The 44,882-nt window shown below is 70.2% G+C and carries 35 protein-coding genes; 15 read left to right on the top strand and 20 right to left on the bottom strand.

The window, feature by feature from the left end; all coding sequences use genetic code 11:
- The coding region (locus ABD378_RS22375; protein ID WP_344522886.1) for a phosphoribosyltransferase family protein at positions 1 to 978 on the bottom strand (978 nt) is incomplete at its 3' end.
- A gap of 146 nt (positions 979 to 1,124) precedes the next feature.
- On the opposite strand from ABD378_RS22375, the gene ABD378_RS22370 reads away from it, so the two are divergent.
- A complete protein-coding gene (locus ABD378_RS22370) occupies positions 1,125 to 1,937 on the top strand; it encodes an HAD-IIA family hydrolase (protein ID WP_344522884.1) in 813 nt (270 codons plus the stop codon).
- Between the two features lie 40 nt (positions 1,938 to 1,977).
- Here the strand turns inward: ABD378_RS22370 and ABD378_RS22365 are convergent, their stop codons facing one another.
- Positions 1,978 to 2,859, bottom strand: coding sequence for a LysR family transcriptional regulator (locus ABD378_RS22365; protein ID WP_344522882.1), 882 nt, complete (start codon positions 2,857 to 2,859; stop codon positions 1,978 to 1,980).
- Between the two features lie 81 nt (positions 2,860 to 2,940).
- Between ABD378_RS22365 and ABD378_RS22360 the strand changes: the two genes are divergently transcribed.
- Positions 2,941 to 4,155, top strand: coding sequence for an MFS transporter (locus tag ABD378_RS22360; protein ID WP_344522880.1), 1,215 nt, complete (start codon positions 2,941 to 2,943; stop codon positions 4,153 to 4,155).
- A 52-nt stretch (positions 4,156 to 4,207) separates the two neighbouring features.
- Positions 4,208 to 4,849 carry an NAD(P)-dependent oxidoreductase gene (locus tag ABD378_RS22355; protein WP_344522878.1) on the top strand — a complete coding sequence of 214 codons (642 nt, stop codon included), beginning with the start codon at positions 4,208 to 4,210 and terminating at the stop codon, positions 4,847 to 4,849.
- 36 nt (positions 4,850 to 4,885) lie between these two features.
- Here the strand turns inward: ABD378_RS22355 and ABD378_RS22350 are convergent, their stop codons facing one another.
- The 3 genes from ABD378_RS22350 to ABD378_RS22340 all read right to left on the bottom strand — a co-directional run bounded on the left by ABD378_RS22350 (position 4,886) and on the right by ABD378_RS22340 (position 7,837).
- Positions 4,886 to 6,499 carry a bifunctional metallophosphatase/5'-nucleotidase gene (locus ABD378_RS22350; RefSeq protein ID WP_344522876.1) on the bottom strand — a complete coding sequence of 538 codons (1,614 nt, stop codon included), beginning with the start codon at positions 6,497 to 6,499 and terminating at the stop codon, positions 4,886 to 4,888.
- A gap of 292 nt (positions 6,500 to 6,791) precedes the next feature.
- Positions 6,792 to 7,187: an iron chaperone gene (locus ABD378_RS22345; RefSeq protein WP_344522946.1), complete on the bottom strand. Its 396-nt coding sequence runs from the start codon at positions 7,185 to 7,187 to the stop codon at positions 6,792 to 6,794.
- Between the two features lie 194 nt (positions 7,188 to 7,381).
- A complete protein-coding gene (locus tag ABD378_RS22340) occupies positions 7,382 to 7,837 on the bottom strand; it encodes a carboxymuconolactone decarboxylase family protein (RefSeq protein ID WP_344522874.1) in 456 nt (151 codons plus the stop codon).
- A 178-nt stretch (positions 7,838 to 8,015) separates the two neighbouring features.
- On the opposite strand from ABD378_RS22340, the gene ABD378_RS22335 reads away from it, so the two are divergent.
- Positions 8,016 to 10,460, top strand: coding sequence for a tetratricopeptide repeat protein (locus ABD378_RS22335; RefSeq protein WP_344522872.1), 2,445 nt, complete (start codon positions 8,016 to 8,018; stop codon positions 10,458 to 10,460).
- A gap of 21 nt (positions 10,461 to 10,481) precedes the next feature.
- On the opposite strand, the gene ABD378_RS22330 is transcribed toward ABD378_RS22335, so the two are convergent.
- The 10 genes from ABD378_RS22330 to ABD378_RS22285 form a co-directional block, all read right to left on the bottom strand.
- Positions 10,482 to 11,285 carry an ATP/GTP-binding protein gene (locus tag ABD378_RS22330; RefSeq protein WP_344522870.1) on the bottom strand — a complete coding sequence of 268 codons (804 nt, stop codon included), beginning with the start codon at positions 11,283 to 11,285 and terminating at the stop codon, positions 10,482 to 10,484.
- Positions 11,286 to 11,364: 79 nt separating this feature from the next.
- On the bottom strand, positions 11,365 to 12,069 hold the full coding sequence (gene fabG / locus ABD378_RS22325; protein ID WP_344522869.1) for a 3-oxoacyl-ACP reductase FabG: 705 nt from the start codon (positions 12,067 to 12,069) through the stop codon (positions 11,365 to 11,367).
- Entirely contained in the window at positions 12,069 to 12,317 is a 249-nt protein-coding gene (locus tag ABD378_RS22320; RefSeq protein WP_344522868.1) for a hypothetical protein, read from the bottom strand. The genes fabG and ABD378_RS22320 overlap by 1 nt, the downstream gene beginning before the upstream one ends.
- Before the next feature lie 13 nt (positions 12,318 to 12,330).
- A complete protein-coding gene (locus ABD378_RS22315) occupies positions 12,331 to 12,771 on the bottom strand; it encodes a hypothetical protein (RefSeq protein ID WP_344522866.1) in 441 nt (146 codons plus the stop codon).
- Positions 12,772 to 13,059: 288 nt separating this feature from the next.
- A complete protein-coding gene (locus tag ABD378_RS22310; RefSeq protein ID WP_344522864.1) occupies positions 13,060 to 14,073 on the bottom strand; it encodes an AvrD family protein in 1,014 nt (337 codons plus the stop codon).
- Positions 14,074 to 14,263: 190 nt separating this feature from the next.
- Positions 14,264 to 14,749 (bottom strand): MarR family winged helix-turn-helix transcriptional regulator, encoded by a 486-nt coding sequence (locus ABD378_RS22305; RefSeq protein ID WP_344522862.1) that lies wholly within the window; start codon positions 14,747 to 14,749, stop codon positions 14,264 to 14,266.
- Between the two features lie 207 nt (positions 14,750 to 14,956).
- Positions 14,957 to 16,564: an MFS transporter gene (locus ABD378_RS22300; RefSeq protein ID WP_344522860.1), complete on the bottom strand. Its 1,608-nt coding sequence runs from the start codon at positions 16,562 to 16,564 to the stop codon at positions 14,957 to 14,959.
- A gap of 209 nt (positions 16,565 to 16,773) precedes the next feature.
- Positions 16,774 to 19,008: a penicillin acylase family protein gene (locus ABD378_RS22295; protein WP_344522858.1), complete on the bottom strand. Its 2,235-nt coding sequence runs from the start codon at positions 19,006 to 19,008 to the stop codon at positions 16,774 to 16,776.
- A gap of 121 nt (positions 19,009 to 19,129) precedes the next feature.
- Positions 19,130 to 22,906 (bottom strand): hypothetical protein, encoded by a 3,777-nt coding sequence (locus tag ABD378_RS22290; protein ID WP_344522856.1) that lies wholly within the window; start codon positions 22,904 to 22,906, stop codon positions 19,130 to 19,132.
- 116 nt (positions 22,907 to 23,022) lie between these two features.
- Entirely contained in the window at positions 23,023 to 23,451 is a 429-nt protein-coding gene (locus ABD378_RS22285; RefSeq protein WP_344522854.1) for a secondary thiamine-phosphate synthase enzyme YjbQ, read from the bottom strand.
- A gap of 101 nt (positions 23,452 to 23,552) precedes the next feature.
- Between ABD378_RS22285 and ABD378_RS44215 the strand changes: the two genes are divergently transcribed.
- The 6 genes from ABD378_RS44215 (at position 23,553) to ABD378_RS22260 (ending at position 29,003) form a co-directional block, all read left to right on the top strand.
- Positions 23,553 to 23,636 carry a putative leader peptide gene (locus tag ABD378_RS44215; protein WP_349817350.1) on the top strand — a complete coding sequence of 28 codons (84 nt, stop codon included), beginning with the start codon at positions 23,553 to 23,555 and terminating at the stop codon, positions 23,634 to 23,636.
- Between the two features lie 120 nt (positions 23,637 to 23,756).
- On the top strand, positions 23,757 to 24,725 hold the full coding sequence (locus ABD378_RS22280) for an ABC transporter permease (RefSeq protein ID WP_344522852.1): 969 nt from the start codon (positions 23,757 to 23,759) through the stop codon (positions 24,723 to 24,725).
- Positions 24,698 to 25,519, top strand: coding sequence for an ABC transporter ATP-binding protein (locus tag ABD378_RS22275; protein WP_344522850.1), 822 nt, complete (start codon positions 24,698 to 24,700; stop codon positions 25,517 to 25,519). Before ABD378_RS22280 ends, ABD378_RS22275 begins: the two co-directional genes overlap by 28 nt.
- 55 nt (positions 25,520 to 25,574) lie before the next feature.
- A complete protein-coding gene (locus tag ABD378_RS22270; protein WP_344522848.1) occupies positions 25,575 to 26,618 on the top strand; it encodes an ABC transporter substrate-binding protein in 1,044 nt (347 codons plus the stop codon).
- Positions 26,619 to 26,620: 2 nt separating this feature from the next.
- Positions 26,621 to 27,829, top strand: coding sequence for an LLM class flavin-dependent oxidoreductase (locus tag ABD378_RS22265; RefSeq protein ID WP_344522846.1), 1,209 nt, complete (start codon positions 26,621 to 26,623; stop codon positions 27,827 to 27,829).
- Between the two features lie 64 nt (positions 27,830 to 27,893).
- Positions 27,894 to 29,003 carry an NAD(P)-binding domain-containing protein gene (locus ABD378_RS22260; protein WP_344522844.1) on the top strand — a complete coding sequence of 370 codons (1,110 nt, stop codon included), beginning with the start codon at positions 27,894 to 27,896 and terminating at the stop codon, positions 29,001 to 29,003.
- A gap of 59 nt (positions 29,004 to 29,062) precedes the next feature.
- On the opposite strand, the gene mltG is transcribed toward ABD378_RS22260, so the two are convergent.
- Together mltG and ABD378_RS22250 are read right to left on the bottom strand one after the other, a co-directional pair.
- The gene (mltG, locus tag ABD378_RS22255; protein WP_344522944.1) at positions 29,063 to 29,944 is read right to left on the bottom strand and encodes an endolytic transglycosylase MltG; all 882 of its coding nucleotides are present in this window, start codon (positions 29,942 to 29,944) and stop codon (positions 29,063 to 29,065) included.
- Between the two features lie 46 nt (positions 29,945 to 29,990).
- Positions 29,991 to 31,808 carry an ABC transporter ATP-binding protein gene (locus ABD378_RS22250; RefSeq protein WP_344522842.1) on the bottom strand — a complete coding sequence of 606 codons (1,818 nt, stop codon included), beginning with the start codon at positions 31,806 to 31,808 and terminating at the stop codon, positions 29,991 to 29,993.
- A gap of 163 nt (positions 31,809 to 31,971) precedes the next feature.
- Here ABD378_RS22250 and ABD378_RS22245 point away from each other — a divergent pair, with 163 nt between their 5' ends.
- The 3 genes from ABD378_RS22245 (at position 31,972) to ABD378_RS22235 (ending at position 36,954) form a co-directional block, all read left to right on the top strand.
- Positions 31,972 to 32,415, top strand: a complete 444-nt coding sequence (locus tag ABD378_RS22245) for a MarR family winged helix-turn-helix transcriptional regulator (RefSeq protein ID WP_344522840.1) — start codon at positions 31,972 to 31,974, stop codon at positions 32,413 to 32,415.
- A gap of 37 nt (positions 32,416 to 32,452) precedes the next feature.
- Positions 32,453 to 35,371 (top strand): FAD-binding and (Fe-S)-binding domain-containing protein, encoded by a 2,919-nt coding sequence (locus ABD378_RS22240; protein WP_344522838.1) that lies wholly within the window; start codon positions 32,453 to 32,455, stop codon positions 35,369 to 35,371.
- A gap of 128 nt (positions 35,372 to 35,499) precedes the next feature.
- Positions 35,500 to 36,954, top strand: a complete 1,455-nt coding sequence (locus ABD378_RS22235; protein WP_344522836.1) for a Gfo/Idh/MocA family protein — start codon at positions 35,500 to 35,502, stop codon at positions 36,952 to 36,954.
- Here the strand turns inward: ABD378_RS22235 and ABD378_RS22230 are convergent.
- The 3 genes from ABD378_RS22230 to ABD378_RS22220 all read right to left on the bottom strand — a co-directional run bounded on the left by ABD378_RS22230 (position 36,893) and on the right by ABD378_RS22220 (position 40,918).
- On the bottom strand, positions 36,893 to 38,347 hold the full coding sequence (locus ABD378_RS22230) for a cation:dicarboxylate symporter family transporter (RefSeq protein ID WP_344522834.1): 1,455 nt from the start codon (positions 38,345 to 38,347) through the stop codon (positions 36,893 to 36,895). The genes ABD378_RS22235 and ABD378_RS22230 overlap by 62 nt on opposite strands.
- A gap of 160 nt (positions 38,348 to 38,507) precedes the next feature.
- Positions 38,508 to 40,115, bottom strand: coding sequence for a peptide-N4-asparagine amidase (locus tag ABD378_RS22225; RefSeq protein ID WP_344522832.1), 1,608 nt, complete (start codon positions 40,113 to 40,115; stop codon positions 38,508 to 38,510).
- A 62-nt stretch (positions 40,116 to 40,177) separates the two neighbouring features.
- Complete coding sequence (locus ABD378_RS22220; RefSeq protein ID WP_344522830.1) at positions 40,178 to 40,918, bottom strand: L,D-transpeptidase family protein; 741 nt, start codon at positions 40,916 to 40,918, stop codon at positions 40,178 to 40,180.
- Positions 40,919 to 41,181: 263 nt separating this feature from the next.
- Between ABD378_RS22220 and ABD378_RS22215 the strand changes: the two genes are divergently transcribed.
- A complete protein-coding gene (locus ABD378_RS22215) occupies positions 41,182 to 43,011 on the top strand; it encodes an ABC transporter transmembrane domain-containing protein (RefSeq protein WP_344522828.1) in 1,830 nt (609 codons plus the stop codon).
- A complete protein-coding gene (locus ABD378_RS22210) occupies positions 43,008 to 44,789 on the top strand; it encodes an ABC transporter ATP-binding protein (RefSeq protein WP_344522826.1) in 1,782 nt (593 codons plus the stop codon). Before ABD378_RS22215 ends, ABD378_RS22210 begins: the two co-directional genes overlap by 4 nt.
- Positions 44,790 to 44,882 lie beyond the last annotated feature (93 nt).

The raw sequence follows: 44,882 nt of genomic DNA, 5'->3' as shown, positions 1-44,882 counted from the left end.
GCCGATCGGCAGGGACTCGCGCTCCCGCAGCCAGCGGGTGGCCCCCAACAACCTCATGGCCAGCGTGTCGATGTCGAAGACGTTCGCCCGGTCGGCCTCCTCGGCCTGCGTGAGCAGGTCGAAGAGCAGCGTGCCGAGCCCCGCCTCGCGCAGGGCCGACGCCACCGATCGATTGCGCGGGCTGTGCCGGCTGCTGCCGGAGCCGTGGGCGAACATCACCACCGCCGGGGCTCCTTTGGGAAGGGCAAGGTCGCCGATGAGGCGGATCCCGCCCGCATCCACGTCGACCTCGACCTCGGACTCCACCTCGACAGGGCCGGGCGCGCCCCGGTCGTGCGGCCGGGCGACCGTGGCCTGCGCCAGGCACGCGATCACTTCCTCATCGGTGGTCTGCGAGAAGTCCCGGTACCACTGGCCCACGGAGCCGAAGAGGTCCGGTGTGGACAGGCACACCACCTCGTCCGCCACCTGACGCAACCGGTCCACCGTGTCCGCCGGCGCCGTCGGCACCGCGAGCACCACGCGGGCCGCGCCCTGCGCCCGTGCGACCCGGCACGCGGCCGCGGCCGTGGCACCGGTCGCGATCCCGTCGTCCACCACGATCACCGTGCGGCCCTCGACCACCACCCGAGGCCGCCCGTCGCGGTAGCGCCGCGCACGCCGCAGCAGCTCCTGTTCCTCCTTGCGCTGGACCGCCGCGATCTCGTCCGGCCGGAGGCCGCAGCGGCGCACGATCTCGTCGCTGAGGACCCGCACGCCGCCCTCGCCGATCGCGCCGAACCCCAGTTCCTGGCGGTAAGGGACGCCGAGCTTGCGGACCACGATCACATCGAGTGGTGCGCCGAGCGCCCGCGCCACTTCGAAGGCCACCGGTACGCCGCCTCTGGGCAGACCCAGGACAACCGGCTCTTCTTCCTTCAGACGCCGAACCGCTTCAGCGACGCGGCACCCGGCATCCACCCGGTCGATGAACAGCACAGTGCTCGCCCCATCTCAGGGGACAGAAGGGACACCCCTCTCTCTTCGGAGTAACTCCGTTCGCGGCGTTTCGCAACCGGGGGCGACTGGGGCCCCGGATCCCGTACCCGCTGCGAGGCCGTACGCGGGTGGCTACCGTCGGTCGTATGGAACAAGTCGGCGCGGTCCTGATCGACATCGACGGCGTGCTCACGGTCTCCTGGGAGCCACTGCCCGGGGCCGTCGCGGCCCTGGAGCGGCTGTGTGCCGCGGGGCTGCCCTTCGCACTGGTCACCAACACGACCTCGCGTACCCGCGCCTCGATCGCCGGACGCCTCGCGGAAGCGGGATTCCCCGTCGGCGCCGACGACATCCTCACGGCGCCCGCCATCACCGCCGCGTATCTGCGCGAGCACCACCCACGGGCCCGTTGTCTGCTGCTCAACGCGGGTGACATCCGCAGCGACCTGACGGGCGTGACGCTCGTCGACGAGCCGGACGCGGCTCCGGACCGGGACGTGGATGTGGTCGTCATCGGCGGCGCCGGCCGCGAGTTCGACTACGCGGCCCTCAACCGCGTCTTCCGGCACCTGCAGCGCGGAGCCCGCCTCGTGGCCATGCACCGGAACCTCTACTGGCGTACCGCCGACGGCCTCGATCTCGACACCGGCGCCTTCCTGCCGGGCCTGGAGCGGGCCGCGCGGGTCGAGGCAGAGGTCACCGGCAAACCGGCGGAGGCGTTCTTCGCCACCGCACTCGCCCACCTCGGCGCCGACCCGTCCGCGACGCTCATGGTCGGCGACGATATCGAGTCCGACGTAGTCGCCGCCCAGCGCTGCGGGATCACCGGCGTCCTCGTCAGAACCGGCAAGTACCTGCCCGAGACCCACCGGGCAGCCACCGGCAAGCCGAACCACGTCCTCGACTCCTTCGCCGCCCTGCCCGGCCTCCTGGAACACCTGTCCACAAGCTCCGGCTGAGGCCGCTGCGGCGCCCGTCACACCCCGGATCCGGTGCCGCTCAGCTCGGCATCGACTCCAAGAAGGCGGCCGCCGCCGGTGAGTTCCGCGTCCGGCTCCACACCAGGCGCTCCTCGCGGACCGGCCCTTCCTTGACCGGCACCACCGCCAGCCGCGGAAGCCTCGGCACAAGACGCGACGGCAGCAGTGCGATGCCGAGCCCGCCGCGCACCAGGTCGGCGAAGAACTCGAGGCCCTTGGCCTCGAACGCCACCTCGCGCCGCAGCCCCGCGGCCTGGAACGCCTCGTCGGTCTGCGCCCGCGCCGCGATGCCCGCAGGAAAGTCCACGAACACCTCGTCCGCGAGCCGCTCCAGCGGCACCGGGTCGCCGGACGCCTCGGCGGCCAGCGGATGGTCGGGGGCCACGACCGCCACATGGCGGTCGACGACGAGCGTCCGGCTGCCCAGGCCGGGCTCGTCCGTGCGGAACGAGGGCGGCACCCCCAGGAAGGCCAGGTCGAGGGCCCCCTCCCGCACGCCGCGCACCAGGGCCTCGCTCATCCCGTCGATCAGTCGCATCGTGACCTGCGGATACGTGGCGTGGTAGGCCCGCATCAGGCCCGGCACATCGACCGCCGTCACCGTCGAGATCGCCCCGATGGCCAGGCGCCCCCGGATCTCCCCGGTCGCCGCCGCCACCTCGGCCCGCGCCCGCTCCGATGCCTCCAACGCCTGCCGCGCGGCGGGCAGGAACGCCTCGCCCGCCGCCGTGAGCGCCACCCGCCGGCTCGTCCGCTCGAACAGCCGCGCCCCGAGCTCCTTCTCCAGCTTCCCGATCTGATGGCTGAGCGCGGACTGCACCACCAGACACCGCTCGGCGGCCCGCGTGAACCCGCCCGTCTCGGCGACGGCGACGACATAGCGCAACTGCTGCAACTCCATGGGATCCATCGTGCTGCGCGATCGTTCGGATGACAAGGATGTGTTGGACTCATCAATGGGGGCGGCCGCAGGCTGACTGCCATGACATCGACGGGACTTCACCACCCGCACGCGGCGGCTCCGGAGGGGCGCGACGCGCCGCGCCGCGGCCTGCTGCTCCTCATGGCCGTCGCCACCGGCCTGTCAGCGGCGGGCAATTACGTCGCCCAGCCCCTGCTCGACCTCATCTCCCACGATCTCCGTCTCGGCAGCGTCCTGGCGGGGCTCGTCGTCACCGCGTCGCAGGCGGGGTACGCGCTCGGGCTGCTGCTGCTCGTCCCGCTCGGCGACGTCATCGACCGGCGCCGCCTCGCGGTGACCCTGTTCCTGGCGACCGCCCTCTTCCTCACCGTCTCGGCCCTCGCCCCCAGCGGCCCCGTCCTCCTCGCGGGCACCGTCCTTGCGGCCCTCACCTCGGTCGGCGCCCAGGTCGTCGTCGCACACGCCGCCGCCCTCGCCACCGCCGAGACCCGGGGGCGCGCCGTCGCCACCGTCATGTCGGGTGTCCTGCTCGGCGGTCTGCTGGCCCGCACCGCTGCGGGCGGTCTGTCCGAACTGGGCGGCTGGCGCACCGCGTACTGGGTCCTCGCCGCCCTCATGGCGGGCGCCGCCGGCACCCTCCACCGCCGGCTGCCGCACCTCGCGGTCACCGCCGACCTGCGCTACCCGGCCCTCCTGCGCTCCACCCTCTCCCTGCTGCGCGAGGAGCCGCTGCTGCGCCGCCGCGCCCTGCTCGGCGCCCTCTCCTTCGCCTCGTACAGCGTCCAACTCACCGCGCTCACCTTCCTGCTGGCCGGGGCTCCCTTCCACTGGTCCGCGCCAGCGATCGGCCTGTTCGGCCTGGTCGGCGCCGTGGGCGTGCTGTCGATGACGTTCGCGGCGCGCCTCAGCGACCGAGGCCACGTCCAGCAGGTGACCGGCGGCGCGACCGCCCTGCTGCTCACCGGCTGGCTGATCCTGCTGGCGGGAGAGCGTTCCCTGGCCTGGCTCGCGGTCGGTGTCGTCGCCCTCAACATCGGCCAACAGGCGGTCCTCAACAGCAGCCAGACCATCCTGTTCGCGCTCAACGCCGAGGCCCGCAACCGCATCAACTCGGCGTTCGCGACGAGTCTCTTCCTCGGCGGCGCCACCGGCTCCGCGCTCGCCTCCGTCGTCTGGGCTGCCGCGGGCTGGTCCGGCGTGTGCGCGCTGGGGGCGGCCCTGGCCACGGGAGCCGTCGCCGTGTGGGCCTGGGACCGTGCCCGCCCCTCCAGTTGACCCCGCTGTCCCGCAACTGTCCCCGCTGTCCTACGTAGTTGAGGAGCACCCCATGAACATCACCGTCTTCGGAGCCGCGGGCAACGTCGGCCGCCGTGTCGTCGCCGAGGCCGTGGCTCGCGGGCACCAGGTCACCGCGGTCGTCCGGAACCCGGCCCGCGCGACCGGACTGCCGTCCGCCACCCGCATCCGCACCGGCGACGCCGCCGATCCGCACTCCGTCGCGGCGCTCACCGACGGGCGGGACCTGGTGATCTCCGCGACCCGCCCCGCCCCCGGCCGCGAGCCCGAACTGGCCGCCGTCACCCGGGCGTTGCTCACCGGGCTGCACGCCACCGGCGTACGTCTCCTGCTCGTCGGCGGCGCCGCCGGTCTCACCGTCCCCGGCACCGGCGGCACCACGGTGGTCGACGCCCCCGATTTCCCGCCGTCCCTGCGCCCCATCGCGCTGGCCTGCAACGAACAGCTCGACGCCTGCCGCACCACGGCCCACGACGTCGACTGGGCCTACCTCAGCCCGCCGGTCCTCCTCGAACCGGGCGAGCGCACCGGCCGGTTCCGGCTCGGAGCCGACGAACTGATCGTCGACGCCGCCGGCGTCTCCGCGCTCTCGACGGAGGATCTCGCGGTCGCCCTGCTGGACGAGGCCGAGCGCCCCAAACACCACCGCGCCCGGTTCACGGCGGCGTACTGAGTCCTGAGGAGTGCCGAACCGGTCGAAGCGGGTCGCTCACCTCCCGACGAAGGTGATGCGCCCGGGTGCCGGAGGGCCGATCGGCGCCTCCGGGGTGGAGTTCTTGTCCAAGTACCCCACCAGCGCCTCCAGGTCGGTCACGTCGCCGCCGTCGCGGTTGGTGCCCTTCGTGAACTCCGTGAAGCCGTTTCCGCCGTTCGCCAGGAAGTCGTTGACGGTCACGCGGAACTTGTCGGTGGGCCGCACCGCCACGCCCTTCACCCTGACGGTGTCCGTGAGCAGCCGGTCGGCGCCCTGGCGGCTCAGGTCGACCGAGTAGCGCAGGGCCGAGGACAGTTGCAGGAAGCGCGGTTCCTCGGCGTTGGTGCCGGTGAGCTGCTCCCGCAGGACGGTGATCAGCTGTTCGCCGGTGAGCGTCATCGTCCACAGCGGGTTGTCGAATGGCTGGGTGCGGTACGCGTCGGCGTAGGTGACCGTCCCGTCGCCCTTGTGCACCAGGTCGGCGCGCATGCCACCGGGGTTCAGGAAGGCCAGGTCGGCCTCATAGCCCTGAGTGGCCTGCACCTGCGCGTCGGTGAGCAGGCTGCCGAGCGGGGTCTCCGCCTCGGTCGAACCACGGCCGGGCACGTCGGCGGAGATGTGGCCGACGCTTCGGTTGGCCGCGGCCTCGGAGCGCTTGCGCCAGGTCTCCACGAGCCGGTTCATCGCGGGGTCCTTCGGGGTGTCGACGGGCACGACGTTGTTCGTCGCCCGCACGGAGCTGCGGATGACGTCGCCGCTCTCGCCGATGCGGAAGCGCAGATCGGTGAAGGAGCGGCCGAACGAGTCGGCCTGCGTGACCATCCGGGGCCGTCCGGCGGGGTCGGTGACCGTGCACTCGTACGAGTCGTGCGAATGGCCGGTGACGACGAGGTCGACCGCGCTCGGCGCCCCCTGCGCGATGCCCTTGATCCGGCCGCGCAGCCGGGACCCGGGCCCTTCGGCGTCGCACTCCCCCGCACCGGCCACCCCGTTGACGGCCTCGCCCTCGTGGACCAGGAGGACCTGGGCGTCGACCCCGCGCCGTGCGAGCTCCTTCGAGTAGCGCTTGATGACCGGCAGTTCCTCGTGGAACTCCAGGTCACGGATCTGGGAGGCGTTGACCGCCTCGGGTGCGTCCTTGGTGACGAGGCCGATGAACCCGATCCGCTGCCCTCCGGGCAGCTTCTTGACCGTGTAGGGCCGCAGCAGCGGCGACTCACTGCCCTTACGGGTCACGTTGGCGGCGAGGTAGGGGAAGTCGGCACCGTCGTAGGCGTCGCCGGGAGCGCAGCCGTCCTCCGGGTGGCAGCCGCCACGGTCGATGCGGTCCAGCTCCGCCGGCCCTTCGTCGAACTCGTGGTTGCCCACCGAGGCGACGTCGAGGCCGAGTTTCTCCAGGGCGTGGATCGTCGGCTCGTCGTGGAAGAGCGCGGACAGCAGCGGACTTCCGCCGATCATGTCGCCCGCCGCCACGTTCAGCGAGTCCGGTCCGGTCCGGGCCCTGTCCATGAGCGTGGCCAGTTGGGGCAGCCCGCCCGCCTGCATGTCCTCCCCGCGCCGCACGCGGCCGGCCGCGCCCTCGACGGGATCCAGATTGCCGTGCAGATCGTTGAGAGCCAGGAGCTGCACCGGCACCCCGCCGGGCGGTGCGGGTGCGGGGGCCGGCGGCGGAGGCCGTGGCAGGACCGGTCGGGGCACCGAGGGCGAGCCCCAGCGCGGCGACCGCGCAGGTGATCGCGGTGCGCTTCAGGAGTGATGTCGGGGGACGTGAAGGACGACGAGAAGTTTCGGTCACGCAGCGACGCTACGAAGCCACAGGTCAGGAAGGCGCCGGACACACCCGTCACCGCTCATGATCACCCAGGGGGACCCGGTTCGCGGCTGTGTGACCGCGCCCTGAGCCCTGATCCCTGAGCCCTCCTCACTTCACGGCCTTCTTCACGAGCGCCCCGATCCTCGCCGCGTCTTCATCGGTCAGCTCCTTCAGGGCGTACGAGGCCGGCCACATGGCGCCGTCGTCGAGGTTCGCCCTGTCGCTGAAGCCGAACGTCGCGTACCTCGCGCTGAACTTCTGAGCGCTCTGGAAGAAGCAGACGACCTTGCCGTCCATGGCGTACGCGGGCATCCCGTACCAGAGCTTCGGCGCGAGCTCCGGCACGCTCTCCTTGATCACTGCGTGCAGCCGTTCGGCCATCACCCGGTCCGAATCCTGCATCTCTGCGATCTTCGCGACCACGGCTGCCTCTTCCTCCGCCGCCTTGGCGGCACGCGATCCGCGGCGCGCGGACGCCTTCAGCTCTTGGGCGCGCGCCTTCATCGCGCCTCGTTCCTCATCCGTGAATCCGTCGAACTTCGCGGCGGTCGCGACGGTGGCGGTGGTGCTCCTGGCGGGCTTCTGCGTGTCCTTCGTCGCCTTCATGGCGGGGTTCCTTCCGTACGTGGCTCGGTGGGAAGCGGCGTCGTGCCTCGTGCCCGGGAGGAGCCGCCGCGGCGGCTCCTCCCGACGGGGTGTCAGCCCCACGCTCCGGCGATCTGGCGGGTCGAGGCGTTGAGCCGGTTGAACAGGTTGGTGACGCCGATCATGAGGACGAGCGCGGCCAGCTGCTTCTCGTCGAAGTGGGTGGCGGCTGCGTCCCACACCTCGTCGTTCACCGCGTCGGGACGGTCGGCAAGGCGCGTGGCGGCCTCGGCGAGCGCGAGCGCCGCCCGCTCCGCCTCGGAGAAGTACGGGGCCTCGCGCCAGGCGGCGACCGTGGCAAGCCGCTCGTCGCTCACGCCGGCCTTGCGAGCGGTCTTCGCGCCGCCGTCGACGCAGGCGCTGCAGCCGTTGATCTGGCTGACCCGCAGGTGCACCAGCTCCAGGGTCTGCCCGTCCACCCCGCCGGAGTGCACGGCCTTGAAGAGCGTCTGGATGGGCTGCATCGCGTCGGGCAGGACAGCGGCGGGGTTCTTCATGCGGGACTGCATCTCGGTTCGCTCCTTGTTCCGGTTCGGCGCCCCGTTCCCTCGGGGCGTGACTCCATATCAGCCCGGTCCGCTCGCCACGACCACGGCGGTGGGACACCGTGGGACAGCTGAAACAGCCTTGAGCAGCGACGACGTGGCCCGGTAGGTTTCTGCCGACACGGGACACGGGGGGTATCTGGTGGATGAGCTGCGACGCACGGCGAAGGCGGACCCACAGAACGAGCTGGCGGCCCGGCTGCGTCTGATCCAGGAACTATCCGGGCTCGGCGTACGGGCCCTCGCGCGGGACGCCGGTCTCAGCTCCTCGTCCCTTTCGCGCTACCTCGGCGGCCAGACCGTGCCGCCCTGGCCCGCGGTGATCGCGCTCTGTCGCCTCGTCAAGCGCGACCCCCGTCCGCTGCGCCCCCTGTGGGAGCGGACCTCCAACCCTCTGCCCGCGCCCCCGAAGTCCAGCCGCCAGGGCAAGCCGACGCCCCGCAACGATCTGCCGCGTGACGTGCCCGACTTCACCGGCCGCGAGGCCGAACTCGCCGCCGTGCTCGCCGCGGTCGACAGTCACCGGGTGGTCGCCGTCGACGGCATGGCCGGTGTCGGCAAGACCTGTCTGGCGATGCACGCCGCGCACCGGCTCGCCGCCGACTACCCCGATGCCCAGCTCTATGTGGACCTGCACGGTTTCACCGAGGGCCGGGAACCCCTCGACCCCGACTCCGCGCTGCGGAGGCTGCTGGGCGCTCTCGACGTCCCGTCGGAGAAGGTCCCGCTGGAGGGCGTCGAGCAACTGGCCGCCTGTTGGCGGTCGGAGCTGGCGAGCCGCCGGGTCGTCGTGGTGATCGACAACGCCGCCGACGCCGACCAGGTCCGCCCGCTGCTGCCCGGCGCGGGCCCGTCCGTCGCCCTGATCACCAGCCGCAACCGGCTCCTCGGCCTGGACGAGGTGCCCCCGGTGTCGCTTGACGTGCTGAGCCCGCAGGAGAGCGCGGAGCTCCTTGCCCGGGCCAGCGGCGACCCGATTGGCGACGGCCGCCTTGCCCGCGACCCGGACTCCGCCGCCGAGGTGCTGCGGCTCTGCGGCCACCTGCCGCTCGCCCTGCGCCTTGCCGCGGCCCGGCTGCGGCACCGTCCTGGCTGGACCGTGGGCATCCTCGTCGAGCGGATGGCCGAGGGCGCGAGCGAGTTCGACACCGCGTTCGCCATGTCCGTACGGCAGTTGGACCGCTCCCAGGCCCGCCTGTTCCGGCTCCTCGGCCTGCTGCCCGGCGGCACCTTCGACGCGTACCTGGCGGCGGCGCTCGCGGACGTGCCGCTGCGCGGCGCGCGGGCGATGCTGGAGGACCTGGTCGACGCGCACCTCGTACAGGAGTCGACGGCAGGGCGCTACCGGCTGCACGACCTGGTGCACCAGCACGCGCGGCGGTCCTGCGCGGAGCAGGAATCGCCGGCCGAGCGGGAACGTGCCCTTGGCCGCTTCCTCGACTACTACGTGCACGCAGCGGCCGCCGCCGACGCCGCGATGCCGTTCCTTTCGCCGGGCCGGCCGGCCTCGGCAGGCCAACCCCCGGCGGCCCTACCGCACTTCGCCGACAAGAACGCGGCGTTCGCCTGGCTCGTCGCGGAGTACGAGAACCTGGTGGCCGCCTTCGAGACGGCGGCCGCCGTCGGGGCCGACGCGCATGTGTGTGAGCTGCCGCGCTTCCTGCGGGCGTACTTCGCGCGGCGCTGCGGCACGACGCATCTCAACGTGCTCTTCGAACGGTCCTTGGCAGCCGCCGAGCGCCTGGGCGATCCGTTGCAACTGGCGGACGCCCAGAGCGACTTGGGGTTCGCGCGCTACAACGCGGGCCGGATGGCCGAGGCCGCCGCCGCGTACGAGGCGGCGCAGCCGCGGTTGTCCCGGGCGGGGGACTTGGGCTCGGAGGCCGAACTGGCCCTGCGGCGCGGCTATCTGAAGTGGGACGAGGGGTACGTCGAGGAGCCGCTCGAGCTCTTCAGGCTTGCGGGGAAGTTGTACGAGCAGGCCGGTTGTCCGACGGGCACGGCCAGTGCGGCCGCGTCGGAGGCATGGGCGATGCTGCAGCTGGGACACCGCGAGGAGGCGGCGCAGCGGGCCCGTGAGGTGCTTGCCGTCCCCCACGCCGACCCCGCATGGCCGCCCACACTGACGGCGCGGATCACCCTCGGCGTGGCCATGGCCCACGAGGAGCCCGACGAGGCGGCGCAGCACCTGCATCAGGCGCTGGCGCTCGCCCGCGAGGACGGGCACCTGCACAACGAGGCATGGTGCCTGAACTGCCTGGGTGTCGCGCTCCGGCGCATGGGCCGCCACGAAGAGGCGCTGGCCAGCCACCGCGAGGCGTTCGCGCTCCTTGACGAGCTGTTCGAGGAACACTGGAAGGTCCGCTTCCTCAACGGCTACGCCGAGACCTGCCGCCTCGCGGGCCTGCCCGACGAGGCCCTGCGCCTGCACCGCCAGACTCTGGAGCTGGCCCCGCGGCTGGGATACCGGCACGAGGAGGCGCTGGCCCACGAGGGAATCGCGGTCGTCCTCGACGAGACGGACCCGGCCACGGCCGCCGAACACCGCGCGGCGGGCCAGGCCGTCCTGCGGGAGCTCAACCCCTGATCTCGCCGAAGCCCGATCCGGTCAGAAGCGCACCGCGTACGAGATGCGCCGCCGCAGGGACTTGGTCCGCTGGGCCTCGTGGAAACGGGAGTCCTGTTCCAGGACATCGGCGGCCCGGCGCACCTTCGCGCCGGCCCGTTCGATCGCTTCGTCGAGCGGCATCACGAGAGGCAGGTCGAAGATCTCGACGATCCGCTCGATGCGTTCGCGCACGCTGCCGCCCACCACGTGGTAGGGGATCTGCAGCTCCTCCAGGGTCTCGATCAGCAGATCGTCGGACGTCTGCCGGAACGTCTCGGAGACCGGCCGGTGGCCGTCGGCCTTCATCTCGAACTCGACCGGCAGGTGCACGTATGCGTCGTAGATCCGCTTGGCACGGGCTTTGGCGATCGCGCCGTAGGCGTCCATGTACTGGCGGTAGAAGCGCTTCACCGGGAGTCCTGCGATGTTCTTCACCGTCCGCAGGAACAGGTTCGCCCCGGGGTTGATGCCGACCCGCATGCGTGCCTCGCCGTAGATCCACTCGTGGATCACGGAGCCGTCCGAGATGAACGGTCCCTGGCCCGCCTCGTTGTGGATCCGCTCCTCGAGTCGGCGTAACCCGAGCATCGTCAGTTCCATCGCACTGAGTTCCTGGACCTGTTTGCCCGGCACCAGGTCCAGGAGGATCTCCCGGGATGTCATCGCGTGCGTACGTGGGATGCCCGTCGCCATCGACAGCGTCTCGGTCGTGGTGCTCTTGCCGCTGGAGTACGTTCCTGAGATCGCCAGGTGCAGACCGCGCTGCGGGGCCGTGGCGGGTGTGGGGGCGCTTGTGTTCCCCATGGGGTGCTCTCTTCCCGTCGTGGGTGGCCCGGCCGAGGCCGGGGTGTGGGTCGGTGTGTTCAGCCGCCAGGGCGGGTGTTCAGCCGCCAAGGCCCAGGCCGCCGCTGACCGGCAGGACCGCTCCGGTGACGAAGCGGCCCGATTCGCCGGCGAGGTAGCGCACGGCGGCCGCGACGTCAGCCGCTTCTCCGGCGCGGCCGAGCGGGGTGATGGCCAGCAGGTGCTCGCGTCGGCGATCGGTGATCTCGCGGCTCATGGCCGTGTCGATCAGGCCGGGTGCGACGATGTTGACCGTGATGTTCCGGGGGCCGAGTTCCCAGGCGAGGGAGCGGGCCATGCCGAGCATTCCGGCCTTGGCGGCCCCGTAGTTGACCTGACCCGGCGCTCCGTACGCGTAGGTCATCGAGGAGATCAGCACGATCCGGCCCCAGCGCGCCCGCACCATGCCGCGCACGGCACGTCGCACGGTGCGGAAGGCGCCGTGCAGGTTGACGTCGACGACGTCCGTGAAGTCCTGCTCGTCCATGCGCAGGAACAGTGTGTCCCGGGTGATGCCCGCGTTGACGACGAGCACTTCCACCGGTCCGTGCGCGGCTTCCGCTTCCCCGAAAGCGGCGTCGATGCTCCGGGAGTCCGTCATCTCGGCGCGTACGCCGAGCAGTCCGTCGGGCGGTGCGGTGTCCCTGTGTGTGACAGCGACGTGGTCGCCGTCGGCCGCCAGGGCGGTTGCCACGGCGAGTCCTATGCCGCGGTTGCCGCCGGTGACCATGACCGAACGTCCCATCAGTGCCTCCTTGGGGCAGGGGCAGCGGCAGCGGCGCCGTTCGCGTGCCGACCGCGGTGGCGTTCCGCCGTCCGTCGGCCGGTGAGCACCAGATTCCGCGCGGCCGTCGCCGCGATGAGGAGGCCGATCTCCCCCAGGCTGGGGAAGGTGCCGCAGCTGCCCGCGGCGTCGGCACGCGGGTCGCCGACCCGTGCGCCGAGCGGTTCGGCGAGGTGCCCTGGTTCGTCGAGTTGCCCAGGCTGCTTCATCGGATCCCTCACCTCACCTCACCGAGCCGGTCGCTGCCGCGCAGCGGTGCGACGCATCGCCGAACAGATGCTCGACGGCCGCCGCGAGGCGGTCCGCCGTCAGCGCGTTCGGCAGCAGCCGCCGGGCGAAGCGCGGGCTCGGTGGGACTCCGTCGCGCCGTTCCTCGGTCATCAGCGGCGGCAGGAACGCCATCGGCGTACGGGACAGTGCCGCGTCGCTCTCCGCGAGGAAGCGCACGGCGCGCTTCCTGTGTGCCTCGGGCAGCCAGTCGAGGAACGGCAGACGGACGTCGACGACCTCGTCGTCTTCGAGGTCTCCGGAGTCGGCGCCCGCGCGGTCGCGCAGCAGCCGGCAGGGCGCGGCCCGCCACTCCTCGCGCAGCATGGGTACGCGGCACCGGGCCTCGTCCAGCAGGACGAGCAGCGGCCGTTCGCCGTCCAGGTGCTCGCGCACCCCGGCACGCTGTGCTTCGTTCGGCCACAGTCCCCTCGGTTTCCAATTCTTCGCTCCCGGCCCGGGAGCGGGCTCTTCCCAGAGCACGCGAGCCGGTCCTTCAAGTACGACGAGCACGTCCCCTAATCGGAGCGTGGGTGTAAAGCGCATGATCTGTTTCCCCCGTTGCGATTTCTTGCGCGTGGTTCTCGCCAATTCCAGCCCGACAGAATGCGCCTGATGAAAGGCTGAATTCGGCACTATCCCGTGCGGAATAGGTGTGCGCCGGCGATGGAGCCGGCTCTGCGGTCAGGCGGCAGCGGCGGGCAGGCGGTGCGCCAGCCAGCAACGGCCGCTGATCCCGGCGAAGTCGTCGACCGCCAGTTCCGCGGTGCGCCAGCGGGCTTCACCCATCGACAGGAGCCGCGAACTCGCGGTGCGCACGGTCGGGGTGAAGCTGCGGCCCAAGGGGCGCACCGGTGTGCGCGCGCCGATGACGAAGCGCCGCATCCAGAGCGTGTCGCTCTTGCCGCGCGACAGCCCGTCCTGTGCGTAGAGCAGGACCTGGGCCATCTGGGCCACGCCTACGAGCGCGTCGACCAAGGAGACCGACGGCCCGTAAGCGGCTTCCGCTCCGCAGGTGTGCGTGTGCTCGTCCGTGGCGACGACGCGCTGCAGCCCTCGGATCTCCTGCCGGTCGAGGTTGACGCGGACCTGCTCGGCGTACTGTTCGCGCTGCTTGTAGCCCACGCCGTAGTGGCGGGCGCGCGCCGGCCCGAGTGCCTGCTTCTCGTCGGCGTACGTGGCCGGTTCCCCTGCGTCGCCGTCTTGTTCGTGCATGAGCGTGCAGCGCACTTTCAGACGCCCGACCCGGCAGTCGAACGTACTGGCCAGGTGGCCGTGTTCCCCGGTCGGACGGTCGACGGCGACGAGCCTGCCGTGCACAGGAAAGTCCGCGAGGTCCTCGTGCGGCGTGCTGCCGGCCCGTACGTCGGCGTGGCGCAGCCAGATCCTGCGCCGGCCGGCGGCGCCGAGCCCGAAGGCCCGGCCGATGTGTGTCTCCGCCAGGTTCGCGGCGAGCACCAGCGCGTCGATGCTGCTCAGATGCGGTCGCAGCTCGTCGGCGCCCGTCTTGCGGGACCAGTCGCGCGGATAGGTGAGCGTGCCGCGCGCGGTGACGAGCGCACCCGGCTCGGCGGAACCGTCGGTCGTGATGCCCTTGAGGCTTTGAGTGACGCGTTTGTATCCGCTTCCGAAAAAGCGGGAGCTGCCAGGACCGAGACAGCTATCCAGAGATCCGTATAGTAATTCTTTGTTGCTCATTCCCCGTTTACCTTCCCCCGTGTCACGAGCCAAGCGGCCCGGACAGAAAAAAGAGTATCCGGCGATCAAAGGGAAAAGCAATTAGCCAAGGGAATCTGTGACGGCCTCCACAGATCCACATAAAGAAATCCTCAAAAAGGGATCCTTTAATTCCAGTTCTATCGGATCAATTCCAGAATCCGGCCTGAGATCATTCGCAGGCGATCACGCGCGGCCAGCGGTCGGCGAGCAGATCACCGAGCAGTGCCCTCAGCCGCTCACGGTCCTGCGCGGGCACGGCGGAGAGGAAGTCCTGCTCCACGGCGTCGACGGCGCGCCCCGCGCGCTCGAGTGCCTCGCGGCCGCTGTCGGTGAGGCGCAGGATGTAGCGCCTGCGGTCCGACGGGTTACGCCGCCGCTCCACATGGCCGCCCTGCTCCATCTCGTCGATCAGAGCCACCATGGTCGTGGGGTCGAGATGGAGCAGTCTGCTCAGATCCTGCTGAGACAGGCTCAGATCGCTCTCCAGCGCCGCGAGGACGTAGAAATAGCGCAGGCGCATCCCCTGCGCCATGAGCACCCGCTCCGCGTCCTCCATCAGGATCGATCCGGCCTTGTTCAGCAGATAGCCGGTCCTGCGGACGAGGGGGAAGTCGAGCCCGGCGGGTTGCGCCGGGGTGGGCGTCGCCTTTGCCATCCGGGCCGTTCCCCTTTCCTGCTGAGATCTCGGTGAAGGACCGGACCAGGGGATGCCGTTTCTCGGTGATGCCGAACATTCCCTGCGCCGATCATCGATCGCGTCAAGGGTACTTGCGGTGGCACCGGCCTCCAAGGCCGGTGCCACTCACGCTGCCGCGACCGATCGGGCGGGTAGCCCGGCCGTCTCCCCCGGTCGACGAACGGGCTACCCATCTCCCCCGGCACGAACGGACTGGGCCACGGCCGGCACTCCGGCGCTCTCGTCCTCCAAGAGCCCTTGCGTGTCGGCGGCGTTCACCACAGCCCGGCTCTCCACGTCCACGGTCCCCCCGCCCCGGGCGCTCTCGTGCAGGTCGCGCGTACGGATGAAGACGAATCCCACGACCGCACCCACGGCGGCGACGGCCGCGCACACGAGCATCACATCGGTCAGCCCGTCCACGAAGGCGGTGCGGGCCGCCGCATCGAGCGCGGCGGCCGTCCCCGATGGCGCCCGGCTGACGGCTTCCGCGCCGCCGCCTGCCGCCACGGCCTCGCCGAACTCATGCGCGTCCGGGCCCAGTTGCCGCCCCGCACCGGACTCCGCGAAGAGGTCGGCCACCCTGCCCTGGAACGCCGCGCCGAACCCTGCGATACCGATGGCGACGCCCACCTGCTGGAACGTCTCGTTGATCCCCGATGCCATGCCCGCCTTGGACGGTTCCACGACGGCGATGGACAACGACGCGCGCGGCGGATTGAAAAGACCCATGCCCAGGCCGATCCCGAACATGCTCGGCAGCAGCGCGGTCCAGGAAGTGTCCGGTCCGGTGAGCGCGACGAGGGAGAGACCGAGCGCGATGAGCGCGAGGGAAGTTCCCATCAGCAGCCGCTGCGGCACTCGTGTGGTCAGCGATCCCGAGACCGCGGCCGCGACGAACAGCGTGGCGGTCAGCGGAAGGAACCGCAGGCCGGTCTCCCACGGCGAGTACGCAAGGACGTTCTGCACGTACGACACCAGGAGGAAGATCGCGGACATCGTCGCCGCGGCGCACAGCAGCGTCACCACCGATACCCCGTTGAACGTCCTGTTCCTGAACAACGACAGCTGGAACATGGCCCGTTCACCGCGATGCCGCTCCACGAGACCGAACGCCGCGAGGAGCACCACAGAGGCCAGGAACATGCCGACGATGGGCGCACTGGCCCACCCCTCGGCCTCTCCTCGCAGCAGCGCGAGTACGAGCAGGGTCAGCGCGCCGGTGAAGAGCACCAGACCCCACCAGTCGACAGCGGGGGCCGACTCCACGCGGGACTCGCGCATCCGCAGCGCGCTCACGACCATGGCGAGCAGTCCGACCGGGACGTTCACCAGGAAGATCCAGCGCCAGCTCAGCCCATCGGTGAGCGCGCCCCCGATGAGCGGGCCGAAGGCGATGGACAGGCCGACCACGCCACCGAAGACGCCGAAGGCCTTGCCTCGGTCCTTGCCCTGGTACTCCTGCCCGATCAGCGCGGGTCCGACGGCGAACAGGACCGCTCCCCCGAGTCCTTGGACCCCCCGGGCCACGGACAGGACCGCGGCATCGTTCGCGAGGCCGCAGGCGAGCGAGGCCACCAGGAACACGACGAAGCCGATGTTGAAGACCCGCTTGCGCCCCAGGCGGTCCGCCAGCGATCCCGCTGTCAGCAGAACAGCGGCGAGACCGAGGGCGTACGCGTCGAGCACCCACTGCAGCGAAGTGAAACTCGCGTCGAACGCGTCCCTGATGTCGGGCAGCGCCACATTCACCACGGTCAGGTCGAGCAGCAGCATGAACGTGGCCACACACACCACGGCCAGGGTCCACCCTCGCCCGCCCGTCGATGTCGTTCGTCCGGACATCATTCCCCCGAATCCAGGATGATCGAGTAATCAAATCATCGATGTTACCGACGATTCGAGAAGCTACGAAGACACTGGACGCCTGTCAACGGGCTGCTCCTGTCTCGGCCACCATCCGACCGGAAACCGCCGCACCTGGCCGCCGCGACCCCGCCCGGTCACGCGCCCGGCCGGTACCTCCGCTCGACATGCCCCTCGAGGTCCTCGGGATAGAAGTAGACGGGCCGCAGGTTGCCCTGCGCGTAGCGTTCGGCCTGGTCGTCGAAGTGCGGCGAGTCAGGATCCCCGCTGCCGCCTCCCGCCGTGACCGCCCAGGCGCGCAGCCGCGGTCCGAACTCCACCACCGCCACAAAGCTGTTGCCGCTGGTGCCGTAGTAGCGCTTCGTTCCCGGGTAACGCATCGCTCCGAACGACGCGAGCGAGCCCCATCGCGCCGAGGTGAAGGGCACGGGGATGCTCGGCTTGTCGTCGCTGAACTCCTGGACGAGCGAACCGTCGTTGCGCTGATAGCGGTTGATGTCGCCCCACGGCACCTGCCAGCCGCCGAAGTCCCGCATCAGCCGCTCGACCGCAGTCTGGAGCGCCCCGAGCCGCTGCTCATCGGAAGCACGGTCGGCCATGTAGTCCCACACCGACATACCGGCATCCACGGCCGACTTAGATGTGAGCGCCCACAGCGCCTCACCCCAGAACACGGCCAGCGACGTGGCGGTCGACCGCTCGGCCCAGCGGTGGTCCCAGCCGCGCAGCAGGGCGACAGGACCGGCCAGCTTCGCCTTCTGCCCGTGGCCCGCGGGCAGTTGGTCCCATGCGGCGACGAGCCCCGGCACCAGGCGTGCGAAGGCGGTGAGGTACGGATCGAAGGCGGCCGCGATCAGCTTCCGCGGGGTGAAGTCGTCGCGCGCGGACAGCACCCGGATCGCCTGCGGTCCGCGCGGGTTCTCTCCGGCCTGGTCGAAGTAGCGTGGATAGTCGGCCGCGTCGGGGCTGTCCGCGCCGGCGGCGGTCCAGGGCCAGTTGTTCGTGTTGAACGCCCAGCCGTTCCTCGGGCTCACGGCCTGCGGCATGCTCGCGAGGCTGTGCAGGCCGCGCCAGTCGGTCGCCGGATCGCTGCCGTCGACGGGCTTGCGGTAGTCGAAGCGATCATCACGCACCGGCATGAACTGCGGCATCAGGAAGGCGATGTCGCCCTTCGAGTCCGCGAAGAGTGTGTTGTTCGAGCTGTTGGCCCTGAGCCCCGCGACCCGGAGATAGCCCGCGTAGTCCCGTGTCTTGGTGCGCAGGAAGCTCTGCTTGAGCGCATCGAGCGGCTTGTTCATCAGTGCGCACGCGATCCACTTGCCGTCCGCCTCACGAACGATCGGGCCGTGGTGCGTGGCGAAGGTGGTGAAGCTGCGCTCGTCCTGTCCGCCGTCCTCGGTACGAAAGGACAACGTGATCGTCTTTGTCGTCACGGGGCGCAGCTCGTCGCCGTAACGGTAGGAGCGGCTGCCGTCCGCCCCGGTCACGATCCGCTCGGCGAACTCGTCGACGTTGTCGACGCCACTCGTCGTGTGCATCCAGCCTGTGTGCGCGTTGAAGCCCTGGTAGACGAAGAACTGCCCCCAGGTGGCGGCGCCGTAGACATTGAGTCCGTCGCCGCTGGTCACATGCTGCTCGGAACGGAAGAAGAAGCTGGTGTGGGGGTTGATCAGGAGCAGCGCACGGCCGTCCCGCGTACGGCTCGGCGCGATCGCCATGCCGTTCGATCCCGTGGGTTCGCGTAGCAGCAGCCCGCGTTCCTCATCGGTCATCGGCAGCGCCCGCTCGCCGTAGAAGGCTTCGAGCTGGCTGAGCGGCACCGATTCGATGTTGCCGCCGATGCTGCCCTCCGAGAAGCTCAACGGCATCCACGGCTCGAACCGCTTGAGCACGCGCGGACGCACCTCGGGGTGTGTCGCGAGGTAGTGGTTCAGCCCGTCCGCCCAGGCCCGCATCAACGTACGCAGCCAGGCCGGGGTCTTCGCATACTCCTTCTTGAGGGCTTCGGGGTCGAGGAACAGCCGCTGGCGCAGGTCCTGCCAGATCGCGCTCTCGCCGTCCGCCTCGGCGAGCCGACCCAGGGCGACCAGATAATTGCGTTCGATCCGGTTGAAGTCGTCCTCGGCCTGGGCGTACATCATCCCGAACACCGCGTCGGCGTCGCTCTCGCCCACCACGTGCGGAACGCCCCAGTCATCGCGGCTGATCGTCACACGCGCCGCATGTCTGCGCCGGCGGGCCGCATCGGGCAGCGACTCCTCCGATATCGCGAACGCGGCGCCGGATGGCAGCCCTGTCGCGACAGCGGCGAGCCCGACCGCTCCGCCCAGGACGCGGCGTCGGCTCACCTCTGTGTTCTGCGCGTGGCTCATGAATTGCTCCACCTTCCGTCGGGAATCGAGAAGTCACCACGAGACCGGCCGACCGTGCGTACGCGTCCGGTGATCACCCACACGGACAGTCCTATCCATGGGGCGGCAGGCTGACAAGACCTCAGCTGCCGGAGGCCCGCGGCCCGACGACTCGGTCGAATGTCCGGGAGCCGAGCTCGATGGCCATGATTCCGCGTGATCCGGTCACGACCACCACTCCACGTGGGGCAAGGACTTTGGTTCGCCACAGGGGCGACCCGACTCGCACGTGGTGCTCCTGTCCGTTCTCCAGGGACCACAGGCCCACGGAACAGGTATGACCGCCGGTGACGGCGATCGGCCACTCGCCGTACCGAGCCATGTCGACGTCCGTCAACTCCATGTGGTGCCCGCGCTCCAGTTGGGCGTGAGTCATCCGCGTACCGTCTTCGGCGTTCCAGACGTCCAACCGGGAGTAGGACCCGACGCCGACGATGGCAGAGACGTGGCCCGCACGGACGAAGGAAACAGCCGTGGTCCGGAATGGACTGTCGCTGCCCGCACGTGCGGAAAGGGCCAGATCCTCGAATCTTGCGTCATCGCCGGTCACGGTCCACAAGCGCGTCTGGGCTTCCACCCAGTCCCATGTGACGCATCGCAGGGCATCGTCCGGCTGGTCGGGAAGTGGAGCCACCGCGAATCTGTCGGCGTGGCACTGGAGCGGTGGCCGGGTCGGTTCGCCCGAGGCCAGGTCGAAGAAGCCCAGCCGACCGCTGACGGCGGCGGCGAGCAGCAGCGGTCGCTCACGCTCGACGACCGCGATGCGTCCCCACTCCTCCTCCGCCGGGAGTGTGCGGCCGTACGACACTTGTCCGTCCGGGAATCGCCGCAGCGCGAAGAGCCCTTCCGTGTCCAAGGTGAGGAAGGACGTCGGATCGCCGGGCAGCGCCGCCAGGCTGCGGTAACGCCTCCCGGCCGACGATTCGATTCTCGCGAGGACGTCGCCGGTTTCCGCGGCGAAGACCACGAGCCCTCCGTCCGCGCCGAGCGCCGCGACGCAGTCGCCCTCCATAACCCCTTCCCCGGCGCCCGCGACAACCGCGTGGTACTCGTTGGCGGCCGGGGCTTCCGGACGATCCGCCCTGCTGTCCCAGACCCGGACGGCGCCGTCGCGTCCGCCCGTGATGACCCAGCAGGTTCCGTCCAGTTCACACTGCGCCACGGATTCCACACCGCCGTCGTGAACGGCGATTCGCCTTGCTTCTCCCTGGATCGACCGGCGGAAGAACACGTCCCCGTTCCAGTCGCCCCAGCACCACAGATCGCTGTGCCGACCGGTGATGAGGGTGGAGAATACGCCGGCGCCACCGCGATACGGATCGCCGATCCTCGTCCCTCGTACGGGATCCCATGCGATCGCATGCCCGACCTGTGTCCCGAGGAGCAACGCTGGTCCACCCTCGTGCTCCGCGATCGAAGCGCTCCAGATATGCAGGTCGTCACGCCAACCCGACAGCTCCACGCAGGCTTTGAAAGGTTCACCGATCGGCCGGCCGGACTGGACATCCCACGTGCTGATCTCGGCCCTGTCCGTGGTCAGCACGGCCAGACATCGTCCGCCCGCATGGCCCACCGTGAGTACTCGTTCCTGCTCTCCGAGAACAATGCGGGGAAGATCAAGCAACCCGCCGTCCTCGGCGGACAGGATCTCGATGACGTGCTCCTCGCTGACGGTCGCGACCGCGGCGTCGCCCCCGACGACGACGGACCAAACACCGTGCAGGGCTCGCTGGTCCGCGAGAACGCGCCGGCCGTCGGTCGTGTCCGGCATCGTGCGCAGCAGACGACCGTCCTGGTGGAGCGTGATGATGGTGATGCCCTCGCTCTGGACGAACGCCGTCATGTCGACGATGGCCGATTCGGGTTCGTGCACCCCGGATGCCAACGGGGCGCCGTCCCTGAGGAACCATGCCTGGACAGCCCACGCGCTTGCCGAGAGCACCACGGCTCCCCTCGGGTGCTCGACGGTGGCGAGGGCGAGGACGTAGTCGTCGTGATGACCGAGCATACGAGTCGCTGCGAGGTCGTCCCAGTGCGCCCAGCGCACCGCCCAGGGGCGGTCGGGAAACGCGGCGGACAATGAGGCGGCCAACTCCTCGTCGCCGGCCATGCGCGCCGCCATCTCGAGGTAGCAGACGCGCTCGTCCTCGGACGCCACGAGCAGTTGCTGTCCGACTCGCTGGACGGTGCGGGCCATCCTGCGGCCCGACGGGGTGCACGCCGCCGGCAGGGCTGCCAGCAGGCGGGCAGGATCCATCACGGCCAGGAAACTCGCGTCACACAGCAGCCTGTCGAGCACATGACCCTGGCCTGCGTGGAAGGGCAGATAGGTGCGCGTGTAGGCGTCGGCGTCCGCCCATACCAGCCCGTCGCCGGACGTCGGCGACAAGCGCTCGAGAAGTACTTCCGTGAGACGCCGGTGGATCTCGGCCGGTGGACGCTGCCGGACACTGAGCTGGCGCAGGTGCTCGCCGAGCGCTTCGTGGAAGAGCCGAAACCGGACTCCCGACCCGCGTTCGGTGCGGTGGAGCAGGTCGATCGCCTTGGTGTCCAGGAGCAGCCGGTTGACGTCCCGTTCCGAGTACGTGTCGGTACCCAGTGCTGTGGCCGCGGCCGCCCAGGTTCGCGGATCGTCGAAGCCGTCCCCCTGCGACCACGCCAGCGCCATCAGCAGGTCGCGCAACCACGGTCCGCCTGGCCGCACGTCACGCAGGTAGCGTTCCATCGCGGCGCCGACGGTGGTGGGAAACGTCCCCTGCCAGCCCGCGCTGTCCGTGTCGACGGGTTCGCTCGCCGCCATGAGGGACAGTGCGGTGAGCTGTGCCACCAGGAAACTGCGGCCGCAGCGGACTGCCACGGCAGCGCCGACCGACGCCGCGAGTTCAGGGCAGGACCGGTAGGGCGTGGGAGTCTGCGGGTCGCTCTCGGCGAGCAGCGTGAGGCGGACGTACTCGGCGATGTCACGCCGGTCCAGATAGCGGGCCTCGTCCAGGTCGATGACTCGTACCGAGCCTCCGAACAGGCGCAACAGGTCGTCCTCACCTCCCGGACGAGTGCCGACGAGGAGGCGTATGCCCGTCCTGCCCGACGCCGCCGCGAGGGGTTCCAGCAGGTCGACGACGAGCCGCTGGGCGTCCACTGCCTCGTCGACCCCGTCCACGACCACCACGGTCGACCGTTGTTCCCGGGCTTCTCGGAGGTGGGCGAGCAGGCCACCGGCCGTTGCCTCGTCGATGGTCAGCGCCCGTGAGATCTCAGCGGCAACCTCGTCGACCGTGCGGCCCCTCACATGCACGGCGGCGCCGAGGGCGCCGATCTGCGGTAGCGCCTGATCCGGTGCCGTGGGCGTCTCCCCGCGCAGCCGGGCGTCGGCCAGGCTCACCAGCCGCCCGAGAACGGCCGACTTGCCTGATCCAGGTGCCCCGGTCACCACACGGGACCGCGCGATGTCCGGACCCTCCGTGTTGATCCACGCGGTCAGCTCGCCCACGGCCTGCACGCGTCCAGCGAAGTAGGTGCCTTCTCGGAGGCTGGACGGCAGAACACCACGCCCTCGCGGACGAAAGTGACCGCGCAGCTGCTCGGCCCGCTCTGTGGCTGCACTCTCCAGCCTTCGCGCGAGAAGGAGTTGATGCTCGGCCTGCCGCGCGGTTCGCTCCCGAAGCCGGTCGACGACCGGCGGAACCGCGATGGCACTCACCATCAGCAGAGCGGTGAGGACGACCATGGCGGGTGTGACTCGGTCGGCGGAGACCAGTCCGAGCAGGGCCCCGATCGCGACCGCCACGCCGGGAAGCAGATGGATCAGCAGCCGAACCGTCAGTGACCACCGGTTGCCGCTCCGACGCAGTGAGTGCACAGCATCATTCGTATAGCCAACTCGCGTCTGTCGTACAGGATTTGCGTCAATGACCACCCGGCACGAGCAGGCGCCCGGCGGGCGTCACACAGAGATCTCAGAGATCAGGGAGAAACTCAAGAGCCCGCAAGGAAAGTGACACGAACCTTTCGGTCCGGATTGTCCCTGTTCGTATCCACCAGACACACCGACTGCCACGTCCCCAGCTCCAGCCGACCCCCCAGCACAGGCAACGTCGCATGCGGCGGCACCAGCGCGGGCAGGACGTGGTCGCGGCCGTGGCCGGGGCTGCCGTGGCGGTGTTGCCAGCGGTCGTCTGCCGGGAGCAGGGTGTGCAGCGTGGCCAGCAGGTCGTTGTCGCTGCCCGCGCCCGTCTCCAGGATCGCGATGCCCGCGGTCGCGTGGGGGACGAAGACGTTGAGCAGGCCGTCGCGGCCTGCCGCCGCCTCACTCAGGAAGCTCTGGATGTCGTCGGTGAGGTCGAAGACCTTCTCGGCCGACCCGGTGGTGATGTTCAGGACACGTGTGGTGAAAGCGTCAGACATGGGTTCATCGTCCCTCACCAACCTCCCATTCGCTGATACGTGGCGTCCGCCTTTCGAGACGGCATTGACCGTACGTGGACGATCTGGCTACGTTCTGCGGCATGTTGCGTTCAGCCCTGCTCACCACGCGCGGTCACATCGACCTGCTGCGGGTGGCTTCTGCTGCGTGTCGCCGCGGCTGCTGACGTTCTCTCAGCCCGCTTCTCCCCCTCCGCTCTTCCCTGCCCTGCTGCCTTCGCGCGGTTGATTTCACCGTCCCGCGCGTAGGCCTTTCGGGCATCCCTCCCTCCTGCCGTGGAGCACCCATGAGCATCAGCCATGCCCCGCCGGATTCCACATCCGACATTTCGGGAATATCCAAGTCCGATGATGCCGACGATGTCGGTGATGTCGGTGATGTCGACGGCGCCGACCGGGACGGCAAAGACGTCAAGGGCATCAATGACGTCGAAGCCACCCGGTCGGCCGAGCCCGATCTCGTCCCCATCGTCCCGTCGTCCACCCGCCGCACCCGCGTCCCCCGCTGGCTGCGCCGCACCTCCGGCCCCCTCGCGCTTCTCGCCCTGTGGCAACTCCTCAGCTCCACAGGGGTGTTGACCCAGGACATCCTCGCCTCGCCGGGGACCATCGCAGGCGTCGCCCGTGACCTGCTCGGCGACGGATCGCTGACCTCCGCCATGGGGGTCTCCCTGCAACGGGTCGCGGTGGGGCTGTTGCTCGGCACCGTCGTCGGCACCTCGCTCGCGCTCATCTCGGGGCTCTTCCGCGTCGGCGAGGATCTCGTCGACGCCAGCGTGCAGATGCTGCGCACCGTGCCGTTCGTCGGGCTCATCCCGCTGTTCATCATCTGGTTCGGCATCGGCGAGGCGCCCAAGGTCGCCATCATCACGCTCGGCGTCTCGTTCCCGCTCTATCTGAACGTGTACGCGGGAATCCGCGGGGTCGACTCGCAGCTCATCGAGGCCGGGGAGTCCCTCGGGCTCTCGCGATGGGGGCTCGTGCGGCACGTCATCCTGCCGGGCGCGCTGCCGGGTGCGATGACCGGTCTGCGCTACTCCCTCGGCATCGCCTGGCTCGCCCTCGTCTTCGCCGAGCAGATCAACGCGGACTCCGGCATCGGCTTCCTGATGGTCCAGGCGCGTGACTTCCTGCGGACCGATGTGATCGTCGTCTGCCTGATCGTCTACGCCTTCCTCGGCCTCATCGCCGACTACATCGTCCGCACCCTCGAAAGGCTGCTGCTGCAATGGCGACCGACGTTCACCGGCCGGTGACCCCTACCGCCCCCACGGCCAACGCCCCCACCAAGCAAGCCACTTCGGCCGTACGAGTCGAAGGGCTGACCCGCTCCTTCGACGGGCGTGCCGTCATCGATCAGCTCGATCTCGACGTGCGGCCCGGCGAGTTCGTGGCGCTGCTCGGGCGCAGCGGCTGCGGCAAGTCGACCCTGCTGCGCATCCTCGCCGGGCTCGACCGCGACATCGAGGGAACGGTCCTCGTGCCGCGCCGCAAGGCGGTCGCGTTCCAGGCACCGCGGCTCATGCCGTGGAAGCGCGTCTGGCGCAACGTCCTGCTCGGCCTGAAGGGAAAGCCCGAACGCGGCGTCGCCGAGCGGGCGTTGGAGGAGGTCGGGCTCAAGCACCGGACGAACGCCTGGCCCAAGACGCTCTCCGGTGGCGAGGCCCAGCGCGCCTCGCTGGCGCGTGCCCTGGTGCGCGAGCCCGATCTGCTGCTGCTCGACGAGCCGTTCGGCGCCCTCGACGCGCTCACCCGTATCAAGGCCCAGCGTCTCGTCGACGAGCTGTGGCAGCGACGCGGCTGCGCCGTCCTGCTCGTCACGCACGACGTCGAGGAAGCCGTGCTCCTCGCCGACCGGGTCCTTGTCATGGACGACGGGGTCATCGCGTACGAGACCGAGATCGATCTGGACCGGCCGCGCGGCATCTCCGATCCGCGCTTCGGCGAGCTGCGCGCCGAGCTTCTGCAGCGCCTGGGCGTCGACGCGCCCGCCTCCGCGGAAGCGGAAGCGGAAGCGGAAGCGGAAACCGAGGCCGCCGCCGCTGCGTGAACCGCCCGCACTCCCCCTCCCCGTGAACAGCACGAACACACCGAACGGACTCACCATGCGACGACACCTCGCCGCCCCCGCCCTGCTCCTCCCGCTAGCCCTGCTGCTCGCCGCATGCTCCGGCTCCCCCTCTGCCAACACCTCGTCCGCAGGCTCGGGCGGCGGGACCGACGGCAAGGGGTCGCTCACCCTCAACGTCGGGGACCAGAAGGGTGGTTCGGAGGCCGTGCTGCGCGCGGCCGGGGAGCTCGACGACCTGAAGTACAAGATCCGCTGGTCCACCTTCACCTCCGGGCCGCCCCTTCTGGAGGCCGTCAACGCCAAGGCCGTGGACATCGGCGCCGTAGGCAACACGCCACCCGTCTTCGCCGCCGGAGCGAACTCGAAGATCTCCGTGGTGGCCGCCACCCACGGGACCGCCTCGGGTGAGGCCATCCTCGTACCGAACGACTCGCCGCTGAAGAAGGCCAAGGACCTCAAGGGGAAGTCCGTCGCCGTGGCGCAGGGTTCGTCGGCGCACTACCAGCTGATCGCGTCCCTGAAGAAGGCAGGGCTCGGCTTCAAGGACGTCAAGGTCAAGTATCTGCAGCCGGCCGACGCGCTGGCCGCGTTCACCAGCGGAAAGGTGGACGCCTGGTCGGTCTGGGACCCGTACACCTCGCAGGTTCTCGAAGGCAAGAAGGGCCGTGTCCTGACCGACGGCGACGGCGTGGTGAACGGCCTCAACTTCCAGGTGGCGGCGCCGGGCGCGCTCAAGGACAAGAAGAAGTCCGCGGCGGTCGACGACTACCTCAGGCGGCTGCGCAAGGCCCAGGACTGGGTCTACGACCACCCGGAGGCGTGGGCGAAGGTCTGGGCGAAGGACACCGGCCTGCCTTACGAGGTCGCGCTCGCGGCCGTCAAGCGCAGCAACGGCACGCGGGTCCCGGTGGCCGTGGACAAGAACGTGATCGCCTCCGAGCAGAAGATCGCGGACACCTTCACCGACCAGAAGCTCATTCCGCGCCGTATCGACTTCGGTGACTTCGTCGACACCCGCTTCAACGGCAGCCTGCCGCCCTCGACCAGCAAGCCGCGCACGTACGGCAAGGAGTCCTGACGATGACCGTCCACCTCAACTGGTTCCTGCCGACCGGCGGCGACGGCCGCACCCTCGTCGACCGGCACGCCTACACCGACGGCGGCATCACGCGCTCCCGTGTCACCCCGGTCAGCGGGGTGCGGGCCCCCGACATCGACTATCTGATCCAGATCGCCAAGGCCGCCGAGCAGCTGGGCTTCGAGGCGGTACTGACCCCGACCGGCACCTGGTGCGAGGACGCCTGGCTGACGACGGTCGCGCTGGCCCAGCACACGGAGCGGCTCAAGTTCCTGGTGGCGTTCCGGCCGGGTGTCATCTCCCCCGTGCTCGCCGCACAGATGGCGGCCACATATCAGCGCATCACGCGCGGGCGGCTGCTCCTGAACGTCGTCACGGGCGGCGACTCGACCGAGCAGCGGCGTTTCGGCGATCACCTTGACCACGATCGGCGTTACTCCCGGACGGACGAGTTCCTGTCGGTCGTACGGGGCGTGTGGGGCGGCAAGCCCTTTGACTTCCACGGGGAGCACTACGACGTCGAGGGCGGTCTCACCGCGCTGCCGCCGGACCCGCTGCCGGAGATCTTCTTCGGTGGTTCGTCGGCGGCGGCCGGGCCGGTCGCGGCGCGGCACACGGATGTGTATCTGACGTGGGGCGAGCCGCCGGAGCAGGTGAAGCAGAAGATCGACTGGATTCGTGGGCTCGCCGAGGAGCAGGGGCGCACGGTCCGGTTCGGGATCCGGCTTCACACCATCTCGCGTGATTCGGCCGCCGAGGCGTGGGCCACCGCGAACCGGCTGCTCGACGACCTCAACCCGGACACCGTCGCCGCCGCCCAGCAGGCGCTCGGCCGCAGCGAGTCCGTCGGCCAGCAGCGGATGCTGGCTCTGCACGGCGGTTCCCGCGACGACCTGGAGATCTCGCCGAATCTGTGGGCGGGCGTCGGTCTCGTACGGGGCGGTGCGGGCACCGCGCTAGTCGGCAGCCACGCGGACGTCGCCGACCGGATCGAGGAGTATCACGCGCTCGGCGTCGAGCACTTCGTGCTTTCGGGCTATCCGCATCTGGAGGAGGCGTACTGGTTCGGCGAGGGCGTGATCCCGGATCTGGCGGCGCGGGGGCTGCTGCCCCGGATACCGGCGTCGCAGCTTGCCGGGGTGCCCGCGGCGAACGGGCGTCCGGCCTCCGCTCCGGGCGGCGCCCCGCTCCTGGTGGCGGGCGGGCGCTGACCCAGCTGGCACAACTGGCTCGTACGCCGGGAAGATCCCGGGCCCCGATGAAGTTAGTAGAAGCGTGAATGACATCGGGGCACGGGAAGCGGCCGCAGACGGAGCGGCACAAGAGGTGGACGCGGTCGTCATAGGCGCCGGGCAGGCGGGCCTGTCCAGCGCCTATCACCTTCGCAGGGTCGGCTTCGAGCCGGACCGGGACTTCGTCGTCCTGGACCACTCGCCACGGCCCGGCGGCGCCTGGCAGTTCCGCTGGCCCTCGCTCACGTACGGGAAAGTGCACGGGATGCACTCGCTCCCCGGAATGGAGCTGGCGGGCGCCGACCCCGCAAGGCCCTCGTCGGAGGTCATCCGGGAGTACTTCGAGGAGTACGAGCGGCGCTTCGACCTGCGGGTGCACCGGCCCATCGACGTACACCGTGTGCGCGAGGGCTACGGCGGGCGGCTGCTGGTCGAGACGTCGGCCGGGACCTGGGCGACCCGCACGCTGATCAACGCCACGGGTACCTGGGACCGGCCGTTCTGGCCGCGCTATCCGGGGCAGGACACCTTCCGTGGGCGGCAGTTGCACACGGCCGTCTATCCGGGGCCCGAGGCCTTCAAGGGGCAGCGGGTGATCGTTGTGGGCGGCGGGGCTTCGGGCACCCAGCATCTGATGGAGATCGCTCCGTACGCTGCCGGGACCACCTGGGTCACCCGGCGGGAGCCCGTCTTCCGCGAGGGACCGTTCGACGAGAACTGGGGTCGCTCGGCCGTCGCCATGGTCGAGGAGCGGGTGCGCCAGGGGCTCGCGCCACGGAGCGTGGTGTCCGTGACCGGGCTGCCCGTCAACGACGCCATCCGGCAGGCACGGGCCGACGGGGTGCTCGACCGCCTCCCGATGTTCGACCGCATCACACCGAGCGGCGTGGAGTGGGACGACGGGCGGCGCGTCGATGCCGACGTCATTCTCTGGGCCACCGGATTCCGGGCGGCCATCGAGCACTTGGCGCCGCTGCGGCTGCGCGAGGCGGGCGGCGGCATCCGGATCGAGGGCACCCGGGCCGTCGCCGACCCCCGCATCCACCTGGTGGGCTACGGGCCATCGGCCAGCACGATCGGCGCGAACCGTGCGGGGCGGGCGGCGGCGCGGGACATCAAGCGGCTGCTGGAGGACGTGCCGATCACGGTGTGATGCAGGGGTGGCGCGGGGGCACGCGCCACCCGCCACCCGCCCCGCGCCCCCGCGGGCCGCTAGCCGTCCTGCTTGCTCTCGTCCTTGTTCTCGTCCTTGTTCTCGTCGTTGTCGTCGTTCTTGCTCTTGTTCTTGTTCTTGTTGAACTCCGCCACGTTCTTCTGCTGCTCCTCGAAGCTCGACGTGAAGCGGGTGTCCCCCGGCTTCACCGTCACGAAGTACAGCCAGTCGCCCTGCGTCGGGCTCGTCGCCGCACGCATCGCCTCGTCACCGGGGTTGCCGATCGGAGTAGGGGGCAGACCCATGCGCGTATACGTGTTGTAGGGGCTGTTGATCTTTGTGTCGCGGTCGCGGGTGTTCAGCGTCGAGCGGTTCAGGGCGTAGTTGATCGTCGAGTCCATCTGCAGCGGCATGCCCTGGTCGAGACGGTTGTAGATGACCCGGGCCACCTTGCCCATGTCCGCCTTGGAGCCTGCCTCGGCTTCGATCATGCTCGCGATGGTGACGGTCTGGTAGACGTTCACCGCGTTGCGGTCGGCGCCCGCGGTGACCTGGCCGCCGCTGAACTTCTTGGCAGCCGTGTTCACCATGTACGACAGCACGGACGCGGGGGTCGACTGGTTGCTGATGGGATACGTCGCCGGGAAGAGGTAACCCTCTGGGTTGCCGCCCGCGTCGCTGGGGAGTTTGAGGCCGGCCTTGGGGATGGCCTTCTTCGTGGTGCCGGTCGGCACGCCGAGGGCCTTGTCGACGGCGCCGTACACCTGGCCCGAGCGCCAGCCCTCCGGGATGGTCAGCGACTCGGGGCGCGCGCTGTCGTCCGGGAGCAGCAGCGGCACCGTAACGGCGGTGACCGCCGCGACGGCTCCGGTCGCGATCAGGGCGATCCGCCCCCGACGCGTCAGTCGAATCGTGCCCCGGCGCGGAGTCTTGGTCTGCAGCATGCGGGCACGGTATCCCGCAAATGCAGACATTCCGTGCATATCTTCATTTTGCTGGCTCCAGTTGGGCGTCTCTGCGAACCAGGGCGGCGTAACGACCGTCCTTCTCCAGGAGCTCCTCGTGGGTGCCGCGCTCGGCGGTCCGGCCCGCGTCCAGGACCACGATCTGGTCGGCGCCACGGACCGTGGAGAGCCGGTGGGCGATGGTGAGCGTCGTCCGGTCGGCGGACAGGGCGTCGATGGCATCCTGCACGGCGTGCTCGGTGTGCGTGTCCAGGGCGCTGGTCGCCTCGTCCAGGATGAGCACGGGCGGGTCGCGCAGGATCGTACGGGCGATGGCTAGGCGCTGCTTCTCGCCTCCGGAGAAGCGGTGGCCGCGCTCGCCGACCACGGTGTCGTACCCGTCGGGCAGGGACGCGATGTGGTCGTGGATCTGGGCGGCGCCCGCGGCCGCGACCAGTTCCTCGTCCGTGGCGTCGGGCTTGGCGAAGCGCAGGTTCTCGGCGACCGAGGCGTGGAAGAGATACGTCTCCTGGGACACGACGCCGACGGCCCGGGCCAGCGTGTCGAAGTCCAGGTCGCGCACGTCGACGCCGTCGATCGTGACCCGGCCGCCCGTCACGTCGTACAGCCGCGGCACGAGATAGCTGAGGGTCGACTTTCCGGAGCCCGTGGGGCCGACGACGGCCAGGCTGCCGCCGGCGGGGACGGTGATGTCGATGCCGTCGAGGATCGGGCGGCTCTGGCCGTCGTCCCCGTCGTAGCGGAACTCGACGTCCTCGAAGCGGACTTCGCCCTTGATCTTGTCCAGGCGCACCGGGCGCTCGGGCTCGGTGATGTCGATGGGCAGGTCCAGATACTCGAAGATGCGCTGGAAGAGCGCGAGCGAGGTCTGGATCTGTACGCCGGTGGAGAGCAGGCTCACGGTGGGCCGGAACAGACCCTGCTGGAGCGAGACGAAGGCGACGAGCGTGCCGATCGAGACCGTCGGCCCGCCCATCTGGAAGGCGAGGCCCGCGGTCCAGTAGATGACGGCGGGCATGGCGGCCATGACGATCGAGATGACGGCCATGCGCCAGCGCCCCGCCATGTTCGACCGGACCTCGAGGTCGACAAGACGGTCGGACTCGTCGGAGAAGGACTTGGTGAGCGAGTCGGCGCGGCCCATCGTGCGGCCGAGCAGGATGCCGCTGACCGAGAGCGATTCGGTGACCGTGGCGGCCATCGCGGCCATCTGCTTCTGGCGCTGCGTGGCTATCTTCTTGCGCTCGCGGCCGACCCGGCGGCTGATCCACACGAAGACGGGCAGCAGGAGCAGCGAGACCGCCGTGAGGCGCCAGTCGAGGGCGAGCATCGCGACGATGGTGGCGATCACGCTGGTGAAGTTCGAGACCAGGGAGGTGGCGGTGGAGGTGACCGTCGCCTGCATGCCGCCGATGTCACTGGCGATGCGGGACTGGACCTCACCGGTGCGGGTCCTGGTGAAGAAGGCGAGCGACATGCTCTGAAGGCGGCCGTAGACCGCGGTGCGCAGGTCGTGCATGACGCGCTGACCGACAGTGGTGCTGATCAGGGTCTGCAGGACACCGAAGACGCTGGTGACGACCGCGCTGAGGATCATTCCGAGGGCGAGCAGGCTCAGCAGGCCCGTCCGTCCCTGCGGGATCGCGGTGTCGAGGATCTCCTTCAGCAGGAAAGGGGTGGCGACCGAGACCAGGGAGGCGGCGCCGACCAGCAGGCCGACGACCGTGAGGCGGGCGCGGTAGGGGCGGAAGAGGCGCAGGATGCGGCGGATCTGCCGCGGCTGTTCCTCTTGGCCGGGGGCCAGGGGCTGCGGTGTCCACTTGGGTTCGTCGTGACGCATGGGCTCCTACGGGAGGTGAGACGGCGGCCGGCGCACGGGCCGGCGGGGGCAGTCGGCCCACGGCCGACGATGACGGTCGGCAGACATACAGCCGACGATCTGAGGGAGCATAGCTCACTGTTACCTATGCTCACAATGCACAAGGTCCTGATAATGTTCCCGCATGAACACCCCGGACGCAGACGGACTGCTCGCCGAACAGCTGCTGCGGCTGACCCGCAGGCTGCACCGCATCCAGAAGCGCTACCTGGTGCCGATCGGCATCACCCCGGCCCAGTCCCGCCTGCTGCGCACCCTCGTGCACTACGACACGCCGCCCCGCATGGCCGACCTCGCCCAGCGCCTCGAAGTGGTCCCGCGCGCCGTGACGAGCCTGGTCGACGGCCTGGAGGCCAGTGATCTCGTGCGCCGCGTCCCCGACCCCACCAACCGCCGGGTGATCCGCATCGAGCTCACGGACGCGGGACGCAAGGCGCTGAGGGAGCTGCGCAGCGCGCGCCGGGCCGCCGCGGAGGACATCCTGGCTCCACTGGACGCCGAGCAGCGCGAACAGCTTGGCGGCCTGCTGAACACCCTGTTCGATGTGCCGGACGTACGCCGCTGCTGACACCGCCAGACCCGTCCGATCCCGCCGAGGAGAGCTCATGCCGTTCCTGGAGCCCAAGCCGGAATCCCTGCGCCCCGCCTCGCGTCCGGAGGGCCCGGCCCACGACCGGGTCCCGGACCGGCAGGCCAAGGGCACGCCCGAGCCGCTGCGCTCGGAGCTGTCCGCTCTGCTCGGCGCGGACAAGGTCCTGACGAAGATCTCCGACCTCGTGCGGTACGCATCCGATGCGAGCCCCTACCGCTTCGTGCCGCAGGTCGTGGTCGTCGCCGAGGACATCGACGACGTCTCCGCCGTCCTGTCGTACGCGCACGGCAGGAGCCGCGAGGTCGTCTTCCGCGCGGCGGGCACCTCGCTCAACGGCCAGGCCCAGGGCGAGGACATCCTGGTCGACGTGCGCAAGCACTGGGCGGGCGTCGAGGTCATCGGTGACGGCGAGCAGGCTCGCATCGGTCCCGGCACGACCGTCCTGCGGGCCAACGCCACGCTCGCCCGGCACGGGCGCGTGCTCGGCCCCGACCCGGCGAGCGCCATCGCCTGCACGATCGGCGGGGTCGTCGCGAACAACGCGTCCGGGATGACGGCGGGCACCACCCGAAACTCGTATCGCACGGTGGCCTCACTCACCTTCGTCCTGCCGACGGGCACGGTCGTCGACACGGCCGACCCCGACGCCGACGAGGAGCTGGCGCACGCCGAACCGGCCCTGTGCGAGGGCCTGTTGGCGATCAAACGGGAGATCGAGGCGGACCAGGAGCTCACGGCCCGCATCCGCGCCAAGTACGAGATCAAGAACACCAACGGCTACCGCCTGGACGCGTTCCTGGACGGGGCGACACCCGTCGAGATCCTGCGCGGCCTGATGGTCGGCTCGGAGGGCACCTTCGGGTTCATCTCGGAGGTCGTCTTCGACACACTTCCGCTGGACCGGCGGGTCACCACCGCCCTGCTGTTCTTCCCGTCCCTTCCTGCCGCGGCCGCGGCCGTCCCACTGTTCAACGAAGCGGGCGCGCTGGCCGTCGAGCTGATGGACGGCAACACGCTGCGCGCGTCGACCAGCGTCGCGGGGGTCCCCGCCGACTGGGCACAGCTCCCGAAGTCGACGGCGGCGCTCCTCGTGGAGTTCCGCGCACCGGACGAGGCGCGCCAGGAGGCGTACGAAGCAGCGGCCGCCGAGGTCGTCGAGGGGCTCCAACTCGTCACGCCGGTCGCCTCGGTGACCAACGCCTTCACCCGCGACCCGAAGACGATCGGCGGCTACTGGAAGGCCCGCAAGGCCTTCGTGACGGCGGTCGGCGGCTCGCGGCCCTCCGGGACGACGCTGATCACCGAGGACTTCGCGGTGCCGCCGTCCCGGCTCGCCGACGCCTGTGAGGCCCTCCTTGAGCTCCAGACCCGGCACGGCTTCGACGCGGCCGTCGCGGGGCACGCCGCGCACGGCAATCTGCACTTCCTGCTCGCCTTCGACGCGGCCCTTCCGGCGGACGTGGAGCGCTATGCCGCGTTCATGGACGAGTTCTGCAAGCTCACCGTCGAGCGCTTCGACGGATCGCTCAAGGCCGAGCACGCGACGGGACGCAACATCGCCCCGTTCCTCGAACTCGAATGGGGCCCGAAGGCCACGGAGTTGATGTGGCGCACCAAGCAGCTCATCGACCCGGACTGTGTGCTCGCGCCGCGCATCGTCCTCGACCGCGACCCGAAGGCCCACCTCCGGGGCCTGAAGACGATCCCCAAGGTGGAGCTGATCGCGGACCCCTGCATCGAGTGCGGCTTCTGCGAACCGACCTGCCCCAGCGAGGACTTGACGACCACACCGCGCCAGCGGATCGTCCTGCGCCGCGAGATGATGCGCCAGGCGCCCGGCTCCCCGGTCGAGGACGGCCTGATCGAGGCGTACGGATACGACGCCGTGGACACGTGCGCAGGCGATTCGACCTGCAAGCTGGCCTGCCCGGTGGGCATCGACACGGGCGCCCTGATGAAGGACTTCCGGCACGCACGGCACTCGCCGCGCGAGGAGAAGGCAGCTGCCGTAGCCGCCAGGAACTTCAAGACGGTCGAGGCCGCCGCCCGGCTCGCGGTGGCCGCATCGAGCCGGATCAGCGACCGGCTCCTGACCACGGTGACGCGCGCCGCGCGCAAGGCCGTCCGCCCCGATCTGGTCCCCGAGTGGCTGCCGGACATCCCGGGAGCGGCCGCCCGCAAGCTGCCGCGCACCACGCGCGTGGGCGCGAGCGCCGTCTACTACCCGGCGTGCGTCAACCGCATCTTCGGGAGCCCCGGTGACCGCTCCCTTCCGGAGGCGGTGGTCTCCGTCTCCACGCGCGCGGGAAGGCCCGTCTGGATTCCGGACGATGTCGCGGGGACGTGCTGCGCCACGATCTGGCACTCCAAGGGGTACGACGAGGGCAACGCGGTGATGGCCAATCGCATCGTCGAGGCGGCCTGGGGCTGGACGGCGGGCGGCAGGCTGCCCCTCGTGGTGGACGCCTCGTCCTGCACGCTCGGCATCGCGCACGAGGTCGTGCCCTATCTCACCGCCGACAACCGGCAGTTGCACCGGGAGCTGACCGTCGTCGACTCCCTCGTCTGGGCCGCGGACGAGCTGCTCCCCCACCTGACCGTGTACCGCACGGTCGGCTCCGCCGTCCTGCACCCCACCTGCTCCATGAGCCACCTCGGCGACGAGGCCGAGCTGCGCGCCGTCGCCGAGGCCTGCGCGGACGAGGTGGTGGTCCCGGACGACGCGGGCTGCTGCGCCTTCGCCGGTGACCGCGGCATGCTGCACAAGGAGCTGACGGAGTCGGCCACCCGCAAGGAGGCGGCGGAGGTCACCGCCCGCGCCTTCGACGCGCACCTGTCGGCGAACCGCATGTGCGAGGTGGGCATGGACCACGCCACGGGCCGCGCCTACTACTCCGTACTCCTGGAGCTGGAGCGCGCGACCCGTCCGTAGGCGTCGGCAGCGGCTGCTTCGGTAAAGGAAAGTCCAACTCCCTGGCCACTTCGGTCCCTTGCGCCACGCCCATCCCCCCATCAGGGTGGCATCCGTTCCAGCGCAGGCATCCAAGCCACGGAGGTCCGATGCACGACGAGCACGCGATACCGAACCCTGACGAGTCCGCGACCCCTGACGACTCCGCCGACGGCGCCTCCCGCCGTGCCGTGCTCCGCACCGCCGGCCTCGCGGGGGCCGGGCTCGGCCTCGGCGCCCTCGCCGGCGGCACGGCCCACGCCGAAACCCCGCAGGGCGCCTCGGCGGCCACGGCCGCCGAGGCTCCGCCCCGCAAGGGCAAGACCATGATCGGCGTACCGTTCGAGCGGCGTTCCACGGTGCGTGTCGGCATTGTCGGGCTCGGCAATCGCGGCGGCAGCATGATCGACCTGTTCCTGGCGATCCCGGGGGTGAAGGTCGTCGCGCTCTGCGACCCGGTCAAGGACAAGACGGCGGCAGCCGCGAAGAAGGTCACCGACGCGGGCCAGCCCGCCCCGGCGACGTACACCAAGGGCGATCACGACTTCGAGAACCTGTGCAAGCGCGGGGACATCGACTTCGTGTACGTGGCGACGCCCTGGGACTGGCACTTCGACATGGCCAAGACGGCGATGCTCAACGGCAAGCATGTCGGCGTGGAGTGTCCCGTCTCCCTCCAGCTCGACCAGCTCTGGGAACTGGTCGATCTCTCCGAGCGGACCCGCAGACACTGCATGCAGTTGGAGAACTGCTGTTACGGCAAGAACGAGATGCGCGTCCTGCGCATGGCCCACGCGGGCAAGTTCGGGGATCTGCTGCACGGGGCGGGCGCGTACAACCACGACCTGCGCGGCCTGATGTTCGACCCGGACTACTACGAGGGCCCGTGGCGGCGCCTGTGGCACACGCGGCTGCGCGGTGACCTCTACCCCAACCACGGCTTCGGCCCGGTCTCCAACTACATGGACATCAACCGCGGCGACCGCGTCACCCACATCTCCAGCTTCGGCACGCCCGCCCTCGGTCTCGCCGAGTACCGCAAGGCGCACATGCCCGCGGGCGACCCGAGCTGGAAGGAGACGTACATCGAGAGCGACCGCACCATCAGCCTCGTACAGACGGCGAAGGGGCGGGTGATCCGCCTGGAGCACGACGTCTCGACCCCCCACCCCTACAGCCGCATCAACAGCCTCGGCGGCACCAAGGGCGTCTTCGAGGACTATCCCGAGCGCATCTACATCGAGCCGGACCACACGGACGACGAGTGGGGCGACTTCGGCAAGTACGCCGCGGACTTCGACCACTGGCTGTGGAAGGAGCACTCCAACCCGCCCGGCGGGCACGGCGGCATGGACTACATCATGATCTTCCGTCTGATGCAGACCATGCAGCTCGGCCTGGTGCCGGACTTCGACGTCTACGACGCCGCGGTCTGGACGTCACCCGTACCCCTGAGCCATCTGTCGATCAAGGCGAAGGGCGCGCCGCAGGCGATCCCGGACTTCACTCGCGGGCTGTGGAAGAAGGAGCGTCCGGGAGTGGACTCGGAGAAGCCGCAGGCGTAAGGGACTTGGGCCCGGCGGTGCTCTCATCGGCGCCGCCGGGTTCCTCCGTGGTCGCAGTCGGTTCCGCCTGCTCCGTCGGCTCCGCCTGCTCCGGTACGAAGGCGATCTCTCCGGAGAGGACCTTCTTCGCCCGAGCCGTGTCGAGGGCGCCCTCCCAGCGCGAGACCACGAAGACGGCGACGCAGTTGCCGAGCAGGTTCGTGGCGACGCGCATGGCGTCCATGATGCGGTCCACGCCGAGCAGCAGGGCGACCGCGCCCGCCGGAATGACCCCGAGCGCGGAGGCGGTGGCGGACAGCGCGAGGAACGCCGAACCGGGCACGCCCGCCATGCCCTTGCTGGTCAGCATCAGGACGAGGACGACGGTGATCTGCTGGCCCAGGCTCAGGTCCACGCCCACGGCCTGCGCGATGAACAACGTACCGACGGAGAGGTAGATCGAGGCGCCGTCGAGGTTGAAGGAGTACCCCGTCGGCAGGACCAGGCCCACCGCGTCGTCGCGGCAGCCCGCCTGGCGCAGCTTCTGCATCATGCGGGGCATGACTGTCTCGCTGGAGGCCGTGCCGAGCGCGAGCAGCATCTCCTCGCGCGTGTAGCGGACGAACTTCCACAGGCTCAGGCCGGTCAGCGCCTTCAGGGCGACGCCGAGCAGCACGAGGAAGATCAGGGCCACCGCGTAACAGACACCGATGAGCTTGCCGTACGTCGACAGGGCGCCGAGCCCGTACTCCCCCACCAGGTGCGCGGTCGCGCCGAACACGGCGAGCGGCGCCAGCTTCATGATGAAGCCGACGATCGCGAAGACGATCTCCTGGCCCTGCTCGATGGCGGGCAGGATCGCGGGGACCTTCGTGTTGCCGAGGTGCAGCAGGGCCGCGCCCACCAGGCAGGACAGGACGAGGACTTGGAGCAGCGAGTTCTCCGCGAAGGCGCCGATCGCGCTGTCGGGCAGCGAGTGCAGGATGAACTCGCTCGTCGAGGGCAGTTCACCGCCGCCCGTCTTCTCGTCGACGGCCGAAGCGTCGAGCGTGGAGGGGTCGACGTTCATTCCGGTGCCGGGGCCGACGAGGTTTCCTGCGACCAGGCCGACGACGAGGGCGACCGTGGTCGCGACCTCGAACCAGATGAGAGCCTTGAGCCCGATGCGGCCGAAGGCCTTGAGGTCTCCGGCCTTGGTGATACCGGCGACGACCACGCAGAAGACGAGCGGGGCGATCATCGCCTTGATCAGACGTACGAAGCCGTCGCCGAGCGGTTGGACGGCGGTGCCCGCGTGGGGCCACAGCCGTCCGACGAGGACTCCGATCACCAACGCGCAGGCGACCTGCGCGAACAGTGAGGTACGCAATGTGCGTGCTACGCGTCGCGGCAGGGACGGTACGGACTGCGGCACGGGCACTCCTGTAGTGAGACTTCATGTGACTTCTGCCATACGGAATTTTCTTTCCGCGAGGCGTCACTATGGCGGAGTGCCCGCTTCCGCAAAAGACCTCCAGATCACATCGGCGTAAATCTTGGATCTTGCTCCAAATCGCGGGAGCGGAGCGAGGAGTTCAGCAGCGCAGCCGGTTCACCGTCAGGGTCCCCTGCTCGGTGGCCAGCGTGCGGTCGTAGCAGCCGCCGTCGCCGTACGCGCGATAGCGCTCACGGGACGTGCCGACGGCGTGCCGGTCCTCGCGCGGGACGTTGGCGGTGTACGTCGCGTCGCCTTCGTAGCGGTCGTCGGTGACCGAGCGGGCCGTGCGGCGCCCGTCGTTCGTGATGACCGTCTCCGCGCGGTCGCCGAGGGCGATCTCGGTGCGCAGCCGGTCCCCGGCGCCGAGCGTCGTCGTGCCGTCCACCGTGTAGGTCCGGTCGGTGCGGGTCGCACGTCCGTCCCGGGTGACCGTCTCGCGGTCGGTCCAGGTGGACTTGAGCGCGTCGGTGGACTCGCCCTCGGTCCAGCGGTGGACGGAGGTGTTAGCGAGCGCGCGGGTGACGGTCGTCTCGACGCGGCCGTGGGAGGTGTCGACGTATCCCGAGACGCTGAGCCGGTGGCTGCCCCGGGTGTCGAGCCGGTGCTCGCGCTCCGGCGAACCGGGCGTGTACGCCGCCTTGTTGGCGAGGTCACCCGCCTTGTGCGCGGTCAGCTTGCCGGTGACGTGCTCGCTCTGCTCGTCCTGCCAGACCAGGATGTTGGTCGGGGTGTGCCAGCCGGTCGTGGCCTCGGGGCGGCCCGCGACGGACACCTCCACCTGGTGCGGGCGGCCGTCGTTGAGCAGCCCGGCGAAGGGCGTCAGGTCGTACTCGATGGGCTTGATGTCGAAGGCACGGGGCCCGGGAATCACGTACCACAGGAAGGGGTTGGACCAGCCGCCCGTCCACACGGTCGGGAACGGCGTGGCGATACCGGCGAGTTGGCCGTCGACCGTGACCTGCACCTCGCGGTAGGGCCCGTCCTCGGCCTTGCAGGAGTACGGCGCCGCGTCCGGGACCGTCAGGTACCAGTACTCCTCGCAGCCGCCGCCGGAGCCGGTCGCGTAGACCTCGGCGACGATGCGCTCACTGTTGCGCGGGGTGGTGAGGGTGGTGCCGTCGCCCAGCGGCAGAACGCGGTCCGGGGGCACCTGCTCGCGCTTCGCGCCGCCCTTCTGCGCCGCGTAGAACGTGAGGGTCGCCTTGACGTCGATGATGCCCGTGTACGTCTCGTTGACGACGTTCCCGATGAGCATCTCGACCCGCTGATCGCGCCCCAGGGTCTCGCGGTAGCGCGTGACGTCCTTCTCGACGGACCAGGTGATGCCGTCGGCGGACGGCTCGGGAGTGGACGTACGGAAGACCTCGACGCCGCCGATGCGGAGATAGCCGAGGCGGTCGTACTGCCGCCCCTTGACCTTGCCGTCGAGGCGCAGGACCACCTTGCCCCAGTCGCCCGCGCCGCACTTCCCGGGTGGGCTGTAGGCACCTTCGTAGGGCGTGAAGTCCTTGAACTGGGCCTCGGCCACGGTCACTTCGCAGGACTTGGTGTGCGGCTTCGGGACGGGCGGGGCGGCGGTGACCGGGTCGTGCCAGTCGTTGCCGAACTCCGGTGGGGGCGTGTCCGCCGCCGCCGGGCCCGCGCTGAAGAGTGTGCTCGCCGCGAGGGTGACCCCGGCGAGCATGGACATGACGCGTCTTCTCATGGGGGATTTCTACGGCGAGTCGACGATCACCGCTAGCCCCTGCTCACCCCTGCTCGCCCCTGCTAGCCCCTCAGGTTCGCCTCGTCGCCCATCACCACGACCGGATGCTGCTTCGGGTCGAGGTTCTTGAGCAGATACTCCATGCCCTGCTTCGACAGGCTCACGCAGCCCGACGTCCCGCTGCCGTGGTCCATGTGCAGCCAGATGCTGCCGCCCTTGGACTGGCCCTGGGGACGGGTCGGGTCGTTGGGCGGGGTGCCCTTGGCGCGGTTGTAGTCGATGGCGATGACGTAGTCGAAGTCGTGCCAATGTGTCTTGGCCCAGTAGTGCGGGGCCTGCATCGACGTGCTCTGGGTGTACGGGAATCCGGCGCCCGGATCGGCGAGGACACCGCCCGCGTCGGTGAGCGTGAAGACGCCGACCGGGCTGCGCTTGTCGTTCTCGCGGTGGTCGGTGGTCCAGCCCTTTTTGCCGTTGTGCGCGGCCCAACTGCGGGTCTTGTCCCATGTCGAGCCGGACTTCTCGTACAGGACGACGGTGGACTTCGCCGAGTCCTCGCCCTCTCCATAGACCGCGACGACCTGCCGGGAGTTCTTGGGGATCTTGTTCTGGAGGCGGTCGCCCACGTCGGGGATGCGCTTGAGATCGGTCGTCGCCGACGCCTCGGCTCTCTTCGCCCGGTCCCCGCCCGCGTCGTTCTTCCCCCCGGTCTTCGCCCTGTCGTCCGCAGTTCCACAGGACGTCAGAAGAACACCGCAGGCCGCGACGGCGGCCGCCGCTCGCACCGCACCGGCTATACGCATCCGTCCATGGTCGCACCCGGTTCCGGCGAGCCGTCCCGGCGCCCGGTCCGGGGCGGAGAAGGGGCCGAATCTTTACTCCCCGACGGAAAATCGTTTGCTTCGCGCCACCGTCCGAGGCGAACCTTTCACGGCCTGTTACCGCCGCTCGATGTCAGTCGGCTCCGTCCGTGGAGCTGCTCCTCCGCCGTTCACCACCGTCCGTTCACGCCGGCACGCTCCGCCGAACCGACGGTCTGTCTTCCGACCCTGGGACGTCACACGTCATGCAGATTCGCGACCTTCCGTTCTCCGACCCGGGCATGCCGGATGCCCGCTCGGGCCCTCACTTCCTTCGCTGGCTCGGGCGCAACCAGCTCGACGGTCAGCTGAAGTCACTCGCCTGGGGCCTCCTGCACTTCGGCTCCATCGCGGTTCTCCCCTACCTCGTCGGCTTCTCCGTGCAGGCCGTGATCGACCGCTCAGGGGAACGGCTCGCCGTGGCGGGTGCGGTGATGGCGCTGTGCGGCATCGCCATCGCCCTGGGCGACACCATGCTGCACCGCACGGCGGTCACCAACTGGATCACCGCTGCCGCCCGCGTCCAGCAGCTCCTGGCCCGAAGGACCGCGCAGCTCGGCTCGGCGCTCACGCGACGCGTCGCCGCCGGTGAGGTGGTCGCGGTCTCGACCGGTGACGTCGAGAAGATCGGCTGGTTCGTGGAGGCGATCTCGCGGTTCACGGCAGCCGCGCTGACGGTCGTCCTCGTCTGCGTGGGGCTCGTCGTGTACGAGCCCGCCCTCGGCGTCGTCGTCGCGGTGGGTGTCCCGGTGCTCGCGCTCGCCGTGCTGCCGCTGCTTCCGCGCGCCACCCGGCGGGCCGATCATCAGCGGGAGAAGGCCGGGCGCGCCACCGAGCTGGCCTCGGACACCGTGGCGGGACTGCGGGTGCTGCGGGGCATCGGTGGCGAGGAACTCTTCCTCGACCGCTACCGCAGCGCCTCGCAGGAAGTGCGTACGGCCGCCGTGCGCAGCGCCCGCATGTGGGCGGCGATCTCGGCAGTACAGGTGCTGATGCCGGGGCTGCTGTTGATCGTGGTCGTCTGGCACGGCGTGAACCTCGCCCGCGAAGGCCGGATCACCATCGGTGAACTGGTCACCGTCTACAGCGCGGTCACGATGCTGACCTACCCGTTGCGGCACTTCGAGGAGATCGCGATGGCCTACAGCTTCTCGCGCCCCTCGGCCAAGCGCGCCGCCCGGGTGCTCTCCCTCCAGCGCACGACGCATGCCGGTGACGAGCAGACGGCGGGTTCCGAGCATGCCCGTGACGGCGCCGAGACGCCCACGGGTGATCTCTACGACCCGGCGACCGGGCTCCTCGCCCCCTCGGGACGTCTCACCGCCGTCGTGTGCGGCGACCCGGACGAGGCGGGGCGGCTCGCCGAGCGCCTCGGCGGGCACGCGGCGTTCGACGACGCGGAGGAGCTGCCGTCCGTGCTGCTCGGCGGGGTACCGCTCGACGAGGTGCCGCTGGCCACCGCCCGCACCGCCGTCCTCGTACAGGACAAGGATCCGGTCCTGCTCTCCGGCACGCTCCGCGCCCTCCTCGACGTACCGGCGTCGGGAGCCGTGAGCGCCGACGACGCCCTGCAGGCCGCGCAGTGCGCGGACGTCCTGGACGCCCTGGCGCAGGCTTCGGTGGACGAGGCCCCGCTGGACGCCCATGTCACCGAACGCGGACGCTCCCTGTCGGGCGGGCAGCGGCAACGGCTCGCGCTGGCCCGCTCGTTGATCACCGACCCCGAGATCCTGGTGCTCGACGAGCCGACGTCCGCCGTCGACTCGCACACCGAGGCTCGGGTCGCCGAGGGCATCAAGGGTCTACGCAAGGGACGTACCACCGTGGTCCTCACGTCGTCGCCGCTGCTCCTCGACCGGGCCGAGCGCGTGGTCTTCCTCCACGGGGGCGAGGTCGCGGCAGTGGGCGAACACCGCGAACTGGTGCGGAGCGAGCCGCGCTACCGGGCGGTCGTGACGCGCGAGACGGACGAGGAACAGGCGCCTGTGGCGCTGGACGACATCAAGATCGGCATCGACATCGAGGAGACGGCATGATCGGCCTGGCGCCACCGGAATACGACCCGGCGGCCCCGACCACCGCGGACACCCTGCCCGTCGGCGCACCCGCGACGGTCGGAGCCTACGTACGCGAGCTGGCCAAGCGGCACCGCCGGGCCTTCGCCCTGCTCATCACGGTCAACACTTGCGCCGTGATCGCCTCGATGGCTGGTCCCTACCTGCTGGGCGATCTGGTCGAGAACGTCACGGACAGCGCCCGCGACCTCCATCTGGGGCGCACCATCGGCCTCTTCACCGTCGCCCTGCTCGTGCAGGCCCTCTTCGTCCAGCAGGTGCGGCTGCGCGGCGCGATGCTCGGTGAGCGGATGCTGGCCGATCTGCGCGAGGACTTCCTCGTCCGTTCGGTCGGGCTGCCGCCGGGTGTGCTGGAGCGGGCCGGGACGGGGGACCTGCTGTCGCGGATCACGACGGACGTCGACCGGCTCGCGAACGCCATGCGGGAGGCGGTTCCGCAGCTCGCGATCGGCGTGGTGTGGGCCGCGCTCCTGATCGGCGGTCTCGCCGTGACCGCGCCGCCGCTGGCGCCCGCCATCCTCGTCGCCGTGCCGCTCCTTGTCGTCGGCTGCCGCTGGTACTTCAAGCGGGCGCCGTCCGCCTACCGTTCGGAGGCCGCGGGATACGCCGCTGTCGCCGCGGCCCTCGCGGAGACCATCGACGCGGGGCGGACGGTGGAGGCACACCGTCTCGGGGAGCGCCGCGTGGAGCTGTCGGAGCGCCGCATCAAGGAATGGACGGCGTGGGAACGGCACACGCTCTACCTGCGCTCCGTCCTCTTCCCGGTCATCACCTTCACCCACACCATCGTGCTCTGCTCCGTCCTGATGATCGGCGGCGTGTTCGTCCTGCAGGGCTGGATCGGCGTCGGTCAGCTGGCCACGGGCGCCCTGATCGCGCAGATGCTCGTCGACCCGCTGGGGATCATCCTGCGCTGGTACGACGAGCTGCAGGTCGCCCAGGTCTCACTGGCCCGCCTCGTGGGCGTACGTGACATCGAACCGGACGCGGGCGACGGTTCCGTCGCTCCGGACGGACGCGAAGTGTTCGCGGACGACGTGCACTTCGGCTACCGCGCGGGCGTCGACGTCCTGCGCGAGGTGTCACTCGCCGTCGCGCCGGGTTCGCGTGTCGCCCTGGTCGGCCCGTCCGGCGCGGGCAAGTCCACGCTCGGCAGGCTGCTCGCCGGGATCTACGCACCGCGCAACGGTCACGTGACGTTGGGCGGCGCGGAGCTGTCGGCCATGCCTGCCGAGGAGGTCCGCTCCCATGTGGCGCTGGTCAACCAGGAGCACCACGTCTTCGTGGGCTCCCTGCGCGACAACCTCCTCCTCGCCAGGACCGGGGCGCGGGACGCCGAGCTGTGGGCGGCGCTCGGCGCGGTCGAAGCGGACAGCTGGGCACAGGCCCTGGGCGAGGGCCTGGACACCGAGGTGGGCTCGGGCGGCTTCGCCCTCACCCCGGCACAGGCCCAGCAGATCGCGCTGGCCCGCCTGGTCCTCGCCGACCCGCACACCTTGGTGCTCGACGAGGCGACGTCCCTCCTCGACCCGCGCGCGGCACGCCACTTGGAACGCTCCCTCGCGCGCGTCCTGGACGGCCGCACGGTCGTGGCGATCGCCCACCGCCTGCACACCGCGCACGACGCGGATGTCATCGCGGTGGTCGAGAACGGCCGGATCAGCGAGCTGGGCAGCCACGACGAGCTGGTCGGGGCGGGTGGCGCGTACGCGGCGCTCTGGCGGTCCTGGCACGGGTGATCTGGCGGTCCTGGCACGAGTGAGGTGTGCTCCCCGTTTGCTCCCCGGCTGAAGCCGGGGGGCCGAGGGGGCCGGGGGGATCTGTGGTCGGGC

Origin of the sequence: Streptomyces rectiviolaceus, from assembly GCF_039533825.1 — a bacterium.
Taxonomy (GTDB): Bacteria; Actinomycetota; Actinomycetes; order Streptomycetales; family Streptomycetaceae; genus Streptomyces; species Streptomyces rectiviolaceus.
The sequence above is the reverse complement of the archived record's forward strand: the minus strand, read 5'-3'. Positions and strand labels throughout refer to the sequence as shown.

Coding starts and splice junctions, on each gene's coding strand:
- ABD378_RS22370 (WP_344522884.1), top strand. CDS start 1,125: ATGGAACAAGTCGGCGCGGTCCTGATCGACATCGACGGCGTGCTCACG.
- ABD378_RS22365 (WP_344522882.1), bottom strand. CDS start 2,859: ATGGAGTTGCAGCAGTTGCGCTATGTCGTCGCCGTCGCCGAGACGGGC.
- ABD378_RS22360 (WP_344522880.1), top strand. CDS start 2,941: ATGACATCGACGGGACTTCACCACCCGCACGCGGCGGCTCCGGAGGGG.
- ABD378_RS22355 (WP_344522878.1), top strand. CDS start 4,208: ATGAACATCACCGTCTTCGGAGCCGCGGGCAACGTCGGCCGCCGTGTC.
- ABD378_RS22345 (WP_344522946.1), bottom strand. CDS start 7,187: ATGAAGGCGCGCGCCCAAGAGCTGAAGGCGTCCGCGCGCCGCGGATCG.
- ABD378_RS22340 (WP_344522874.1), bottom strand. CDS start 7,837: ATGCAGTCCCGCATGAAGAACCCCGCCGCTGTCCTGCCCGACGCGATG.
- ABD378_RS22330 (WP_344522870.1), bottom strand. CDS start 11,285: ATGGGGAACACAAGCGCCCCCACACCCGCCACGGCCCCGCAGCGCGGT.
- fabG (WP_344522869.1), bottom strand. CDS start 12,069: ATGGGACGTTCGGTCATGGTCACCGGCGGCAACCGCGGCATAGGACTC.
- ABD378_RS22320 (WP_344522868.1), bottom strand. CDS start 12,317: ATGAAGCAGCCTGGGCAACTCGACGAACCAGGGCACCTCGCCGAACCG.
- ABD378_RS22310 (WP_344522864.1), bottom strand. CDS start 14,073: ATGAGCAACAAAGAATTACTATACGGATCTCTGGATAGCTGTCTCGGT.
- ABD378_RS22305 (WP_344522862.1), bottom strand. CDS start 14,749: ATGGCAAAGGCGACGCCCACCCCGGCGCAACCCGCCGGGCTCGACTTC.
- ABD378_RS22295 (WP_344522858.1), bottom strand. CDS start 19,008: ATGAGCCACGCGCAGAACACAGAGGTGAGCCGACGCCGCGTCCTGGGC.
- ABD378_RS22285 (WP_344522854.1), bottom strand. CDS start 23,451: ATGTCTGACGCTTTCACCACACGTGTCCTGAACATCACCACCGGGTCG.
- ABD378_RS44215 (WP_349817350.1), top strand. CDS start 23,553: ATGTTGCGTTCAGCCCTGCTCACCACGCGCGGTCACATCGACCTGCTG.
- ABD378_RS22280 (WP_344522852.1), top strand. CDS start 23,757: ATGAGCATCAGCCATGCCCCGCCGGATTCCACATCCGACATTTCGGGA.
- ABD378_RS22275 (WP_344522850.1), top strand. CDS start 24,698: ATGGCGACCGACGTTCACCGGCCGGTGACCCCTACCGCCCCCACGGCC.
- ABD378_RS22270 (WP_344522848.1), top strand. CDS start 25,575: ATGCGACGACACCTCGCCGCCCCCGCCCTGCTCCTCCCGCTAGCCCTG.
- ABD378_RS22265 (WP_344522846.1), top strand. CDS start 26,621: ATGACCGTCCACCTCAACTGGTTCCTGCCGACCGGCGGCGACGGCCGC.
- ABD378_RS22250 (WP_344522842.1), bottom strand. CDS start 31,808: ATGCGTCACGACGAACCCAAGTGGACACCGCAGCCCCTGGCCCCCGGC.
- ABD378_RS22245 (WP_344522840.1), top strand. CDS start 31,972: ATGAACACCCCGGACGCAGACGGACTGCTCGCCGAACAGCTGCTGCGG.
- ABD378_RS22240 (WP_344522838.1), top strand. CDS start 32,453: ATGCCGTTCCTGGAGCCCAAGCCGGAATCCCTGCGCCCCGCCTCGCGT.
- ABD378_RS22235 (WP_344522836.1), top strand. CDS start 35,500: ATGCACGACGAGCACGCGATACCGAACCCTGACGAGTCCGCGACCCCT.
- ABD378_RS22225 (WP_344522832.1), bottom strand. CDS start 40,115: ATGAGAAGACGCGTCATGTCCATGCTCGCCGGGGTCACCCTCGCGGCG.
- ABD378_RS22220 (WP_344522830.1), bottom strand. CDS start 40,918: ATGCGTATAGCCGGTGCGGTGCGAGCGGCGGCCGCCGTCGCGGCCTGC.
- ABD378_RS22215 (WP_344522828.1), top strand. CDS start 41,182: ATGCAGATTCGCGACCTTCCGTTCTCCGACCCGGGCATGCCGGATGCC.
- ABD378_RS22210 (WP_344522826.1), top strand. CDS start 43,008: ATGATCGGCCTGGCGCCACCGGAATACGACCCGGCGGCCCCGACCACC.